The 54970-nt window shown below is 72.5% G+C and carries 50 protein-coding genes (1 of these 50 cut by a window edge); 35 read left to right on the top strand and 15 right to left on the bottom strand.

What is annotated here, in order from left to right:
* The 3 genes from ACKUB9_RS00250 to ggt form a co-directional block, all read right to left on the bottom strand.
* Window positions 1–951: the 5' portion of a carboxyl transferase domain-containing protein gene (locus ACKUB9_RS00250; protein ID WP_407518553.1), read on the bottom strand. The gene continues 657 nt to the left of window position 1, outside the view; the window shows 951 of its 1608 coding nt (coding positions 1–951); it begins with the start codon at window positions 949–951; the stop codon falls past the left edge of the window.
* 8 nt (window positions 952–959) lie between these two features.
* Window positions 960–2132 carry an isovaleryl-CoA dehydrogenase gene (locus ACKUB9_RS00245; RefSeq protein WP_407518552.1) on the bottom strand — a complete coding sequence of 391 codons (1173 nt, stop codon included), beginning with the start codon at window positions 2130–2132 and terminating at the stop codon, window positions 960–962.
* Window positions 2133–2227: 95 nt separating this feature from the next.
* Entirely contained in the window at window positions 2228–3982 is a 1755-nt protein-coding gene (ggt, locus tag ACKUB9_RS00240; protein ID WP_407518551.1) for a gamma-glutamyltransferase, read from the bottom strand.
* A 204-nt stretch (window positions 3983–4186) separates the two neighbouring features.
* Here ggt and ACKUB9_RS00235 point away from each other — a divergent pair, with 204 nt between their 5' ends.
* Window positions 4187–4834 carry a LysE family translocator gene (locus ACKUB9_RS00235; protein WP_407518550.1) on the top strand — a complete coding sequence of 216 codons (648 nt, stop codon included), beginning with the start codon at window positions 4187–4189 and terminating at the stop codon, window positions 4832–4834.
* Window positions 4835–4843: 9 nt separating this feature from the next.
* The gene (locus ACKUB9_RS00230; protein ID WP_407518549.1) at window positions 4844–6013 is read left to right on the top strand and encodes an MFS transporter; all 1170 of its coding nucleotides are present in this window, start codon (window positions 4844–4846) and stop codon (window positions 6011–6013) included.
* A gap of 99 nt (window positions 6014–6112) precedes the next feature.
* On the opposite strand, the gene ACKUB9_RS00225 is transcribed toward ACKUB9_RS00230, so the two are convergent.
* A complete protein-coding gene (locus ACKUB9_RS00225; RefSeq protein WP_407518548.1) occupies window positions 6113–6508 on the bottom strand; it encodes a Ros/MucR family transcriptional regulator in 396 nt (131 codons plus the stop codon).
* 297 nt (window positions 6509–6805) lie between these two features.
* Here ACKUB9_RS00225 and ACKUB9_RS00220 point away from each other — a divergent pair, with 297 nt between their 5' ends.
* From ACKUB9_RS00220 to ACKUB9_RS00200, 5 genes are all read left to right on the top strand, one after another.
* The gene (locus ACKUB9_RS00220) at window positions 6806–7579 is read left to right on the top strand and encodes a Crp/Fnr family transcriptional regulator (protein WP_407518547.1); all 774 of its coding nucleotides are present in this window, start codon (window positions 6806–6808) and stop codon (window positions 7577–7579) included.
* A 258-nt stretch (window positions 7580–7837) separates the two neighbouring features.
* Window positions 7838–8995 carry an ABC transporter substrate-binding protein gene (locus ACKUB9_RS00215; RefSeq protein WP_407518546.1) on the top strand — a complete coding sequence of 386 codons (1158 nt, stop codon included), beginning with the start codon at window positions 7838–7840 and terminating at the stop codon, window positions 8993–8995.
* A gap of 338 nt (window positions 8996–9333) precedes the next feature.
* Window positions 9334–10371, top strand: coding sequence for a branched-chain amino acid ABC transporter permease (locus ACKUB9_RS00210; RefSeq protein WP_407518545.1), 1038 nt, complete (start codon window positions 9334–9336; stop codon window positions 10369–10371).
* Window positions 10372–10375: 4 nt separating this feature from the next.
* Window positions 10376–12139: a branched-chain amino acid ABC transporter ATP-binding protein/permease gene (locus tag ACKUB9_RS00205; RefSeq protein ID WP_407518544.1), complete on the top strand. Its 1764-nt coding sequence runs from the start codon at window positions 10376–10378 to the stop codon at window positions 12137–12139.
* Entirely contained in the window at window positions 12136–12882 is a 747-nt protein-coding gene (locus tag ACKUB9_RS00200; RefSeq protein WP_407518543.1) for an ABC transporter ATP-binding protein, read from the top strand. The genes ACKUB9_RS00205 and ACKUB9_RS00200 overlap by 4 nt, the downstream gene beginning before the upstream one ends.
* A gap of 56 nt (window positions 12883–12938) precedes the next feature.
* On the opposite strand, the gene ACKUB9_RS00195 is transcribed toward ACKUB9_RS00200, so the two are convergent.
* Window positions 12939–13580, bottom strand: a complete 642-nt coding sequence (locus ACKUB9_RS00195) for a Shedu immune nuclease family protein (protein ID WP_407518542.1) — start codon at window positions 13578–13580, stop codon at window positions 12939–12941.
* Window positions 13580–13855: a hypothetical protein gene (locus tag ACKUB9_RS00190; protein WP_407518541.1), complete on the bottom strand. Its 276-nt coding sequence runs from the start codon at window positions 13853–13855 to the stop codon at window positions 13580–13582. The genes ACKUB9_RS00195 and ACKUB9_RS00190 overlap by 1 nt, the downstream gene beginning before the upstream one ends.
* A 315-nt stretch (window positions 13856–14170) precedes the next feature.
* Between ACKUB9_RS00190 and ACKUB9_RS00185 the strand changes: the two genes are divergently transcribed.
* From ACKUB9_RS00185 to ACKUB9_RS00175, 3 genes are read left to right on the top strand one after another with little or no spacing between them, the layout of a single operon-like run.
* Window positions 14171–15865 carry a dihydroxy-acid dehydratase gene (locus ACKUB9_RS00185; protein WP_407518540.1) on the top strand — a complete coding sequence of 565 codons (1695 nt, stop codon included), beginning with the start codon at window positions 14171–14173 and terminating at the stop codon, window positions 15863–15865.
* A gap of 51 nt (window positions 15866–15916) precedes the next feature.
* The gene (locus ACKUB9_RS00180) at window positions 15917–16108 is read left to right on the top strand and encodes a hypothetical protein (protein WP_407518539.1); all 192 of its coding nucleotides are present in this window, start codon (window positions 15917–15919) and stop codon (window positions 16106–16108) included.
* A complete protein-coding gene (locus ACKUB9_RS00175) occupies window positions 16105–16437 on the top strand; it encodes a hypothetical protein (RefSeq protein ID WP_407518538.1) in 333 nt (110 codons plus the stop codon). The genes ACKUB9_RS00180 and ACKUB9_RS00175 overlap by 4 nt, the downstream gene beginning before the upstream one ends.
* Here the strand turns inward: ACKUB9_RS00175 and ACKUB9_RS00170 are convergent.
* A complete protein-coding gene (locus ACKUB9_RS00170; RefSeq protein WP_407518537.1) occupies window positions 16415–16558 on the bottom strand; it encodes a hypothetical protein in 144 nt (47 codons plus the stop codon). The genes ACKUB9_RS00175 and ACKUB9_RS00170 overlap by 23 nt on opposite strands.
* Window positions 16559–16774: 216 nt before the next feature.
* On the opposite strand from ACKUB9_RS00170, the gene ACKUB9_RS00165 reads away from it, so the two are divergent.
* Window positions 16775–17062 (top strand): hypothetical protein, encoded by a 288-nt coding sequence (locus tag ACKUB9_RS00165; RefSeq protein WP_407518536.1) that lies wholly within the window; start codon window positions 16775–16777, stop codon window positions 17060–17062.
* A gap of 8 nt (window positions 17063–17070) precedes the next feature.
* On the opposite strand, the gene ACKUB9_RS00160 is transcribed toward ACKUB9_RS00165, so the two are convergent.
* Together ACKUB9_RS00160 and ACKUB9_RS00155 are read right to left on the bottom strand one after the other, a co-directional pair.
* A complete protein-coding gene (locus ACKUB9_RS00160) occupies window positions 17071–17409 on the bottom strand; it encodes a hypothetical protein (RefSeq protein ID WP_407518535.1) in 339 nt (112 codons plus the stop codon).
* A complete protein-coding gene (locus ACKUB9_RS00155) occupies window positions 17375–18133 on the bottom strand; it encodes an RlmE family RNA methyltransferase (RefSeq protein WP_407518534.1) in 759 nt (252 codons plus the stop codon). Before ACKUB9_RS00155 ends, ACKUB9_RS00160 begins: the two co-directional genes overlap by 35 nt.
* A 354-nt stretch (window positions 18134–18487) precedes the next feature.
* Between ACKUB9_RS00155 and ACKUB9_RS00150 the strand changes: the two genes are divergently transcribed.
* From ACKUB9_RS00150 to ACKUB9_RS00140, 3 genes are all read left to right on the top strand, one after another.
* Complete coding sequence (locus tag ACKUB9_RS00150) at window positions 18488–19468, top strand: Bug family tripartite tricarboxylate transporter substrate binding protein (RefSeq protein ID WP_407518533.1); 981 nt, start codon at window positions 18488–18490, stop codon at window positions 19466–19468.
* 63 nt (window positions 19469–19531) lie between these two features.
* On the top strand, window positions 19532–20029 hold the full coding sequence (locus ACKUB9_RS00145) for a tripartite tricarboxylate transporter TctB family protein (protein ID WP_407518532.1): 498 nt from the start codon (window positions 19532–19534) through the stop codon (window positions 20027–20029).
* Window positions 20030–20047: 18 nt separating this feature from the next.
* Complete coding sequence (locus ACKUB9_RS00140) at window positions 20048–21574, top strand: tripartite tricarboxylate transporter permease (protein ID WP_407518531.1); 1527 nt, start codon at window positions 20048–20050, stop codon at window positions 21572–21574.
* Window positions 21575–21924: 350 nt separating this feature from the next.
* Here the strand turns inward: ACKUB9_RS00140 and ACKUB9_RS00135 are convergent, their stop codons facing one another.
* Window positions 21925–24864 carry an FAD-binding and (Fe-S)-binding domain-containing protein gene (locus ACKUB9_RS00135; RefSeq protein WP_407518530.1) on the bottom strand — a complete coding sequence of 980 codons (2940 nt, stop codon included), beginning with the start codon at window positions 24862–24864 and terminating at the stop codon, window positions 21925–21927.
* 167 nt (window positions 24865–25031) lie between these two features.
* Here ACKUB9_RS00135 and ACKUB9_RS00130 point away from each other — a divergent pair, with 167 nt between their 5' ends.
* Window positions 25032–26075, top strand: coding sequence for a threonine aldolase family protein (locus ACKUB9_RS00130; protein ID WP_407518529.1), 1044 nt, complete (start codon window positions 25032–25034; stop codon window positions 26073–26075).
* Between the two features lie 55 nt (window positions 26076–26130).
* Here the strand turns inward: ACKUB9_RS00130 and ACKUB9_RS00125 are convergent, their stop codons facing one another.
* The gene (locus ACKUB9_RS00125; RefSeq protein WP_407518528.1) at window positions 26131–27282 is read right to left on the bottom strand and encodes an iron-containing alcohol dehydrogenase; all 1152 of its coding nucleotides are present in this window, start codon (window positions 27280–27282) and stop codon (window positions 26131–26133) included.
* Between the two features lie 171 nt (window positions 27283–27453).
* On the opposite strand from ACKUB9_RS00125, the gene ACKUB9_RS00120 reads away from it, so the two are divergent.
* The 8 genes from ACKUB9_RS00120 to ACKUB9_RS00085 all read left to right on the top strand — a co-directional run bounded on the left by ACKUB9_RS00120 (window position 27454) and on the right by ACKUB9_RS00085 (window position 35159).
* The gene (locus ACKUB9_RS00120) at window positions 27454–28167 is read left to right on the top strand and encodes an SDR family NAD(P)-dependent oxidoreductase (RefSeq protein WP_407518527.1); all 714 of its coding nucleotides are present in this window, start codon (window positions 27454–27456) and stop codon (window positions 28165–28167) included.
* A 24-nt stretch (window positions 28168–28191) separates the two neighbouring features.
* Complete coding sequence (locus ACKUB9_RS00115) at window positions 28192–28710, top strand: 2,4'-dihydroxyacetophenone dioxygenase family protein (RefSeq protein ID WP_407518526.1); 519 nt, start codon at window positions 28192–28194, stop codon at window positions 28708–28710.
* 164 nt (window positions 28711–28874) lie between these two features.
* Window positions 28875–30140: an ABC transporter substrate-binding protein gene (locus tag ACKUB9_RS00110; protein ID WP_407518525.1), complete on the top strand. Its 1266-nt coding sequence runs from the start codon at window positions 28875–28877 to the stop codon at window positions 30138–30140.
* Window positions 30141–30228: 88 nt separating this feature from the next.
* Window positions 30229–31104: a branched-chain amino acid ABC transporter permease gene (locus tag ACKUB9_RS00105; RefSeq protein WP_407518524.1), complete on the top strand. Its 876-nt coding sequence runs from the start codon at window positions 30229–30231 to the stop codon at window positions 31102–31104.
* A gap of 22 nt (window positions 31105–31126) precedes the next feature.
* Window positions 31127–32053, top strand: a complete 927-nt coding sequence (locus ACKUB9_RS00100; protein WP_407518523.1) for a branched-chain amino acid ABC transporter permease — start codon at window positions 31127–31129, stop codon at window positions 32051–32053.
* Between the two features lie 28 nt (window positions 32054–32081).
* Window positions 32082–33587: an ATP-binding cassette domain-containing protein gene (locus tag ACKUB9_RS00095; RefSeq protein ID WP_407518522.1), complete on the top strand. Its 1506-nt coding sequence runs from the start codon at window positions 32082–32084 to the stop codon at window positions 33585–33587.
* Between the two features lie 72 nt (window positions 33588–33659).
* The gene (locus ACKUB9_RS00090; RefSeq protein WP_407518521.1) at window positions 33660–33902 is read left to right on the top strand and encodes a hypothetical protein; all 243 of its coding nucleotides are present in this window, start codon (window positions 33660–33662) and stop codon (window positions 33900–33902) included.
* Between the two features lie 3 nt (window positions 33903–33905).
* Window positions 33906–35159 (top strand): App1 family protein phosphatidate phosphatase, encoded by a 1254-nt coding sequence (locus tag ACKUB9_RS00085; RefSeq protein WP_407518520.1) that lies wholly within the window; start codon window positions 33906–33908, stop codon window positions 35157–35159.
* A 113-nt stretch (window positions 35160–35272) separates the two neighbouring features.
* Here ACKUB9_RS00085 and ACKUB9_RS00080 read toward each other — a convergent pair whose 3' ends face one another.
* Window positions 35273–35692, bottom strand: a complete 420-nt coding sequence (locus ACKUB9_RS00080) for a type II toxin-antitoxin system VapC family toxin (protein WP_407518519.1) — start codon at window positions 35690–35692, stop codon at window positions 35273–35275.
* The gene (locus ACKUB9_RS00075) at window positions 35689–35934 is read right to left on the bottom strand and encodes a FitA-like ribbon-helix-helix domain-containing protein (RefSeq protein WP_407518518.1); all 246 of its coding nucleotides are present in this window, start codon (window positions 35932–35934) and stop codon (window positions 35689–35691) included. The genes ACKUB9_RS00080 and ACKUB9_RS00075 overlap by 4 nt, the downstream gene beginning before the upstream one ends.
* 116 nt (window positions 35935–36050) lie before the next feature.
* Here ACKUB9_RS00075 and ACKUB9_RS00070 point away from each other — a divergent pair, with 116 nt between their 5' ends.
* The gene (locus ACKUB9_RS00070) at window positions 36051–36578 is read left to right on the top strand and encodes a phosphoenolpyruvate hydrolase family protein (RefSeq protein WP_407518517.1); all 528 of its coding nucleotides are present in this window, start codon (window positions 36051–36053) and stop codon (window positions 36576–36578) included.
* Here the strand turns inward: ACKUB9_RS00070 and ACKUB9_RS00065 are convergent.
* Window positions 36568–38250 (bottom strand): phosphoenolpyruvate hydrolase family protein, encoded by a 1683-nt coding sequence (locus ACKUB9_RS00065; protein ID WP_407518516.1) that lies wholly within the window; start codon window positions 38248–38250, stop codon window positions 36568–36570. The genes ACKUB9_RS00070 and ACKUB9_RS00065 overlap by 11 nt on opposite strands.
* Before the next feature lie 171 nt (window positions 38251–38421).
* Here ACKUB9_RS00065 and ACKUB9_RS00060 point away from each other — a divergent pair, with 171 nt between their 5' ends.
* The 8 genes from ACKUB9_RS00060 to ACKUB9_RS00025 all read left to right on the top strand — a co-directional run bounded on the left by ACKUB9_RS00060 (window position 38422) and on the right by ACKUB9_RS00025 (window position 46400).
* Entirely contained in the window at window positions 38422–39300 is an 879-nt protein-coding gene (locus tag ACKUB9_RS00060; protein WP_407518515.1) for a branched-chain amino acid ABC transporter permease, read from the top strand.
* A complete protein-coding gene (locus ACKUB9_RS00055; RefSeq protein WP_407518514.1) occupies window positions 39297–40319 on the top strand; it encodes a branched-chain amino acid ABC transporter permease in 1023 nt (340 codons plus the stop codon). The genes ACKUB9_RS00060 and ACKUB9_RS00055 overlap by 4 nt, the downstream gene beginning before the upstream one ends.
* Window positions 40320–40372: 53 nt before the next feature.
* The gene (locus tag ACKUB9_RS00050; protein WP_407518513.1) at window positions 40373–41662 is read left to right on the top strand and encodes an ABC transporter substrate-binding protein; all 1290 of its coding nucleotides are present in this window, start codon (window positions 40373–40375) and stop codon (window positions 41660–41662) included.
* 268 nt (window positions 41663–41930) lie between these two features.
* Window positions 41931–42686: an ABC transporter ATP-binding protein gene (locus ACKUB9_RS00045; protein ID WP_407518512.1), complete on the top strand. Its 756-nt coding sequence runs from the start codon at window positions 41931–41933 to the stop codon at window positions 42684–42686.
* On the top strand, window positions 42686–43387 hold the full coding sequence (locus ACKUB9_RS00040) for an ABC transporter ATP-binding protein (RefSeq protein ID WP_407518511.1): 702 nt from the start codon (window positions 42686–42688) through the stop codon (window positions 43385–43387). The genes ACKUB9_RS00045 and ACKUB9_RS00040 overlap by 1 nt, the downstream gene beginning before the upstream one ends.
* Window positions 43388–43412: 25 nt before the next feature.
* Window positions 43413–44630, top strand: a complete 1218-nt coding sequence (locus ACKUB9_RS00035; RefSeq protein ID WP_407518510.1) for a Tm-1-like ATP-binding domain-containing protein — start codon at window positions 43413–43415, stop codon at window positions 44628–44630.
* Window positions 44631–44634: 4 nt separating this feature from the next.
* Entirely contained in the window at window positions 44635–45477 is an 843-nt protein-coding gene (locus ACKUB9_RS00030) for a phosphoenolpyruvate hydrolase family protein (protein WP_407518509.1), read from the top strand.
* The gene (locus tag ACKUB9_RS00025) at window positions 45477–46400 is read left to right on the top strand and encodes an SRPBCC family protein (protein ID WP_407518508.1); all 924 of its coding nucleotides are present in this window, start codon (window positions 45477–45479) and stop codon (window positions 46398–46400) included. The genes ACKUB9_RS00030 and ACKUB9_RS00025 overlap by 1 nt, the downstream gene beginning before the upstream one ends.
* A 711-nt stretch (window positions 46401–47111) precedes the next feature.
* Here the strand turns inward: ACKUB9_RS00025 and ACKUB9_RS00020 are convergent.
* The gene (locus ACKUB9_RS00020) at window positions 47112–47474 is read right to left on the bottom strand and encodes a helix-turn-helix domain-containing protein (RefSeq protein ID WP_407519079.1); all 363 of its coding nucleotides are present in this window, start codon (window positions 47472–47474) and stop codon (window positions 47112–47114) included.
* A 367-nt stretch (window positions 47475–47841) separates the two neighbouring features.
* Between ACKUB9_RS00020 and ACKUB9_RS00015 the strand changes: the two genes are divergently transcribed.
* The 3 genes from ACKUB9_RS00015 (at window position 47842) to ACKUB9_RS00005 (ending at window position 54839) form a co-directional block, all read left to right on the top strand.
* On the top strand, window positions 47842–49602 hold the full coding sequence (locus ACKUB9_RS00015) for a type I secretion system permease/ATPase (RefSeq protein ID WP_407518507.1): 1761 nt from the start codon (window positions 47842–47844) through the stop codon (window positions 49600–49602).
* A gap of 3 nt (window positions 49603–49605) precedes the next feature.
* On the top strand, window positions 49606–50979 hold the full coding sequence (locus ACKUB9_RS00010; protein WP_407518506.1) for an HlyD family type I secretion periplasmic adaptor subunit: 1374 nt from the start codon (window positions 49606–49608) through the stop codon (window positions 50977–50979).
* Window positions 50980–51065: 86 nt separating this feature from the next.
* Window positions 51066–54839, top strand: coding sequence for a hypothetical protein (locus ACKUB9_RS00005; RefSeq protein ID WP_407518505.1), 3774 nt, complete (start codon window positions 51066–51068; stop codon window positions 54837–54839).
* Window positions 54840–54970: the final 131 nt, after the last annotated feature.

Genomic DNA, 54970 nt, shown 5'->3' with positions numbered 1-54970 from the left:
GTCGAACTCGGACCCGTCGACGAGGCGGGCGATCAGCTCGCGCGCGTCGTACTGCTTGCGCAGGTCCACCGGCACGAGCGCGTCGAGATCCTCGGCGGGGTGGAGGGGATCGAGCGGCTCCGCGATGTCGAGGTCCGGCCGCTTGACGCTGTTGAGCGTGCCGACGATGCGGCGCAGGATCGCGAGCGCGTGGGTGTCGTCGGTGGCGTAGTGGTCGGCCACGCCCGAGAGGCGGGCGTGGACGTCCGCGCCGCCGAGATCCTCGGCCGAGACGACCTCGCCGGTCGCGGCCTTCACGAGCGGCGGTCCGCCGAGGAAGATGGTGCCCTGGCGGCGCACGATCACGCTCTCGTCCGACATCGCCGGCACGTAGGCGCCGCCCGCCGTGCAGGAGCCCATCACGCAGGCGATCTGCGGGATGCCGGCGGCCGACAGCTGCGCCTGGTTGAAGAAGATGCGCCCGAAATGCTCGCGGTCGGGGAAGACTTCGGTCTGCTGGGGCAGGTTGGCGCCGCCCGAATCCACGAGGTAGAGGCAGGGCAGGCGGTTCTGCGCCGCGATCTCCTGCGCGCGCAGGTGCTTCTTCACCGTGAGCGGGTAGTAGGTGCCGCCCTTGATGGTGGCGTCGTTGCACACGACCATCACCTCGCGGCCGGCGACCCGGCCGATGCCGGCGATCACCCCGGCCGCGTGGATGGCGTCGTCGTACATCCCGTAGGCCGCGAGCGGCCCGATCTCGAGGAAGGGCGAGCCCGGATCGAGCAGGCGCAGCACGCGGTCGCGCGGCAGGAGCTTGCCGCGCGCGAGGTGGCGCTCGCGGGCGCGGGGGGGACCGCCCGCGGCGGCCTCGGCGCGGCGCGCCTTGAGGGTGGCGCGCAATTCGCCCCAGGCGGCGCGGTTCTGGGCCGCCTCGGCGCTGCCGAGGTCGGCGCTCGTCTGAATGACCGGCATCGGACGGCTCAGACCGACTTGGTGAAGAGTTCGCGGCCGATCAGCATCCGGCGGATCTCGCTGGTGCCGGCGCCGATCTCGTAGAGCTTGGCGTCGCGCAGGAGCCGCCCGGTCGGGTAGTCGTTGATGTAGCCGTTGCCGCCGAGCAGCTGGATCGCGTCCAGCGCGCACTGCGTCGCCCGCTCGGCCGCGTACAGGATCGCGCCCGCCGCGTCCTCCCGGGTGGTCTCGCCGCGGTCGCAGGCCTGCGCCACCGCGTAGACGTAGGCCTTGGCGGCGTTGGTCGCCACGTACATGTCGGCGAGCTTGCCCTGGACAAGCTGGAACTCGCCGATCGACTGCCCGAACTGCTTGCGCTCGTGCACGTAGGGCATCACCACGTCGAGGCAGGCCTGCATGATGCCGAGCGGCCCGGCCGCCAGCACGGCGCGCTCGTAGTCGAGGCCCGACATCAGCACGTTGACGCCGCGCCCGACCTCGCCGAGCACGTTCTCCTCGGGCACCTCGCAGCCGTCGAACACCAGTTCGCAGGTGTCCGAGCCGCGCATGCCGAGCTTGTCGAGCTTCTGGGCGGTGGAGAAGCCGGCCATGCCCTTCTCGATCAGGAAGGCCGTGATGCCGCGCGGGCCGGCCGCCGGGTCGGTCTTGGCATAGACCACCAGCGTCTCGGCTTCCGGGCCGTTGGTGATCCACATCTTGGAGCCGGTGAGCACGTAGCGGTCGCCGCGCTTCTCGGCGCGCGTGCGCATCGAGACCACGTCCGAGCCCGAGCCCGGCTCCGACATCGCGAGCGCGCCGACATGCTCGCCGGAGATGAGCGCGGGCAGGTACTTGCGCTTCTGCGCGTCCGAGCCGTTGCGGCGGATCTGGTTGACGCACAGATTCGAGTGGGCGCCGTAGGACAGCCCCACCGAGGCGGAGGCGCGCGAGACCTCCTCCATCGCCACGCAATGCGCGAGGTAGCCGAGGCCGAGGCCCCCGTACTCCTCCTCCACCGTGATGCCGTGGAGGCCGAGCACCCCCATCTCGGGCCAGAGGTCGCGCGGGAAGGTGTTGGTGCGGTCGATCTCCTCGGCGCGCGGCGCGATCCGATCCTGCGCGAAGCTGCGGACGCTGTCGCGGATGGCCTCGGCCGTCTCGCCGAGGCCGAAATTGAACTCGCGCGCGGCGTTCGGGATCATGGGCGTCCTCCGGGTGTTTTGTGCAATCTATACGAACGATTGTTTTTAAAACAAGAGCCTTCCGGCGCGCGGCTTCGCGGCCCCTCGGCGGCCCCTCATTCCCCCTCGGCCAGGGTGCCGCGCTGGCGCGGGTCGGCGGCGCCGACGAGGCCGCCCGGCACGGTCATCACCGAATTCGCCGAGCCCGAACTCGCCCCCACCACGACCCGGTGGCCGCGCGCGCGCAGGAGGGCGAGCGTGTCCGGCGACAGGCCGCGCTCCACGAGCAGCGCGTCGGGGCGCCACTGGTGGTGGACCCGCGGGGCCGCCACCGCCTCCGCGAGGCTCAGGCCGAAGTCGAGGATTCCGGTGACCACCTGCAGCACCGTCGAGATGATGCGGCTGCCGCCGGGGCTGCCGGTGACGAGGAGGAGCCGGCCGTCGCGGAAGACGAAGGCCGGCGTCATGCTCGACAGGGGCCGGGCGCCCGGGGCCACGGCGTTCGCCTCGCCGCCGACGAGCCCGAAGGCGTTCTGCGCGCCGGGCTTGGCGGCGAAGTCGTCCATCTCGTTGTTGAGGAGCACGCCCGTGCCGGCCGCCACCAGCCCGAGCCCGTACGAGAAGTTGAGCGTGTAGGTGTTGGCGACCGCGTTGCCGTCCCGGTCCACCACCGAGTAGTGCGTGGTCTGGTCGGACTCGAACGGCAGGGGATCACCCGCCCTCACCTCGTCGGCCGGGCGGGCGCGGGCGGGGTCGATCCGGCTGCGGAGCGCCGCCGCGTAGTCCTTGGCGGTGAGGCCGCGCACCGGCACGCGCACCCGGTCGGGATCGCCCAGATAGGCGGCGCGGTCGGCATAGGCCTGCTTCATCGCCTCGGCCATGAGATGGATCGCGTCGGCGCTGCCCGGCCCCATCGCGGCGAGATCGTAGCCCTCCAGGATGTTGAGGATCTGGACGAGGTGCACGCCGCCCGAACTCGGCGGGGGCATCGCCACGATCTCGTGGCCGCGGTAGGTGCCGCGCACCGGCGCGCGGATCGCCACTTGGTAGCCGGCGAGGTCGGCCTCGCTCATCACGCCGCCGGCCTCCCGCACCGCGGCGGCGATCCGGCGCGCCGTCTCGCCCCGGTAGAAGGCGTCCGGCCCCTCGGCCGCGATCGCCCGCAGGGTCGCGGCGAGGTCCGGCTGCACCAGCCGCTCGCCCCAGGCGAAGGGCTTTTCCCCGTTGAAGAACACCGCGCGGCTCGACGGCCAGCGCCCGAGGCGTCCCGCCGCGCGCGGCAGCGAATCGGCGAGGTCGTCCTCGACCCGGATGCCCTCGCGGGCGAGCGCCTCGGCGGGCGCGATCAGGTCGGCGAGGCGGAAGCGGCCCGAGCCGTAGCGGGCGAGCGCCTCCGCGAGGCCCCGCACCGTGCCGGGCACGCCGACCGCCCGGCCCGACGCCGTCGAGAGCTTCGGGTCCGGCTCCCCGTCCGGGCCAAGGAACATGTCGCGGCCGGCCGCGGCCGGGGCGGTCTCCCGGTAGTCGATGGCCACCGTCTCGTTGCGGGCGGCGAGGTGCACCAGCATGAAGCCGCCGCCGCCGAGATTGCCGGCCCGCGGCAGGGTCACGGCGAGCGCGAAGCCCACCGCCACCGCCGCATCCACCGCGTTGCCGCCGCGGGCGAGGATCGCGGCGCCGATGCGGGTCGCCTGCGCCTCCTGCGAGGCCACCATCCCGTGCGGCGCGTAGGGCGGCAGCAGACGGGCCTCGTCGGACTGGATCGCGCCCGCGCCCGGCATGCCGGGCGGGAGGCCCTGCGCCGGGGCCGGCCCCGCGGAGGCGAGCGCGAGGATCGCCCCGAGGGCGGCGAGGGTCCGACGGAACGGCATGGGATCTCCTGCGCCGCCGCGCCTCCGCAAGGGCACCCGCAGGGTCTGCGGGCCAGGGCGCGACCCGGCGGGCGGGGCGGGGTCGCGCCCTCCCGCTTAGGTGGTGCGGCCTCACCCTGCGTCGAGCCTCGCGCCCGCTTGCCCCCCGCCGCGCGCCGGTGCAAGGCGGGGGCGCCGGACCACCGCCCCGCCGAGGCCTGCCCGATGAGCTCCTCCCTCAGCTTCGTGCCCGACGCCCCGACGCTGCTGGCCTACGTGCTGGCCGGCTTCGTCCTGTTCATCACGCCCGGCCCGGACATGAGCCTGACGCTCGCGCGCACCATCGGGGGCGGGCGCCGGGCGGGGATCGCCACGGTGATCGGCACCGGCCTCGGCACGCTGGTCCACACCCTGGCGGCGGCGTTCGGGATCTCGGCGCTGATCGCGGCCTCGGCCACGGCCTTCACGGTGCTCAAGGTGGTGGGCGCGCTCTACCTCGCGTGGCTCGCCGTCGACGCGATCCGGCACGGCTCGGCGCTCAATGTCCGGGCCGAGCGGGTGCGCACGGGCGTGTGGCGCACGGTCTGGATGGGGTTCGGCGTCAACCTGACGAATCCGAAGGTGGTGCTGTTCTTCATCACCTTCCTGCCGCAGTTCGTGCGCGCCGACGCCCCCAACCCCGCCGGCCAGCTCGCCTTCCTGGGCGTGACCTTCGTGGTCATGAACCTGCCGCTCGGCGTGCTGCTGGTGCTCGGCGCCGAGCGCATCACCGGGGCGCTCCAGGCCCGGCCGCGGGTGCTGCGGGCGATCGACTGGCTGTTCGCCGGGCTGTTCGGGGCCTTCGCGGCGCGCATCCTGATGACGGCGCGCTGAGCGCGGCGCATGCGGGAGCGCGGCCTCTGGCGGGTGACCTCGGCGCTCGGCCTCGTCGAGATCCTCAACTGGGGCACCTCCTACTACCTCCTCGCCGTCCTGGCCGGGCCGGTGGCCGCCGACACGGGCTGGCCGCTGCCCTGGATCGTCGGCAGCCTCTCGGCCGGCCTCCTCGTCGCGGGGCTGGCCCTGCCGCGGATCGGCCGGGCGATCGGGCGGCATGGGGGCCGGCCGGTGCTGGCGACGGCGTCCGCCGTGCTGGCGCTGGGGCTCGCGGTGATCGGGCTCGCGCCGAGCCTCCCGGTCTTCGTCGCGGGCTGGCTGATCCTCGGCCTCGGCATGGGGGCGGGCCTCTACGACGCCGCCTTCGCGACGCTGGGGCGGCTCTACGGCGCGGCGGCGCGCCCCGCCATCTCGGCCGTCACCCTGTGGGGCGGCTTCGCCAGCACGGTGTGCTGGCCGCTGTCGGCCGTCCTCGTCGCGCAATGCGGCTGGCGGGGCACCTGCCTCGTCTATGCGGGCCTGCACCTCGCCGTCTCGCTGCCGCTGATCCTGCGCGCGCTGCCGCCCGCCCCGCCGCGTCCCGAGGCGGCCCCCGGGGAGGAGCCCTCCGGCACCGGGCCACGCGCGGGCGAGCAGCGGGCCTTCCGGCTCCTGGCCGCCATCATGACGGTCGGCGGGGCCGCCTCGGCGATCGTCTCGGTGCACCTGCTGACCCTGCTCCAGGCCCAGGGCCTCGCGCTCGCCGCGGCGGTCGCCCTCGGCGCGCTCATCGGCCCGGCGCAGGTGGGCGCCCGCGTGATCGAGATGGCGAACCGGGGCCGCCACCACCCGCTCTGGACCCTGACGGCGGCGATGGGGCTGGTCGCGCTCGGGCTCGCCCTGCTCTGGGCCGGCATCCCGGCGGTGGGGCTCGCGCTGGTCTGCTACGGGGCGGGCAACGGCCTCGCCTCCATCGCGCGCGGCACGCTGCCCCTCGCCCTGTTCGGACCGGCGCGCTACGCCGCGCTGGTGGGGCGCCTCGCGCTGCCGAACCTGCTCGCGCAGGCGCTGGCGCCGTCCCTCGGCGCGCTCCTGATCGCGCGCGGCGGCCCGGAGGCGGCGCTCGCCCTGCTGGCCGCCCTCGCGGCGACGAACGTCGTCCTCGTCGCGGGGCTGTGGCGGGTGGCGCGGAGCTAGAGCGTGCCTCGCCGCGGACGCGGCGGCACGCTGCAAGGCGTGGGGGGCGCATGATGGCGTCGGAGAGCCGGACGACCCGTCTCCTGCGTCCAGCGCACCTCAGGCGTCGTCCGGGTGCCAGCGCTCCCGCGAGATCCGGGAGCGCCGGGCCGAGTAGTCGGTGCACACGACCGGGTAGTCGGCGGGCAGGCCGAAGCGCCGCCGGTAGGCATCGGGCGTCAGACCGTGCGCCCGCAGGTGGCGCCGCAGCAGCTTGTACTTGCGGCCGTCGATGAAGCTCACGAGGTAGTCCGCGCCGATCGACTCCCGGATCTGCGCCTCGGAGAGCCGGGTCGGCGCCGCCCGCTCCGGCCGCAGCGTGACGACCGCATCGCCGATGGAGGCGACGAACCGGGCGAGGTCGCCCGTCGCCACGGGGTTGTTGGCGACGTAGGCGCTGACGATGGTCGCCGTGATCTCGACCGGGCTGTCCGGTGCTGTGTCCTTGACGGGCATCTGCCTCCTCCCGGCGTGCCGAAGCGACGCGAGCGGGATGCCGCGGACGACACGGTGCGAAAAAAGCCTAGGCGCGAACGGCCGGACCGCCCCCTCCTCTTGCGGAGGAGCCGGGCGCCTCCTCCGGGCGATCCCGGCTCATCCGAGAGTGCCGGGTCTCGCGCGCGCCCGCCTCTCCTGTCCCGCTCCGGAACGGTCTACCATCGGAGATCCTTAGCCGACCCAGGCTCCCGGACGACGCCCGCGGCGGGCCGGTCCGGCCGATCCACCGGGGCGGACCCGGCAGCGCGGCGGTCCATGACGCATCCGTTCATCACGAGGCTGGAGCGGACCCTGCCCCTCTCGGGCCCCGACCGGGAGGCGATCGAGCGTCTGACCGCCGCGCCGCGGGCGGTGCCGGCCCGGCAGGTGATCCTCGGCGAGGACGAGCCGTCCCGCGGCCTCTGCGTGGTGATGCAGGGCTATGCCTGCTGCTTCTCGCACCTGCGCGACGGCGGTCGCCAGATCACCGGGTTCCTGCTGCCGGGCGATTGCAGCAGCCTGCCGGCCGTGCTGCTCGGCGCGCGCCATTCCGGCATCGCCAGTCTCTCGCCCTGTCTCGTCGCGACGGTGGGCCGCGAGGCCCTGTCCGACCTGCTGATGCGCCACCCCCAGGCCGGCTGCGCCCTGTGGTCGGCGGCGCTGACGCAGGAGCAGATCCTGCGCGAGTGGATCGTCAACATCGGCGCACGCAGCGCCGACCGGCGGGTCGCCCACCTGTTTTGCGAGTTGCTGACGCGCCTGCGCCAAGTCGGCCGCACGGCGGGCGACCGCTGCGTGCTGCCGCTGACCCAGGAGGATCTCGCCGATACGCTCGGCCTCTCGACCGTGCACGTCAACCGCACCCTCCAGGCCCTGCGCGGCAGCGGCCTGCTGCGCTTCAACCGCGGCGTGCTCTCGGTGCCGGATCCCCGGCAACTCGAAGCCTTCGCGGGCTTCACCCCCGACTACCTGGAGGCCCAGGTCGCCACCGAGGTCCTGGTGGCCTGCGCGAAGCGCGACCTCGCGGCGGCCGATCGCGCCGGGCACTGAGACGGGCGGACCGGCGGAGCGGCGCCGGGCGCATCGGACCGGGTGCTGCCCGTCACGTCACCTCTTGCATTGACCAACCGTCCGGTCGATTATACGCCATCGCCTGCCGATGCGGCACCCGCGCCCCGGCACGGGGGTCTCCCGCGGCGGCAAGGACGTGCTAAGGCCCGGCGCATAACGGGCTTGCCCGGAGGACACGTGACCGGCCGCGGCCGGCGGGCCGTCCCCGCGGGGAACGCGCCACAGGGAGGAGAAGACATGAAGCGGTTGGTCTGGGCCTTGTCGCTGACGGGCGCGCTGGTGGCTTTCGGGGCCGCGGCGCAGCCGATCAAGATCGGCGTCACCATCTCGAAGACGGGGCCGGCGGCCTCGCTCGGCATCCCGCAGTCGAACTCGGTGCCGCTGATGCCGGCGCAGGTCGGCGGCCAGCCGGTGGAGTGGATCGTCCTCGACGACGCCTCGGACACCACCAAGGGCGTGGCCAACATCCGCAAGCTCGCCAGCGACGACAAGGTCGACGCCGTGGTTGGCTCCTCGATCACCCCGGTCTCGCTCGCGATGATCGAGGTGGCGGCGGAGGCCAAGGTGCCGATGATCACCATCGCGGCCTCCTCCAAGCTGATCGCGCCGATGGACGACAAGCGGCGCTGGGTGTTCAAGACCGCCCAGAACGACAGCCTGATGGCCGACGCGATCGTCGCCCACATGGTGCAGTCGGGCGTGAAGTCGGTGGGCTTCATCGGCTTCAACGACGCCTACGGCGACGGCTGGCTCGCCGAGATGACCCCGCGGCTCGAGGCCAAGGGCATCAAGCTCGTCGCCACCGAGCGCTACGCGCGCACCGACACCAGCGTCACCGGCCAGGCCCTCAAGGTGATGGCCGCCAAGCCCGACGCGGTGCTGGTCGCGGGCTCCGGCACCCCCGCGGCGCTGCCGCAGAAGACCCTCAAGGAGCGGGGCTACGCGGGCAAGTACTACCAGACCCACGGCGTCGCGAACGCCGACTTCCTGCGCGTCGGCGGCAAGGACGTGGAGGGCACCATCCTGCCGGCCGGGCCGCTCCTCGTCGCCGAGCAGCTTCCCGAGAGCAACCCGGTGCGCAAGGTCGCGCTCGACTACACCAAGGCCTACGAGGCGAAGTACGGCCCCGGCACGCTCGCGACCTTCGGCGGCCACGCCTTCGACGCCTCGGTGCTGCTCGCCAACGCGCTGCCCGTGGCGCTCAAGACCGCCAAGCCGGGCACGCCGGAGTTCCGCGCGGCTTTGCGCGACGCCCTGGAGGGCCTGAAGGAGGTCGTCTACACCCACGGCGTCGCCACGATGAGCCCCACCGATCACATCGGCCAGGACGAGCGCTCGCGCGTGATGGTGACGATCGAGAACGGGCGCTGGAAGCTGCTGTCGCCGACGAACTGAGGACATCGGGGGCCCCGGCTCTCCTGAGGACGGGGACTCCGAGTGGACGCGGGCAGCGCGGGATCCCCTCTCCCGTGCGGGAGAGGGGTAGGGGTGAGGGTCCCGGGAGGGAGCCGCAAGAGAACGTGACGGTATCGGCTACCAGCACTGCCGTGCGGGCTTGATCCTGACCCGTTCCGCTCCCCTCACCACACTTTCCGCTTCACTGCGGCCCCACCTGGGGCCCTCACCCCTACCCCTCTCCCGCTCGGGAGAGGGGATCCCGCGCGCTCCGCGCCGGCCAGCGCCGCTACGGCACACGACGCTCGCCTGAAGGCAGCCCAACCGGAACACCGCCCGTGGACGCCACGATCCTCATGCTGCTGCTCCAGGACGGGGTGGTGAACGGGGCGATCTACGCCCTGATCGCCCTCTCCCTGGTCCTCGTCTTCACGGTCACGCGGGTGATCCTGATCCCCCAGGGCGAGTTCGTCGCCTTCGGGGCGCTCACGCTCGCGGCCTTCGAGGCCGGCACCGTGCCGGGTACCGTGCCGCTGCTGCTCGCGCTCGGCGCCGCCGCCTGCGCGGCGGACCTGATCGAGGCGCGCCACGCGCTCGACGCGCGGCGCGCCCTCCACATCGCCCTGCGCGACCTCGTCCTGCCGGGCGCGGTCGCGGCCCTCGCCTTCCTGCTCGGCCCCGGCAAGCCGAACCTCGCGCTCGGCATCGCGCTCACCCTCGCCATCGTCACGCCGATGGGCGCCTACCTGCACTCCATCGCCTTCCGGCCCCTGGAGAAGGCGAGCGTGCTCGTCCTCCTCGTGGCGGCGGTGGGCGTGCACCTCGCGCTCACGGGCCTCGGCCTCGTCTTCTTCGGCGCCGAGGGCTCGCGCACGCCGCCCCTCTCCGACGCGATGCTGCCGGCCGGCCCCCTGGCCATCAGCGGGCAGTCGCTGTGGATGATCGGGCTCACCCTCGCGATCATCGTCGCGCTCTGGGCCTTCTTCGGCCTGACGCTGCTGGGCAAGGCCCTGATGGCGACGGCGGTCAACCGGCTGGGCGCGCGCCTGATGGGCATCGGCCCGAGCATGGCCGGGCGCCTCAGCTTCTCGGTCGCGGCCTTCATCGGGGCGCTCTCGGGCGTGCTGGTGGCCCCGCTCACCACGATCTACTACGACACGGGCTTCCTGATCGGCCTCAAGGGCTTCGTGGCCGCGATCATCGGCGGGCTGGCGAGCTACCCGGCGGCCGCCGCCGCCGCGATCCTGGTCGGCATCATCGAATCGGTCGCGGCCTTCGAGGCGAGCGCCTTCAAGGAGGTGATCGTGTTCATGGCGATCATCCCGGTGCTGCTGTGGCGCTCGGCCCGCGCCGATCCGGTCGAGGACGAGGAGTAAGCCGATGCGCCAGTCCCTCCTCGCGGCCGCCGGCCTCCTCCTCGTCCTGGCGCTGCCCTTCGTGCCGGGCGTGCCGCCCTTCTGGTTCACGCTCCTCAACTACGCGGGCCTCTCGGCCATCGTGGTGGTGGGCCTCGTGGTGCTCACCGGCATCGCCGGCATCATGTCCTTCGGGCAGGCGATGTTCGTCGGCATCGGCGCCTACGCCACCGCGCTCCTGAGCCTGCATCTCGGCCTCTCGCCGTGGCTGAGCCTGCCGGTCTCCCTGGCGGCCTCGGGGCTCGCGGCCCTGGTCATCGGGGCGATCACGCTGCGCCTGTCGGGCCATTACCTGCCGCTCGGCACCATCGCCTGGAACATCTCGTTCTTCTACGTGCTCGGCAACACCGATGCGCTGGGGCGCTACGACGGCCTGTCGGGCCTGCCGCCGATCGTCCTGTTCGGCTTTCCCCTCGTCGAGAGCCGCCACCTCTTCGCGCTGATCTGGGTCTGCGTGGCCTTGAGCCTCCTCGTGACGCAGCGCCTGCTGCGCTCGCGCACCGGCCGGGCGATCCGGGCGCTCAAGGGCGGCGTGATCGCGGCCGAGGCCTTCGGGGTCGATACGGGGCGCACCCGCATCGTCGCCTTCGTGTACGCGGCGATGCTCGCCGGGCTCTCGGGCTGGCTCTACGCCCACATGCAGCGGGCCATCAACCCGACGCCGTTCGGCCTCAACGCCAGCATCGAGGTGCTGCTGATGACGGTGCTCGGCGGCGCCGGCTCGGTCTGGGGCGGGGTCTTCGGCGCGACGCTCGTGACGCTGCTCAAGGACCAGCTCCAGAACGTGCTGCCGCTGCTGCTCGGCGCGCAGGGCAACTTCGAGGCGATCGTCTTCGGCATCCTGTTCGTGCTGATCCTGCAGCGGGCGCCGGACGGCCTCTGGCCGCTCCTCACCCGCCGGGCGACGCCGCTGCCGCCGCACTACCCCGAGCCGGCCACGCCCCTCCCGCCCCGCCCGGCGGAGGCGCCCGGCCGCGTCCTCCTCGACGCGGAGGGGCTGCGCAAGACCTTCGGCGGCCTCGTCGCCGTCAACGACATCGCCTTCTCGGTCAAGGCCGGGGAGGTGGTGGCGCTGATCGGCCCGAACGGGGCGGGCAAGAGCACCACCTTCAACCTCGTCACCGGGGTCGCCCGCCTCACCGCCGGCCGGGTGCGCCTGTTCGACCGCGACGTCTCGGGTGAGCCGGCGCGGGCCATCGCGCGGCTCGGCATCGCCCGCACCTTCCAGCACGTGAAGCTCGTGGGCGGCATGTCGGTGATCGAGAACGTGGCGCTCGGCGCGCACCTGCGGGGCCACGCCGGCCCGGTGCGCGGCGCGCTCGGGCTCGACGGCGCGGAGGAGGCGGCGATCTTCGCGGAGGCGCGCCGGCAGCTCGCGCGCGTCGGCCTCGCCGACCTCGCCGACCGGCCCGCGTCGAGCCTCGCGCTCGGCCAGCAGCGCATCGTCGAGATCGCCCGCGCGCTCTGCCTGTCGCCCGCCCTCCTCCTCCTCGACGAGCCGGCCGCGGGCCTGCGCTTCCGCGAGAAGCAGGCGCTCGGCGACCTGCTGCGCCAATTGCGCCGGGACGGGCTGGGCATCCTGCTCGTCGAGCACGACATGGACTTCGTGATGGGGCTCGCCGACCGCCTCGTGGTGATGAACTTCGGCGCGAAGCTGTGCGAGGGACCGCCGGGCGCCGTGCGCTCCAACCCCGCCGTGGTCGAGGCCTACCTGGGAAGCGCCGCATGAGCCCGCTGTTCGAGGCGCAGGACGTCACGGTCGCCTACGGCAAGATCGAGGCGGTGCGCGGCGTGTCGCTCGCGGTCGCGCCCGGCCGCGTCGTGACGGTGCTCGGCGCCAACGGCGCCGGCAAGACCACCCTCCTCAACGCCCTGATGGGCGTGCTGCCGGCGCGCGGCGCGATCCGCTTCGACGGCCGCGACCTCGCGCGGCTGCCCGTCGAGGAGCGGGTGGCGGCCGGCTTGAGCCTGATCCCCGAGCGGCGCGAGCTCTTCGCCACCATGAGCGTGGAGGACAACCTGCGGCTCGGCGCCTTCCGGTTCCGCGGGCGCCCGCAGGAGGGCGGCAGCCTCGACGCGATGTTCGCGCTGTTTCCCCGCCTCAAGGAGCGCCGCCGCCAGCGCGCCGGCACCCTCTCGGGCGGCGAGCGCCAGATGCTCGCCATGGCCCGCGCCCTGATGGGCCGCCCGCGCCTCCTGATGCTCGACGAGCCGAGCCTCGGGCTCGCCCCCCTGATCGTCGCCGAGGTGATGCGCACCGTCGCGAACCTGCGCGACCAGGGCGTGGCGGTGCTGCTGGTGGAGCAGAACGCCCGCGCGGCGCTCCAGGTCGCCGATTACGGCTACGTGATGGACGGCGGCAGCGTGGTGCTGGAGGGGGAGAGCCGCGCGCTCCAGGCCGACAAGCGCGTGGTCGAGACCTATCTGGGCGTGCTCGCGGCCGACACGGACGCGGCGCAGGGCGTGGGCTGAGCGACCGTCTTCGGCACGGACGATGGGACGAGGGCTGGTCGCTTGCCCGCAACCTGTCAGGAGGTCGCGCGATCCATCTTTCTCAGGCCGAGCCACATCTCGAAGTCGCGGTAAAGCTCGTCGAATGTCACGAGGGTGAGCGTGAAGCTGTCGGCCTTGACCTTGTTCCGCCGCCACTCCCATCGGTCCTTGCGGACCGTCGTCGACAATGAGGTGGAGCGTCCGATGACGAGCACCCCGACGATGTTGGGGCGCTCACCGCCGAAGGCGTCCACGTAATCGCCGGTCCTGCGATAGTGATCGAGCGCCCAAGTCCAGTCGACGACTTGACTGAAGCCTTTCTCGAATGCGCGACTCCAAGTGTCGATGCAGCGCTCGCTGTCTTCGAAAATATGCCGGTCGGACGCGCCCTCGAACTCGATCAGGCAGATGTTGTCCGTGCCGGCGCGGCGAACGGCGAGATCGGTGCGAAAATGGGGAAGCATTCGAAATTCACGCTTGATTAGATCACCGATGCCCAAGCGGATGTTGTACTGCCCCATCATCGCGCAGAGATTGGGCCACGTCCTGAAATTGGCGAGCACCTGGGCGCGCTCGGCAAGATCGGTGTTGGCCTCAAGAAGGGCCTTGAATTCGGCGAGTTCGGCTTCCGCATCGGTCAGGCTGAAGACGTGGGCATCGAAGGAGGGTTTCGACATCAGGCCTGCGCAACGACCGATGTGATGACGATCGCATCACCCTCGTTCTTGAAGACCACGCGCAGATCTCCAGCACGCGCGACGAAGGCATTATCCACGCCGACGATCGTCTTGACCCGAGTCGGATCGAGCACGCTCGACTTGATCATCGCCAGCACGGATTCGGCCTCGGCCTTGTCGAACGGGTGGAGCGACGAGATCATGTTCGCTGCCGTGTTGCTGACGAGCACGCGCCGACTGCTGGAGCCATTCCCCTGTCGCTGTGCCGTGGCCATCGTCAACTCCCAGGCCCTCCATGGGGCAGGCGCGATGATAGGGACCGTCACCATCGGCGTCCACCGCGCTTGTCCGATCCGGGCCTGCCGGAGCAGCGTCGCCGACACACGCCTGAATGTCCGTCGTGCACCGGAGGACATCCCGGCCATGTGACGGCTTTCAACCCTCAGGACCGAGCGGCAGGCGTCGGATCGGATCCACGAGCCGTCACCTCGCGGCGTGCAGGCACGGTCCGGTCCCGACCGGGCGGGTAGGCGCGCGCCCGGATCGGGCGTAAGCACCGGCTCCAACGACCATCCGGAGGGAGACCGCCCGTGCCCGAACCCCACGGCCTCGACAACGGCCTGACCAATTACGGCGACCGGGATTTCGCGCGGTTCCTGCGCCGCTCCTTCGCGCGCTCGATGGGGATCTCCACGGAGCTCCTGAACAAGCCGGTGGTCGGCATCGCCATGACGCCGTCCGGCTTCAACAACTGCCACCGGGGCGTGCCGGAACTGGTGGAGGCGGTCTCGCGCGGGGTGCTGGCGGCCGGCGCGCTGCCGCGGCCCTTCCCGACCGTGTCGCTGGGCGAGGTCTTCCTCAACCCGACCAGCATGGTCTACCGCAACCTGATGGCGATCGACACCGAGGAGATGATCGGCGCCCAGCCCATGGACGCCGTGGTGCTGATCGGCGGCTGCGACAAGACGGTGCCGGCCCAGCTCATGGGGGCGGTCTCGGCCAACCGCCCGGCGGTGCAGCTCGTCACCGGGCCGATGTCGACCGGGCGCCACCGCGGCCAGCGGCTCGGCGCCTGCACCGATTGCCGCAGCTTCTGGGCCAAGTACCGGGCCGGCACGGTGGACGCGGAGGAGATCGCCACCGTCGAGGGCCGCCTCTCCGTCACGCAGGGCACCTGCGCGGTGATGGGCACCGCCTCGACCATGGCCTGCCTCGCCGAGGCGCTGGGCATGTCGCTGCCGGGCACCGCGGCGATTCCCGCCGTCCACGCCGACCGGCTCGTCGCCGCGGAAGCGAGCGGGCGGGCCGCCGTGGGCCTGATCGCCAACCCCATCACCCCCGACCGGATCGTCACCGAGCATTCGATCGAGAACGGCTTGCGCGTCCTGATGGCGCTCGGCGGCTCGACCAACGCGGTGGTGCACCTCGCGGCCATCGCGGGACGGCGCGGCATCCGCATCACGAACCAGCGCCTCAACGCGATCTCGGACGAGACGCCGGTTCTGGTCGACCTGAAGCCGGTCGGCGAGGGCTACATGGAGGATTTCCACGCGGCCGGCGGCATGGGCGCGCTGCTGCGCGAGCTGAGGCCGCTCCTCCACCTCGATACGATCGACGTCGAGGGCCGCACGCTGGCCGAGCGGCTGGACGAGCCCCTCGACTGGGTCGACCGGAGCGTGATCCGGCCCTTCGGCGAGCCGGTCTCGGCGGTCGGCGGTCTCGTGGCGCTCTCGGGGTCGCTCGCGCCGGACGGGGCGATCTTCAAGCGGGCGGCGGCGAGCCCGGCCCTGTTCGAGAGCGAGGGGCGGGCGGTGGTCTTCACCGGCCTCGAAGACCTCGCCCGCCGCATCGACGACCCCGACCTCGACGTGCGCCCGGACGACGTGCTGGTGCTCCAGAACATCGGTCCCCACGCGGCCGGCATGCCGGAGGCCGGCTACCTGCCGATCCCCAAAAAGCTGGCGCAGGCCGGGGTGAAGGACATGGTGCGCATCTCGGACGGGCGCATGTCCGGCACCGCCTTCGGGTCGATCGTGCTGCACGTCGCGCCCGAATCCGCCATCGGCGGCCCGCTCGCGGCGGTGCGCGACGGCGACCGCATCCGCCTCTCGGTGAAGGACAAGCGCATCGACCTCTTGGTGGAGGAGGACGAGATCCGCCGCCGCCTCGCCGAGGTCGTGCCGCCGCCCGCCCCGGCGCGGGGCTACAAGGCCCTCTACCGGCGCACCGTGCTGCAGGCGCCGGAGGGCTGCGACTTCGACTTCCTCACCGCCGAGGGGCGCTGACCCCGGAACGAAGCCCGGCCGGGGCGTGTTCGGCAGGAGTGGAGATGCGCGATGACCGAACCCGACCCGCCCGAGCCGGAGGCCACCACGCAGGAGGAGGCGTTCCACATCCCCGACGAGGTCGCGGCGGCACTCACCGAGTTCGCGGCGGTGGAGCAGCTGAGCCGGGGCGCCGCCATCTGCACCATCCTGGCCGAGTACCTGCGGCTGAAGGGCTATCTCAAGGGCTGGCCGCGATCATGAGTGGGGTGGTCGTCCTCGGCTTCGCCCTGCTGGCGGTCGTCGCCGCCCGGCCGGCCGCGGCCCAGGAGCGGCCCCTCGTCCTGCCCCATATCGAGGGGGAGCGGCAGGGGCGCATCGTCGGCGAGGCCAGCGCCTGCGGGACGGACGACGCGACGGTGCAGGCGGCCGTCCGCCTGCTCTCCGGGCGCATGCGCGCGCGGGTGGGCCAGAACCTGTGGCAGGACCGCTTCCTGCCCGAGTTCAACGATGCGCTGCGGCTCGCCGCGCAGCTGCCGCCCGGCGATTGCGAAAAGGCCCTGGCGGCCCTCACCGCGCTGACGCGGGAGTGACCAGGGCGGGGGCCGGCCGGGGCGCGGCCTCGTCGGCCCGCGCGGCCGACAGCCAGATGCCGCAGCCGGCGATCAGCACCAGCTTCGCGATGAAGGCGAGATCTTCGATCAGGGCGCGCATGGGAACCTCCGTCGGCCGAGGCAGCGTGTAGACCTCGGCCGTTGCGGCAGGATTGCGCGGCGTGTTGCGTCCCGCCGCCCGGCAGCGCGCGGCCGCGGCGGGCCACCGGCCCCGTCGATTCGTCGCGGCCTGCGTAGACGGCGCGGATGGGCCAGGCTTTCGTCCGCCCGATACCAGTCCCCATGACGAGAATGACCAGCACATCGGCGGGGCAGCGTGAACGACAACCTTGAAACCGGAGCGCTGGTCAGGCGCTGCCGGATGTTCGAGCAGGTGATCGCGCTCCTGATCGAGCACGTGCATCCCCGCCCGACCTCCTCGCAGCGGCTGGCGCTGCGGGTGATGCACACCATCGCGACGCGCGCCGCGGCCGAGGACCTGCCGCCCGCCACCCTCGCCGTCCTCCGCCGGGCGACGCGGGCGCTCGCCACCGGGGCCGGATCCGGGATCGGATCCGTCCTCGCCTGCCCGCTCGGGCCACTCCTGCTCGCGGCCGTCGCATGAGCGCCGCCTCAGGGCGCCCGCGCCCTGACGGCCGCGGCCTGCGCCGCCGCCACGACCCGCAGCGCCCCGGCGACACGCTCGCGCACCAGCGCCTCGGACAGGGGTGAGGCGAGGATCAGGCTCGCGACCACATGCGGGTATTGCTGGCGCCGCCGGGGCGTGCGGGCGTGGTCGGCGATGCGGATCTGCTGCACGGCCCCCGGGGCGCGCAGATAGAGGCTGCTGCTGCGGACGCCCTCGGCGACCAGGGTGTAGCCCTCCGCCAGGAGGAGCGCGCGGGCGAGCGCCCGGGCCTGCGTGGGCGTCAGGCGCTCAGGGCCGCCAAGCCGAGGCCGTCTCGTCCGCATCGGGCTCCTCGTCCTGCGGCGCGCCGGCCTCGCCGCGGTAGCCGGTGGCGAGCACGTAGAGTTCGCTTGAATCCGCCCGGCTCGCCGCCGGCTTGACGTGGCGCACGACCGCGAAGTCGCGCTTGAGGTCGGCCAGCAGCGCGCCTTCGGTCCCGCCCTGCAGCACCTTGGCGAGGTAGGCGCCGCCCGGGGCCAGCACCTCGCGGGCGAAGGCTGCCGCCGTCTCGGCGAGGCCGATGATGCGCAGGTGATCGGTCTTCTTGTGGCCGGTGGCGTTGGCGGCCATGTCGGACATCACGAGGTCGGCCGGCCCCCCGAGCAGGTCGACGAGGCGGGCGGGCGCGCTCGGGTCGAGGAAGTCGAGGGTGATGAAGTCGACGCCCGGCATCGGCTCGATCTCCAGGAGGTCGATGCCGACCACCCGGCCGCGTGGCCCCGCGGCGCCCGGATGGCTGCCGACCTTCGCGGCGGCGACCTGCGACCAGCCCCCCGGCGCGGCCCCGAGATCGATCACCCGCTGGCCGGGCTTGAGCAGGCGGAAGCGCTCGTCGATCTCGAGCAGCTTGTAGGCGGCCCGCGAGCGGTAGCCCTCGCGCTTGGCGCGGGCCACGTAGGGATCGTTGAGCTGGCGCTCCAGCCAGCGCTTGGAGGAGACCGTGCGCCCGCGCGCGGTGCGCACCCGCTGCTTCAGGTCGCCCCGAGGGCCACCCCGCCGATCGCTCATCCCGACACCACTCCCGCCGCCTCCCTGAGCAGATGACGCCGGGAGGCGGACGCCGCAAGAGGCAAGGAGACGTGAAGGGGCGGCGGAATCCGGGATGGGGGGCGACCATTCAACCCGGTGGCCGCGCCGGCGGCGGCAGGGTGACGGTACGGCCGCGACGGCGAGGAGGCCGGCGGCCAGCCTGTGCGTCGCCGCCCGGAGCGGTGCGGCGCACGCCGGGCCGGCTCGACCAGTCGATCCGTGCGGCGGCCGCGCCTTATTCCAATGGCCCGCGGCCGGTCGCTTGCACAGCCATGGCGCATCCTCCAAGATTTGTCGGATCGTGCCGACAAGAGCACATCGAGAGGAAGCGCCATGAGAGTTCTCCTGACGGCCGCGGTCGCGGTGCTGCCCTTCGCCTCCGCCCAGGCCTGGGAGCCGACGAAGCCGATCGAGATCATCGTCCCGTTCCCGCCCGGTGGCTCATCGGATCAGATGGCCCGCACCATCCAGGGCGCGATCCAGAAGAACGAGCTCGCCAAGCAGCCCATCATCATCGTGAACAAGCCTGCCGCGGCCGGCGGCGAGGCGATGCTCGACATCCAGAAGTCGGCGGGCGACCCCCACAAGCTGATCACCACGTCGAGCGGCATCTACATGACCCCGCTCGCCACCAAGCTCCCGGTGAGCTGGCGGGACTTCACGCCCGTCGCGATGATGGCCCAGGACGCCTTCCTGCTCTGGGTCAACGCCGCCAAGCCCTACAAGACCGCCAAGGACTTCATCGACGCCGCCCGGACCGCGACCCCGCCCCTCAAGACGGGCGGCAACGGCTCGAAGCGCGAGGACCACCTGATCTCCGTGACGATGGAGCAGACCGCGGGCGTCAAGATCACCTACGTGCCCTACCAGGGCGGCGGTCCCTCGTCGGTCCAGCTCGCGGGCGGGCACATCGACGGCAACATGAACAACCCGGCCGAGGAGGTCGCCAACTGGCGCTCGGGGGCGACGCGCCCGCTCTGCGTCTTCTCGAAGAAGCCGCTCGCCTACACTCAGAAGGTCACGGCGGACATGAGCTGGGCCGATATCCCGACCTGCCCGTCGCAGGGCCTCGACGTCACCTACGAGATGCTGCGCGGCATGTTCATGCCCGGCAAGGTCACGCCGGAGCAGCAGGCCTACTACGTCGAGCTCTTCCGGAAGGTCACGGAGACGCCGGAATGGAAGGCCTATCTGGAGCGCAACGCGCTGGTGCCCGACTTCCGCGCGGGCAAGGCCTTCGTCGACTTCCTCACCGAGGACGAGCGCAAGCACAAGGAGCTGATGGGCAAGGCGGGCTTCATCGCCACGAACTGAGGCCCGCGCCGAGCGGGGCCCGCCGGGGATCGGACCGGATCCCCGGCCCACGAAAGGATGCTGATGATCGACGCCTCACCCCCGGCCCATGAGCGCGGCGTCTCGCGCCGTCTCGTCGAATGCCTCGTGTCGCTCATGCTGATGGGCGTCGCGGCGCTGACCCTGTGGGATTCCTACGGGCGCGGCGCCGGCTGGGACGGCGGACCGGAGAACGGCTTCTTCCCGGCGCGCGTGGGCTGGATCCTGGCCGTGGCGGCGCTCTTCACGCTGGTGAGCGCGCTGCGCCGCGAGGAGAGCGTCTTCGTCACCTACGGCCAGCTGCGCCTCGTCGCCCGGGTCTTCGTGCCCCTCGCCCTCTACGTGCTGGCCATCGCGTATCTGGGCATCTACGTCGCCTCGGCGGCCTTCATGGCCGCGTTCATGCTGACGCTGGGAGATTTCCGCTGGTGGCAGACGGCGCTCGCCGCCGTGCTGGTGCCGCTCGTCGTCTTCTGGGTGTTCGAGCTGCAGTTCCGGGTTCCCCTGCCCAAGGGGCCGCTCGAGGCCGCACTCGGCTACTGACCCCCGGAAGGATCCGCGATGGACAATCTCAACCAGCTCCTCCTGGGCTTCCAGATCGCGCTGACCTGGCACAACGTCGCCTTCATGGTCATCGGCGTGCTGCTCGGCATCGTGGTTGGGGTGCTGCCGGGCCTGGGCGGCCCCAACGGCGTCGCCATCCTGCTGCCGCTCACCTTCGGCATGGACCCGACCTCGGCGATCATCCTGCTGTCCTCGATCTACTGGGGCGCGCTGTTCGGCGGCGCCATCACGTCGATCCTGTTCAACATCCCGGGGGAGGCCTGGTCGGTGGCGACCACCTTCGACGGCTACCCGATGGCCCAGCAGGGCCGGGCGGGCGAGGCGCTGACGGCAGCCTTCACGGCCTCCTTCATCGGGGCGCTCGCGGGCGTGGTGCTGATCACCTTCGTGGCGCCGCTCGTCGCCCGCTTCGCCCTGCGCTTCGGCCCGGCCGAGTTCTTCGGCGTCTTCTTCCTCACGTTCTGCTCCTTCATCGGCATGGGCAAGGAGAACAAGGCCAAGATCGTCGCCTCGCTGGCGCTCGGCTTCCTGCTCGCGGCGGTGGGCCTCGACACGATCTCGGGCGACCTGCGCCTGACCTTCGGGGCGAGCGAGCTGATGAAGGGCTTCGACTTCCTCGTGGTGGTGATCGGCCTGTTCGGGGTCTCGGAGATCCTGCTCACCATCGAGGAGGGGCTGCACTTCAAGGGCAAGCGGGCGGCGATCGACCTCGCGGTGGTGCTGCGCACCTGGGCGGCGCTGCCGCGCCACTGGGCGACGCTGGTGCGCTCCTCGGTGGTGGGGATGTGGATGGGCGTGACGCCGGGCGGGGCGATCGCCGCCTCGTTCATGGGCTACGGCCTCGCCAAGCGCTTCGCGCGCGACCCCGAGCGGTTCGGCAAGGGCGAGGTCGCGGGCGTGCTCGCCCCCGAGACCGCCGCCCACGCCGCCGGCACCTCGGCGCTGCTGCCCATGCTGGCGCTCGGCATCCCGGGCTCGGCCACCGCCGCGGTGCTGCTCGGCGGCCTGATGATCTGGGGCCTGCAGCCCGGCCCATTGTTGTTCGTGGAGCAGAAGGAGTTCGTCTGGGGCCTGATCGCCTCGATGTATCTCGGCAACGTCGCGGGCCTGCTGATCGTGCTCGCCACCGTGCCGGTCTTCGCCGCGATCATGCGCATCCCCTTCGCGCTGGTGGCGCCGCTCATCCTCGTCGTCTGCGCCATCGGCGCCTACACGGTGGAGTCGTCGCGCTTCGACATCTGGCTGATGCTGGTCTTCGGCCTCGTCGGCTACGTGTTCAAGAAGCTCGACTATCCCCTCGCCCCGCTGGTGCTCGCGCTGGTGCTCGGCGATCGCGCCGAGGACGCCTTCCGGCAGGCGCTGCTCGGCTCAGGCGGAGACCTGTCGGTGTTCTTCTCGAACGGGCTCGTCTCGACGCTGATGATCCTCGGCCTGCTGCTCCTCGTCTGGGGGCCGCTGTCCGAGATCGCCCGGCGCCTCCTCCGGCGGGTGCTGCCGGGGCGCGTGGCCTCCGCCTCGCCCTGAACGACACGGGATTCTCGGCACGGGCGCGATTTCAGAACGACCGCTGACGTAGGGGAACCCCTCTCCCGAGCGGGAGAGGGGCAGGGGTGAGGGTCCTGGGAGGGTGCAGCAAGAAGGCGAAATGGTATCGGCGACCAGCACGACGGTTGGCGTTTGAAGCGGATCCGTTCCGCTCCCCTCACCACGCTCTGCGCTTCACTGCGGCGCCACCTGGACCCTCACCCCTACCCCTGCTCCCGCATGGGGGAGGGGTTCCCGCGCTGCCTGCGCTTGATCATGGAGTGCGAATCCGTCTTGGGCGCGACCGCGTCAGGGGTCGGCCCGGACCGGCCGAGCCGACGGGGAACCGGTCAGGCCGCCAGCGCCGCGTCGAGCACGCGGGCCACGTGCAGCGCCTCCCGGTCCACCCCGTCGCGGATCTGGTGGCGGCAGCTCGTCCCGTCCGCGACCACGAGATCGTCGGGGCCGGCCGCGCGCAGGGCCGGAAACAGCGACAGCTCGGCCATCGCGAACGAGACCTCGATCGTCTCGGGGCGGTAGCCGAAGGCGCCGGCCATGCCGCAGCAGCTCGACTCGATCACCCGAACGTCGAGGCCCGGCACGCGGCGCAGGACGTTTTCCACCGCGCCCATCGCGCCGAAGGCTTTTTGGTGGCAGTGCCCGTGCAGGTGCGCGACGCGCCCGCCCTGGTCGGCGAGCGGGAGGGTGATGCGTCCCGCCGCGAGGTCGGCGGCGAGCAGTTCCTCGAACAGGAAGGCCGCGCCGGCCAGCTCCCGCGCCGCCTCGCCGGGCAGGAGCGCCACGGCCTCGTCGCGGAAGGTGAGCAGGCAGGAGGGCTCCAGCCCGACGATGCGGGCACCCGCTCGCACGAAGGGCAGGAGCGCGTCGCGGCTGCGCTGCGCCTCCTCGCGCGCCCGCCCGGTCTGGCCGGAGGCGAGCCACGTGCGGCCGCAGCACAGCGGTCGCCGGCTCGGCGGCGCGACCCGGTGCAGGCGGTAGCCGGCCGCGCGCAGCACCCGCTCGGCCGCCTCCAGGTTCTCGCGCTCGAAGGCGCGGTTGAAGGTGTCGGCGAACAGCACGACGTCGCGGGAATCGCCGACGACATCGCCCGGTCCCGCCGCCGCCCCGGTCTCGCGCCAGGGCCGGCGCCACGCCGGCAGGGAGCGGCGGGCCGAGAGCCCCGTCACCCGCTCCGAGAGGCGCGCCAGCGCCGGCACGCGGTCGCGCCAGTTGAGCAGCGGCGCGAGACGGGCCGCGAGGCCGGCGTAGCGCGGCAGCTCGGCCACGAGGCGCTCGGCCAGCGGCAGGCCGTGGCGGGCATGGTAGTGGTGCAGGAACTCGATCTTCATCCGGGCCATGTCGACGCCGGTCGGGCATTCGCGGCGGCAGGCCTTGCACGAGACGCAGAGATCCAGCGTGCGCTTCATCGCGGGGCTGGTGAAGGCGTCCGGGCCGAGCTGGCCCGACATCGCGAGCCGCAGCGAGTTGGCCCGGCCGCGGGTGAGGTGCTGCTCGTCGCGCGTGACGCGGTAGGACGGGCACATCGCCCCGCCCGCGAGCTTCCGGCAGGTGCCGTTGTTGTTGCACATCTCGACCGCGCCGCCGAAGCCGCCCCACTCCGACCAGTCGAGGACGGGCGCGGCCGGCTGCGTCACCGCGTAATCCGGCCCGAAGCGCATGAGGCCCCGGTCGTCCATCCGCAGCGGGCGCACGATCTTGCCGGGATTCAGGCGGTTGTCGGGATCGAAGGCGTCCTTCACCGTCTCGAAGGCGGAGGCGAGAACCGGCCCGAACAGCGGGGCGACGAACTCGGAGCGCGAGATGCCGTCCCCGTGCTCGCCCGAGTAGGAGCCCTTGAAGCGCCGCACGAGGTCGGCGGTCTCCTCCGCGATGGCGCGCATCCGGGTCACGCCCCCGGCCTGCTTGATGTCGAGGATCGGGCGCACGTGCAGGCAGCCGACCGAGGCGTGCGCGTACCACGTGCCCCGCGTGCCGTGCTTCTCGAAGACGGCCGTGACGGCGTCCGTGTAGTCGGCGAGGTGCTCCAGCGGCACCGCGCAATCCTCGATGAAGGAGATCGGCTTCGCGTCGCCCTTCATCGACATCATGATGTTGAGGCAGGCCTCGCGCACCTCCCAGACCGCGCGCTGGCGCACGGGCTCGGTCACGGCGACCACCGCGTCCGGGAAGCCGTGGTCGGCCATGCAGGCGTCGAGCCGCGCGAGGTCGCGCGCGAGACCGTCGCGGTCGTCGCCCGCGAACTCGGTCAGCAGCAGGCAATTGGGCTGGCCGCGGGTGATGTCGGCGAGCGTAGTGCGGAACAGCGGGATGTCGGCCCCGAGCACCAGCACGTTGTTGTCGACGAGCTCGACCGCCGCGGGACCGAGATCGACGATGTGGCGCGTGGTCTCCATCGCGGCGCGGAACGAGGGGAAGTGGCATACCCCCATGACGCGGTGGGTCGGCAGGCGCGCGAGCTGCAGCGTCACCGCGGTGGTCGCGGCGAGCGTCCCCTCCGAGCCGACGAGCAGATGGGCGAGGTTCGGCCGCGGCGCGACCAGCGCGTCGAGGTTGTAGCCGCCGACCCGGCGCTGCACCTTCGGATAGCGCAGCGCGATCTCGTCGCGGTTCCGGTCGGCGAGGGCGAGCATCCGCCGGGCGAGATCCTGCGCGCGGGCCGACCCCGTGACGCCGAACCCCTCGTTGCCGGTGAGGCCGAACCCGAAGGCCTCGCCGTCGGGAAACAGCGCCTCGATCGCCAGGACGTTGTCGCTCATCTTGCCGTAGCGCAGCGAGCGGGCGCCGCAGGAATTGTTGCCGGCCATGCCGCCGATGGTGCAGCGGCTCGCCGTGGAGGGCTCGACGGGGAAGAACCAGCCGTCCGCCTTCATCCGCGTGTTCAGCCGCTCCAGCACGAGGCCGGGCTCCACCGTGACGGTACCGGCCTCGCGGTCGTAGGCGGTGACGGCACCGAGGTGGCGCGAGCAGTCCACCACGAGGCCGGTGCCGATCGGCTGCCCGTTCTGCGAAGTGCCACCGCCGCGCAGGATGACGGGCAGGCCGTGCTCGCCCGCTGCCGCCAGGGTCGCCGCGATGTCGTCGCGGCTCTTGGGGAAGACCACGCCCGCCGGCGTGATCTGGTAGATCGAGGCGTCGGTGGCGTAGCGCCCGCGGGTGAAGGCGTCGAACCGCACCTCCCCCTGCAGGGATGCCGCCAACCGCCGGGCCAGTCCGGAATCCGGCCGGCTCTCCTCCCCTGGGCCGGTGGCCGGCCGCGCGCTCGCTCCCATCGCGTTTCGCCCTTATCGTCCCTCCGCGGCCCCGGACTCGGTGCTGCGAGGGACCCTTATCCCGCTCACGGTGCCGTTATCATGCAGACAACCAATCCGCGACGCGGCCGATCCGCCGCAGGCGGCCATACTCCCCACCTCTCCCTCCACGAGGCGCGCACGCAGCGATGATCGATCTCTTCAGCGATACGCAGACGCGGCCGACGCCGGGCATGCGCGAGGCGATGGCGCGGGCCGAGGTCGGGGACGAGCAATCCGGCTCCGATCCGACCACGAACGCGCTCTGCGAGCGCGTGGCGGCGCTGCTCGGCCTGGAGGACGGCGTGTTCATGCCCTCCGGCACGATGTGCAACCTCGTCTCGATCCTCGTGCAGACGCGGGCCGGCGACGAGATCATCGTCGACGACCAGTCCCACATCTACAACACCGAGGCCGCGGGTGCGGCGGCGATCGGCGGCGTGTCGGTGCGGGCGCTGCCGACGCGGGTCGGCCTCTACACCCTCGCGCAGGCCGAAGGCGCGATCCGGGTCCCCCAGCGCACCGCGCCGCGCTCCGCCCTGATCTCGGTCGAGCAGACCACGAGCTTCTCCGGCGGCACCGTCTGGGACCTCGGCACCATGCGGGCCATCCGCGACCTCGCGCACGCGCACGGCCTCAAGGCGCATATCGACGGCGCGCGCCTCCTCAACGCGGTCGTGGCCACCGGCATCCCGGCGGACGCCTACGCGGCGGGGTTCGACAGCGCCTGGATCGACCTGAGCAAGGGGCTCGGCTGCCCGGTCGGCGCGGTGCTGTGCGGCAGCCGGGACTTCGTCACCGAGGCGTGGCGCTGGAAGTACCGGCTCGGCGGCGCCCTGCGCCAGAGCGGCGTGCTCGCCGCGGCGGGCCTCTACGCGCTCGACCACCACATGGACCAGCTCGCCGAGGACAACGCGAATGCCCGCCGCCTGCACGCGGCGATCGCCGACGCGCCCGGCCTCGCCTTCGACGAGACGGCGGGACAGTCGAACATCCTGTGCTTCTCGGTGGCCGGGCTCGGCACCACCGCCTCCGCCTTTGCGGCCGCCTGCCTCGCCGAAGAGGTGCGGGTGCGGGCGATCGGCGAGGCGATGATCCGGGCGACCGCGAGCCTCGAAGTCGACCGCGCCGGCATCGCGCGGGCGGGCGAGGTCATCCGCGCCGTGGCGGACGGCCTGGCCGCGCGGCGGTGACGGCGGGCGGTCCTTCCAGGCCCGGCCGCCGCCACTCCTCGAGGGGGGCCGGCTGTCAGGCCCCGCGCAACGCCGCCGCGAACAGGCCCCGCAGGTCCTCGGCCCCGACCGGGCGCCCGTTCGTCGCCGTGGAGTGATCCTCGACCGCCCAGGGCACCAGCGCCTCGCACTCCTCGGCGGTGACGCTCATCTCGGCGAGCGTCCGGGGCAGGCCGAGGTCGCGGTTGAGGGCCTCGATCGCCGCCGCGAGGTCGGCGCCGGGGCTCACGCCCATCGCCTCCCGCAGGGCCGCGTACTTGGCCTCGCAGGCCGGCGCGTTGAAGCGCAGCACGTGGGGCAGGATCACGGCGTTGAGGGTGCCGTGGTGCAACGGCTTGGCGGTGTCCCCACCCTTGCGCCCGCCGAGCGCGTGCGACATCGAGTGGACCGCGCCGAGCCCCTTCTGGAAGGTCATGCCGCCTTCGAGCGCGGCCATCATCATCGCCTCGCGCGCCGCGACGTCGCCGCCGTCGCGGTAGGCCCGGCGCAGCGCCGGCACGGCGCGCCGCAGCCCGTCGAGGGCGATCGCCTCCGCGGGCGGGTTGTCGCGCGGGCTCAGGAAGGTCTCGATGCAGTGGGTGACCGCGTCCATGCCGGTCGCCGCGGTGAGGTGCGGCGGCAGGCCGAGCGTCAGGTCGGGGTCGCAGATCGCGACGTTCGGGATGAGGGAGGGGGCGATGAAGCCGAGCTTGCGCCCGTCCGCGAGGGTGATCAGCGCCGCGCGCCCGACCTCGCTGCCGGTGCCCGCGGTGGTGGGCACCGCCAGCACGGGAGGCTGGTCGGCGCGGATTCGCGGCAGGCCGCCGAGCACGGCCGCGTACTGCGCCAGCGGCTCGGCGTGGGTCGCCATCAGGGCGACGCCCTTGGCGAGGTCGAGGGGCGAGCCGCCGCCGACGGCCAGCACCGCGTCGCAGCCGTGCTCGCGAAACAGGTCCCGGGCCGCCAGCACCGCGGCCTCGGTGGGATTTTCCGGAGTCGCGTCGAAGACGGGCGCGTCCGCGAGGGAGGCGTGCGTCGCCACGATCCGCGCGACGAGCCCCGCCGCGACGACGCCCCGGTCGGTCACGATCAGCGGCCGGCGCGCGCCGAGCAGCGCCAGTTCCTCCGGGATCAGCCGGATCGCGCCGCGCTCGAACTGGATGCGCGTGAGATAGGTGATGAGGCCCATGCCGTCCGTCTCCTCCCCGGCCGGCGTTCCGCGCGCCGGCTCGTCCGCGCTGGTTAGCACCGGTTGCGGGAGGCGGACCACTCCGATCGGCATGGCTCGCCTGCCTGCCATGCGTGCGTGCCGCACGCCGCCTGTGAGATAACGGTCGGAACAAGACGATCGGGAGACGCCATGAGGATGGACCTGACGGGCCGCACCGCGCTGGTGACGGGCGGCATGAGCGGGATCGGGGCCGGGATCGCGGCCGGGCTGCGGGAGGCGGGCGCCCACGTCGTCGTCGCCGACCTCACGGGGGGCGAGGGCGTGACGGACGCGGCCGGCGCGCCCGCCCGCCACCTCGACGTCGCCGACGCCGGCAGCGTGGAGGCGCTGGCGGCGGGGTTGGAGCGCCTCGACATCCTGGTGAACGCCGCCGGGATCATCCGGCGGGCGGCCGAGTACGAGCTGCCGGTCTTCGAGCAGGTGATCGCCGTCAACCTCACCGGCACGATGCGCCTGTGCACCGCCTGCCGGCCGCTGCTGGCGCAGTCCGGCGGCGCCATCGTCACCCTCGCGTCGATGCTGAGTTTTTTCGGCGGGGGGCTGGTGCCGGCCTACAGCGCCAGCAAGGGCGGCATCGCCCAGCTCACCAAGAGCCTCGCCATCGGCTGGGCGCCCGACGGCATCCGGGTCAACGCCGTGGCGCCGGGCTGGATCGCCACGCCGCTGACCCAGGCCCTGCAGGACGACCCCGCCCGCGCCGGCCCGATCCTCGCCCGCACGCCGCTCGGCCGCTGGGGCCGCCCGGAGGATGTCGCGGGCGCGGTCGTCTTCCTCTGCTCCCCCGCCGCCGCCTTCATCACCGGCACCGTGCTGCCGGTGGATGGCGGCTACCTCATCGCCTGAGAGCCGCCCCGACGGAGATCCCCCATGTCCGAGACCGACGAGCGCCGCATGCCCTACCAGCTCCCCTTCCCGCCGGAGGCCGGCGTGGAGATCGTGGAGCCGCGGGCGATCCCGGAGGACGAGCGGGTCTGGGTGCCGCAGGCCGAGAATGTCTGGTTCCGGCCGCTCTGCCTCAACGCCTCCCAGGGCTACTGGGTGAACCTGCTGCGGGTGCGCCGCGCGGGCGTGCTGAGCCGCCACCGACACCCCGCGCCGGTGCATGGCCACGTGCTGCGCGGGCGCTGGCACTACCTCGAACACGACTGGGTGGCCGAGACCGGATCCTACGTCTTCGAGCCGCCCGGCGAGACGCACACGCTCGTCGTGCCGGACGATTGCCCCGAGATGATCACGCTCTTCCACATCACCGGGGTGATGATCTACGTCGATCCCTGGGGGCGCCAGACCGGCTACGAGGACGTCTTCACCAAGATCGAGATGTGCCGCCGCCACTATACGGAGGTGGGTCTCGGCGCCGACTACGTCGACCGCTTCGTCCGCTGACGCCTCGCCCGCGCCGAGCCATGCAGAAATTCGATGGCTCGGCGGTGGAGCGGCCCACGGCCCCCGTGAAGGCCGGCCCGCCGGCTTGTTATGACGAACGGCGGCGTTACACTCCGCCCCGCGCCGCGACGCCAAGACAAACAGCGGCATCGGAAGGAAACGCCATGAGGAATCTCGCGCCTGCCGCGACGTGGCGGCTCGTCCGTGCGCTTCTCGCCTCGACCGTTCTGATCGGCAGCCATGCCGTGACATCAACGGCCCAGGCCGCGGACCCGATCCGCATCGCGGTGATCGCCGAGGCCCAGGCGCTCGCCGGCGCCTCGATCCCGCAGGCCGCCCAGCTCGCCGCCGACGAGATCAACGCCAAGGGCGGCATGGACGGGCGCAAGATCGAGATCATCCCCTACGACAACAAGAGCTCGGCCGCCGATTCGGTCCGCGCCTTCCAGCGCGCCGCGAGCGAGGACAAGGCCCACGCCGTCATCGCGAGCTACATCAGCGAGGTCGTGCTCGCCCTCCAGCCCTGGTCGGCCCGCCTGAAGCTGCCCTTCATCACGCCCGGCGCGGCCTCGAACGAGATCCCGCTCAACGTCCACAAGGACTACGCCCGCAACAAGTACTCCTTCCACGGCTACCTGACCTCGAAGGCCCAGTCGCAGGCGGTGTGCGACGCCGCCAAGGCGATCCTGGTCGAGGGGCGGCAGATGAAGACCGCCGTCATCATGAGCGAGGACGCGGCGTGGACCAAGCCGCTCGACGAGGGCTACAAGGAGTGCCTGCCCAAGGTCGGCCTCAAGGTGCTCGACCACATCCGCTTCTCGCCCAGCACCACCGACTTCAACCCGATCTTCAGCCGCATCGAGGGCGCCAAGCCCGACGTGATCGTCACCGGCATCTCGCATGTCGGCGTGCAGCCGACCGTGCAGTGGCGCAGCCAGCAGGTGCCGATCCCGATGGTCGGCATCGCCTCGCAGGCCACCAACGCCACCTTCTGGAAGGAGACGAACGGCGCCACCGAGGGCGTGCTGTTCGAGATGTTCGCCGCCCCGGGCACCAACGTGACGCCGAAGACCGCGCCCTTCGCGGAGGCCTTCAAGGCCAAGTACGGCAACTACCCGAGCTACGCCGGCTACACCGCCTACGACGAGGTCTACTACATCGCCGACGCGGTGAAGCGGGCCGGCTCGACCGATCCCGACAAGCTCGTCGAGGCGCTGGAGAAGACCGACTGGGAGGGCACGCTCGGGCGCATCCAGTTCTACGGCCGCGACGACGAGTTCACCCACTCGATCAAGTACGGCCCCGGCCTCGTCTCCGGCATGATGATGCAGTGGCAGGACGGCAAGCAGCTCGCGGTCTGGCCGCCGCAGGTGGCCAACGGCAAGATCACCTTCCCGAGCTTCGTCAAGGCCGGCTCGGCCGCGAACTGACGGCGGCCCCGCCGCGTCCGGGGCGCCCCGCGTCCCCGGCGCCTCCGGCGGGGGGCAGGCCCCCCGCGCATCCGGCCCGCGGATCATCATGACGGCCATCCAGATCCTCATCGACGGCTTCGCCATCTCGGCGCTCTACGCGCTCGGCGCCACCGGCTTCACCCTGATCTTCGGGGTGTCGGGCGTCCTCAACCTCTCCCACGGCGCGCTCATGGTGACGGCGGCGGTGGTGGCCTGGGCGGCGTCGAGCGAGTTCGGCCTCGGCCCCTACGCGGGCGCCGCGGTCGGCGTCGCCGTCTGCACCCTGCTCACGCTCGCCACCTACGGCCTCGTGGTGAAGCCGATCGACCGCTCCCGGGCGATCCCGTCCGAGGAGAAGGAGATCTTCATCCTCACGGGCACGCTGCTCTGGGGCATCATGATCCAAGAGTTCATCGCCTACCTGTTCACCAGCAACGCCAAGACGGTGATGCCGATCGTCGAGGGCGTGGTGGTGATCGCGGGCGTGCGCACCCCCTGGAACCAGATCTTCACCGCGGTGATCTGCTGGGGCACCATCGCGCTGCTGTGGGTGCTGGTGAACCGCACCCGCACCGGCAAGGTGGTGCTGGCGGCCTCGATGAACCCGCGCGGCGTCACGCTGCTGGGCTTCGAGCTGTCGCGGATCTACGTGGTGATCTGGCTGATCTACGGCGTGCTCGCCGGGATCGCGGGGGTGCTGCTCGGCCAGTTCCTCGGCGTGTCGTCCTACAGCGTCGGCCCGCTCACCGCGAGCGCCTTCTCGATCGTGGTGCTGGGGGGCTTGGGGAGCGTCACCGGCTCGCTCATCGCGGCCTACGTGGTGGGCTACCTCGAGACGCTGACCGCCTACCTGATCTCCCCGGCCTACCGCACCATCCCGTCCCTGCTGCTCCTCGTGGCGGTGATGTACGTGCGCCCGCAAGGCCTGCTCGGGCGCCGCTGAGCGCCCCCTCCCGAGAGGCGTCATGCTCCACACGGTCCTGCGCAGCCCGCTCCTCTGGCTCACGATCGTCGGCCTCGGCCTCGCCGCGGTGCTGCCGCTGTGGGTCTCCGGCTACATCCTCGGCCTCCTCACGATCGCGTACTATTTCGGCGTGTTCTCGATGGCCTGGGACCTGCTGTTCGGCTTCGCCGGCGAGGTCAATTTCGGGCCGACCTTCCTGATCGGGCTCGGCGCCTACTCGGCCGGCATCCTCAACGGCCACGGCGTGCCGATCCCGCTCTGCCTCGCGGCCGGCGCGGCGGCGGCGGTGATCGGCGGCGTCGTGCTGGCCCTGCCGGCGCTGCGGGTGCGCGGCCCCTATTTCGGCCTCACCACGGTCGTGGCGGTGCTGATCCTCCAGAACCTCATCGTGGTGTTCGCCGACACCACCGGCGGCGAGATCGGCCTCACCGTGCCGGACGTCATCAGCATCGACGCCGCCACGAACTACTGGATCGCCCTCGGCTTCATGACGGTGAGCGGGCTGATCCTGTTCGCCATCGCCACCTCGCCGGTGGGGCTGATCCTGCAGGCGAGCGGGCAGGACCCGGTCGAGGCCGGGGCGCTCGGCTTCAACGTCGCCAAGCACAAGCTCGCGGCCTTCTGCGTCAGCGCCGTCTTCTCCGGCCTCGCGGGGGCGCTCCTCGTCTTCTACATGGGCACCGCCTCGGTGGGCACGCTGGTGGACGTGTCGGTGGGCGTCCAGGTCATCATCGCGGCGGTGCTCGGCGGGCGGCGCACCATCGTGGGCGGCGTGCTGGGCGCGGTCTTCCTCATCGCGGCGGGCGAGCTGCTGCGGCCGCTCGGGGCGCTCTCCACCTTCGTGGTCTCGGCCGCAGCCCTGGTGGTGATCCTGTTCGTGCCGGCCGGCCTGCTCGGTCTCCTGACCCGCCAGGGGCAGCGGGCGTGATGGCCTCCTCGCAGCGGAGCGTAGCGTGATGACCGCGGCCGTCCTCCCCCATTCCGTGCACCAATCCGCCGCGGCGCGCCCGCTGCTGGCGGTCGAGGGCCTGCAGAAGCGCTACGGCGGCCTCGTCGCGGTGAAGTCCATCGGCTTCGAGGTGCGCCCCGGCGAGATCCTGGGCCTGATCGGCCCGAACGGCTCGGGCAAGTCCACCGTGATGAAGCTCATCATGGGGCTGGAGCGGCCGAATGCCGGCAGCATCCGGCTCGACGGCACCGAGATCGCCGGCTGGCCCTCGCACCGGGTGGCGCGGGCCGGCATCGGCCTCGTCTTCCAGCATTCCCGGCCGCTGCACCGGCAGACCGTGCTGGAGAACATCAAGCTCGCGCTCCTGCCCGACAACCTCCTGCGCCTCATCGCCGATCCCCGGGTCGAGGCGAAGGCCCGCGCCATCGCCGAGCGGGTGGGCCTGGGCGCCGTGATGGACCGCCGGCCCGCCACGCTGCCCTTCGCGGACCTGCGCCGGATGGAGCTCGCCAAGGCCATCGCCCGCGACCCCAAGGTGGTGCTGGTGGACGAGCCCTTCGCGGGCCTGACGCAGGGCGAGGTCGCGGATTTCTCGCAGCTCATCCGGGGGTTTCGCGATGAGGGCAAGGCCGTGCTCCTCGTCGACCACAACGTGAAGAGCGTCGCGGCCCTCGTGGACCGGGTGCTGGCCATGTATCTCGGCGAGCGCGTCGCCGAGGGCTCGGCCGCCGAGGTCATGCGCAACGAGACGGTGCGCCGGGTCTATCTCGGCGGCACCATCGAGACCGCGGCGCGCCCGCAATCGGCCTTCTCGGGCGACCCGCTCCTGCGCGTCGAGTCCCTCGACGTGCTCTACGGCAAGGCGCAGGCCCTCCAGGGCGTGAGCCTGCACGTGCACGAGGGCGAGTTCGTCTCGGTGGTCGGCCTCAACGGCGCGGGCAAGACGACGCTGTTCAACGCCGTGTCGGGCCTCGTTCCCTATGCGGGCCGCATCGCCTACGGGGGGGAAGATCTGAGCCGCCGCACGCCGGCCGCCATCGCCCGCTCCGGCATCGTGCAGGTGCCCGAGACGCGCGAATTGTTCGGCGAGATGAGCGTGCGCGAAAATCTCGATCTCGGCGGCCAGCACCTGCCGAAGGCCGAGAGCGCGCGCCAGCTCGACTGGCTGCTCGACCTCTTCCCGATCCTGCGCAGCCGCAGCGGCCAGATGGCCCGCACCCTCTCGGGCGGCGAGCAGCAGATGCTCACCATCGCCCGCGCGCTGATGATGCGCCCGCGGCTCTTGATCCTCGACGAGCCGACGCTCGGCCTCGCGCCGGTGATCCTCGAACAGCTCTCGAAGGCCCTGGAGCGCCTGCGCCAGACGACGCCGATCACCGTGCTGCTGGGCGAGCAGAACGTCACCTTCGCGCTGCCCCACGCCGACCGGGTCTACGTGCTGGAGCACGCCCGCATCGTCTGGGAGGGAACCCCCGACCGCTTCGCCGCCGAGGCCGGCACCGGTTATCTCTGACGAGCCGTCCCGCGCGGGCCGCCCTATCTCTCCGGGGCGGGTCACCGCGCAAGGCCACGAAAGGGGCTCGGCATGGCGAAGCTCTTCATCGCGAAGATCGTGGAGGCGGGCCGGCCGCGCCCCCTCGTGACCGTCCGGGCGGCCGGCGAGGGCGAGGCGCGGCTCTTCCTCGAAGCGGCCTATCCCGAGGCGGCGATCGTGGAGGTCGCGGAGCCGGGCGACTGGGTGAGCGACGCCGACACGGGCCAGACGGCCGGCGACATCCGCGAGCATCCCGGCGTGATCTGGCAGCCGCCGTCGAGCCTGGCGGGCTAGGACGTGCCGTCGGGCTGGAGCCGCGCCGCGATCCGGCTCCTCGGCCTCGTCGCGCGGCCGGCGCGCCGGGCGCAGGGGGCCGAGGGCGTCGTCGTCGAGCCCTACCGGGGCTACGGCTCGCGCGAGGAGATCTTTCTGATCGGCCGGGTCTTCCGGCAGTCGCACGCCGCGCCCGACGCGGATCCGGACGACCTGCGCGCGCACCTGCGCGACATCGGCCGGCGGATCCGCCGCCGCAAGCTCGCCGGCGCCGCGATCACGGCCCGGTTCTGCGGCAGCGCCGTGCAGGTGACCACGGACCGGGACGGCTATTTCCGGGTGCACCTGCGCCCCGGCGAGCGGCCGGACGGCACGGCCGCGTGGCACCCCGTGGCGCTGACCCTCGACGCCGATCCGCCGGTCGCCGCGCAGGCCCGGGTGTTCATCCCGCCCGAGCGGTGCCGCTTCGTGGTGATCAGCGACATCGACGACACGGTGATGCACACTGGCGTCGCCAACCGGTTCAAGATGCTCTGGCGCCTCTTCGTCGCCGATGCGCAGAGCCGGGTCGCCTTTCCGGGCGTCGCCGCCCTCTACCGCGCCCTGCACGACGGGGCGGCGGGCGCCGAGCGCAACCCGATGCTCTACGTCTCGCGGGCGCCCTGGGGCATCTACGACATGCTGACCGAGTTCTTCCGCCTGCACGGCATCCCGATCGGGCCGGTGCTCTTCCTGCGGGAATGGGGCCTGTCGTGGCGCCACCCGCTGCCGCGCCGGGCAGAGGACCACAAGCGCGAGTTGATCGACCGCATGCTGGCGCTCTACCGCGACCTGCCCTTCGTGCTGATCGGCGACAGCGGCCAGCACGACCCCGAGGTCTACGCCGAGATCGTCGGCGCGCATCCCGGCCGGGTGCTGGCGGTCTACATCCGCAACGTCTCGCCCGATGCGGACCGGGCGGCCGAGATCGAGCGCCTCGCCGTGACGGTGGCGTCGGCCGGGAGCAGCCTCGTGCTCGCCGCCGACAGCCGCGCGATGGCCGAGCACGCCGCCGGCCTCGGCCTGGTCGCCCCCGAGACGGTGACGGCGGTGGCGGCCGAGCAGGCGGCCTCGGCGGCGCCAGCGACCGGCTCGCCGCGGGCGCGACGGATCGCGGCCCCGACCTCGGAGGAGACGGTCGCGTCGATCGAGGGGGGCGAGCTGAAGGACGCGCTGGACGAGGCGGTGCCGACCGTCGTCGTGGAGCCCGCCGACCGAGGAGGCCTGCCCGGTTCCTGACGCGACACGCGGGGCACCCGTCACGACCGATCGCCGATCGAGCGCGCGGCCGCAATCCTCACCAGCGAGGCTGCACCATCTGCCTGGGTCAGTGCACGAGAAGCGCGGCTGCCTCAGCCCTCCCACGGATCAACTGGTGGCTCGGGCAGGTCGGCGAAATGCTTGACGTTGCGGGTTGCGAGCGTGGCGCGTCGAGCGATAGCGATGCCCGCGATCATGCTGTCGCGCAGGTCCTGTGGTTGGCCTCGTCTCTGTCGGGCCGCCATCAGGGCCGCCGTTTCGCCGGCTCCCGCGGCGTCGAACGGGACGATCCGCCGTTGAAGCACCTCTGCGACGAGGCGATCGAAGGCGCTGCGCAACGCTGCGGCGCGCCGTCCATCAGGCATGAGGTCGAGACCGAACCTGACCTCGAGGACGGTGATGGTCGTGATCCAGACGGAGTTTCTGGGTCGCGTGTCGAGCCAACGAACGAGGATCGGATCCGGGGACGCGCGCATCAGACCGGATACGACATTCGTGTCGAGGATGATCATGCGAAGGGATCGGTGAGGCCATGCCCATGGAACTCGGGCAGTTCCTCGCCGGGGCTCAAGCCGATCCCCTCGAAGAGGGCGACGATCTCCGTACCCAGTCCCGTCGTCGGCTCGTCCTCGGCAGCGGCGGCACGAAGGATGTCGCGCAATTCGGCCTCCATGCTGCGCCCGTTCCGGGCCGCGCGTTGCTGCAAGCGTTCCTTCACGCCGGCATCGATGTCACGGACGAGGATCTGGGCCATGGCACATCCTTTCGCTATCATGATAGCGCACGGATTGCCTCGCACGAAGGGCCAACAGTGGCCCCTCGTGACAAGCATCAAGCGTCCGATCCGGCCCCCTGGATGTCCACTCGCCCATGACCTCCCCCCTCATCCTGCGCGCCGCGCTCGACGGGCTCGATGCGGCCGAGCGGGCCCGCAGCCTCTTCCTGCCCGCCCTCGCGGGGGCGCCCGAGGGGCTGCTCGACCTGTTGGCGCTGCTGCCGGTGGCGGACGTCAACGGCGCCCTCCTGGCGGCGCTGGCGCGGCAGGGGCGTTTTTCGCCCGGGGAGGCGCCCGTCGCGGCGGTGTTCTGCGCCGATCCGTTCCTGCGCGTGCCCGACATGGCGGAGGCCCTGCTGGCGGCGGGCATCCACCGGGTGGCGAACTACCCGAGCGTGCAGGTCATCGACGGCGAGACCGGCCGGGCCATCGCGGCGGTGGGCTACGGACCCGACGAGGAGCTGGCGACGCTGCTGCGCCTGCGGGAGGCCGGCCTCGTCGCGGTCGGCTGCGCCGTCTCGCCGGCCTTCGCAGCGCGGCTCGCCGCGGCCGGCATCGCCGACATCCGCGCGGTGCCGCCGCCCGGCGCGGGCCGCCGCGACCTCCCGCCCTTCACCCGCTGAGGCCGTAGCGGCGCATCTTGTTGTAGAGGGTTTTTCGCGAGAGGCCGAGGAAGGCCGCGGTCTCGGCGCGGCGGAAGCGGTTGCGGCGCAGGGCGTCGACGATCCAGGCCCGCTCGTCCGTCACCGGCCCGGGCCGGGCCTCGGCCGGCCCGCGGCAGAGCCGCGCCACGAGATCGCTGCGGATCGTGCCGTCCGGGCTCTCGCTCGCCGCGCGGGCGAGGAGCGAGCGCAGCTCGCGCAGGTTCCCGGGCCAGTCCCGGGTCATCAGCAGCCGGTAGGCGGCGGGCTCGATCACCGCCGCCTGCCGCTTCTCGCGCGCGAAGCCCCGCAGCATCGCGCGGGCGAGGAGCGGGATGTCCTCCGGCCGGTCGCGCAGCGGCGGCACGTCCACCCGCCCGGCCTCCACCCGCGCCAGCAGCGCAGGCGCGAGGTCGGCCGGGTCGCTCGCCGTCACGACGAGGCGCCCGCCCCGCCGCTCGCCGCGCCCGAAGCGCCCGACCACCGCCTGCTCGACCACCCGGGCGAGGCGCTCCTGCAGGGCGGGGGCGAGCGCCGCGATGTCCTCCACCACCACGGTGGCGTCCGGTGCGGCGAGCGCGCCCGTGCCGCCGAACAGCGTCGCCTCGATCTCGGGATCGGCCGCGTCGAGGACGAGGAACGGCCCGGTGCGCCGGCTCGCCACGTGGACGGCCCGCGCCACCGTGGTGCGGCCCGAGCCGGGCTCGCCCCGCACCAGCACGGCGAGGTCGGTGGCCACCAGCCGGGCGATGCGCTCGACCATGCGGGCGATGGCCTCCGACTGCCCGACGAGGCCCGCCAGTCCCGTGATGCGGGCGTGCTCGCGCTGCGCCTCGTCGCGCAGCGGCCGCAGCAGGCTCGCGGTCTTGAAGGACGAGGTCGTCTGCATCACCGACATCTCCAGCGGCAGCCGATCGAGGGTGGAGCCGCCGACGTAGCCGTCCGCCTTGGCCTCGTCGCAGACCCGGATCATGTCGGCGGAATCGATGATCGGCCCACCCTCCACCACGCAGAGCGTCCCGGGCCGGACCTGGCGCACCCACTGAAACACCCGCCGCGCCCGGTCCGCCGCCTCGTCGAGGGCCACCCCCGCGATGCCGAGCGAGCCGCCCGCGTTCCAGCCGAAGTTGAGGCACAGGATGTCGACCTCGGCGGCGAGCAGCCCTTCGATCTCCTCGCGGGTCTTGGCGTAGCCGAAGGTCGCGAGCCCCGCCGCGCGGGCGCTGCGCAGCAGCGCGACCTCGCGGGAAAAGCCGATGCCGGCCGCCTCCAGGGCGGCGCGGAAGCGGCCCTCGAAGTGGATCGCGGTCGGGAAGTTGGCGAGGCCCGCATAGCCCGTGCGGGCGAGCCGGGCGACGAGCGCCGGCACGTCGAGCCGCGGGTCGAACACCGAGGCGCCGAAAAAGACCGGCACCGGCACCCGGTCGAGGATCTCGCTGCGCGCGAAGGCGTCGGTGAAGCCGTTGGCCTCGCGCAGCGGGAAGAGCGCGGCGATCGAGGCCGCGCCCATCACCCGCAGGCGCCCGGCATTGAGCGCGAGCAGGAAGTCGGCCCCGCCCTGCACCACCGCCCGCGCGGTCATGCCAAGCCCGATCGCCGCCCCGACCAAGAGGTCGTTGGCGGGACGGTCGCGGAAGATCGGCTGCCTCATCATCCCCCTGCCCTCGCCCGCGCCGGGCGGTCGGCCGCGGTTGCCCATTCTTACCCGTCTCCCCGCGTCCGCGCACTGGACCATCGGGCCTTACCCAAGGAATGCTCCGGCCAGAAACCGGTCGGATCACGGACCGGCGCGCGGACGGAAACGCCCGCAGGGGGAGGGACATCGATGGCGCTCGCCGCCACCGTGCTGCTGAACGGGCTCACGCTCGCCGCGCTCTACTTCGTGGTGGCGTCGGGTTTCTCGCTGATCTTCGGCCTGATGCGCACCGTGAACATGGCCCACGGGGCCCTCTACCTCGTCGGCGCCTACGTGGCCTACGCGGTGTTCGAGCCGCTCTACGACCGCGACGCGTGGTACGCGTGGTACCTCGCGGTGCCGGTCGGCATGGCGGCGGCGGCGCTCGCCGGGGTCGCCCTGCAGGGGGTGCTGCTCGGCTGGATGCAGGGCCAGGAGCTGCGGCAGGCGCTGGTCACCATCGGCGTCTCGATCGTGGTGGCCGACCAGCTGCTCGCGCATTTCGGCGGCACGCCGCGGCAGTTCTTCGCCCCCGACGCGCTGTTCGGCACCACGCCGCTGCCGCTCGTCGGGCGCTACCCGACCTTCCGGCTGGTCCAGATCGGGGTGGCGCTGGCGGTGGGGATCGGGCTGTGGTGGCTGCTGGCGCGCACCAAGCTCGGCCTGATGGTGCGCGCGGGCGTCGACGACCGGGCGATGCTCGCCGCCTGCGGCGTGAACGTGCCCCTGGTGTCGCTCGCGGTCTTCGGGCTCGGGGCCGCGCTCGCGGGGCTCGGCGGGGTGATCGGCGCGACCGCCCAGCCGCTCGCGCAGGGGGTGGACGGGCGCTTCCTCCTCACCTCCCTCGTGGTGGTGATCGTGGGCGGCATGGGCTCGGTCCCGGGCACCGCGGTCGGCGCCGTGCTGGTGGGGCTCGCCGAGCAGGTGGGCCAAGCGCTGTTTCCGACCTACGCGGTGATCCTGACCTTCGCCCTCATGGTGGCGGTGCTCGCCGTGCGCCCGCAGGGCCTGCTGGGGCGCACCGCGTGAGCGCCCGCCTCTCCCTCCTGGCCCTCGCGGTCCTCGTCGTGGCGCCGGCCCTGCTCGGGCTCGTCCTGCCGCCGAACCAGGCGCAGTTCTGGACCGCGAACATCCTGGGCCGCGCGCTCGTCTACGGCATCGTGGCGCTCTCGCTGACCTTCCTCGCCACCTACGGCGGCTTCGTCTCGCTGGCGCAGATGACGCTCGCGGGCATCGCCGGCTACGCGCTCGCCATCCTGGTCGAGGGGGCGGTGCCGGGGATCGTCGGCGGCCTGCCCTACGCGGCGGCCGTGCCGGCCGCTCTCCTCGCCGCGACGCTCGCCGGGCTCCTCGTCGGGGCGATCGCGGTGCGCACCCGCGACATCTACCTCCTGATGATCACGCTGGCGCTGGCGATGGGCGTGGCGCGCTTCGCGGAATCGAACATCGACTGGTTCAACGGCTACGAGGGCATCCGCAACGTGGTGGGGCCGGTGCTGTTCGGCGTGCCCTTTCGCGATCCGCACCTGTTCTACTACGTCGCGCTCGCGGCGGCCGCCGCCCTCTACGCGGGCGTGCTCTACCTCGTGCGCAGCCCGTTCGGGCTGGTGCTGCAGGGCATCCGCGACAATCCCCGCCGGGTGGCGGCGCTCGGCTACGACGTGGCGCTCCACCGCATCGCCGCCTTCGGGGTCGCGGGCTTCATCGCCGGCTGCGGCGGGGTGCTGACGACGATCTACAACATCGGCATCTCGCCCGGCTCCATCGGGCTGGGCGCCAGCGTCAACATCCTGATCATCAGCGTGATCGGCGGGCTCGGCCACCCGGCCGGGGCCTTCGTGGGCTCGCTGATCTTCGCGGTCTTCGACACGTTCGCCGCCTCCCTGTACGACCGCGACCGCTTCAACACCCTGATCGGCCTCGTCTTTCTCGGCATCGTGCTGGCGTCTCCGGACGGGATCGTCGGCCTCGTGCGCCGCCTCGGCGGCCTGCGGCGGCCGTCCCGCGCCGAGGAGCGGCCCGCGCCGCGACCGGCCGAGACCGGCTGACACCCAGAGCGGCCCGGTGCCGCCGACCCGAAGACCCACAGGAGGAGACGACCATGACCACCACGCTCACCCGCCGCCAGATCACCCGCCGCCAGGCGCTCACCGGCGCAGGCTCCCTCGCGCTCGCAGGCGCCTTCCCGCGCCCGGCCATCGCCCAGAACGCACCGATCAAGCTCGGCGGCCTCACCACCCTGGAGGGCCCCTTCGCCACCGGCGGCCAGGACGCCTACCGCTGCGTGCAGATGGAGCTGGAGCGCATCAACTACACGGCGGGCGGCCGGCGCATCGAGTTCATCCGCGAGAGTTCGAACGCGCGCGCCGACGTGGCGCTCGCCCGCGCCCGCAAGCTCGTGGAGCAGGACGGGGCCGACATCGTGCTCGGCCCGCTCTCGGGAGCGGAGGGCATCGCGCTCAAGGACTATTCGGCGACGCTGACCGGCAGGACCATCGTCAACGGCTCCTCGGCCGCCGCCGACACCACCCTGCGCAACCCCTCGAAGAACTTCTTCCGCTTCTCCACCGATGGCACGCAGTGGATGGCCGGCGTCGGCAACTACGTGCGCAAGACGCTCAACATCCCGGAGGTCTGCGTGGTGGCGGGCGACTACGCCTTCCCGTACGCGCAGGTCTTCGGTTTCAGCCTCGAATATTGCCGCGCGGGCGGCAAGGCGACCTACCTGTGGTCGCCGCTCGGCACCACCGACTTCGCCTCGCAGATCGCCCAGATCCCCAAGAGCGCGGGCGCCCTCGTGGTGGTCCACGGCGGCACCGACGGGCTCGCCTTCATGACGCAGTACGCGCAGGGCGGCGGCGGCCTGCCGATCATCGGCGGCTCGATCATGGCCGACCAGACCATGATGTCGGCCCGCGGCCCGCACCGGAAGCTGATGATCGGGATGGTGAGCGGCGGGCCGATCGCCGACATCAACGACGACCCGAACTGGAACGAGTTCGTCGCCCGCTACCGCAAGCGCTGGGCGAACGAGGGCGGCTTCCAGTCGCCGTCGATCCACGGGGTCAACTACACCACCAACCTCCAGGGTATCCTCGGCGCGCTGGAGGAGGTGCGGGGCGACCTCTCGGGCGACCAGCAGGCCTTCCAGGCGGCGCTGGCCAAGCGCCGGTTCAAGAACCCGATGGGCGCCGAGGTTTCTCTCGACCACAACCGGCAGGCCGTCTCCGACATCTTCCTGACCAAGATCGAGGAGCGGGAGGGCAAGCCCGTCACGGTGGCCTTCGCGCGCGCCCGCCAGATCAACCAGACCCTCGGCGTGCCGGAGGCCCAGTTCCTGGCGCTGGGCGCGCCCTCCCGCAACAACACCGGCTGCATCGTGGCGGGATAACTCCGAAGAGGGTGCCCCCCGGCAGCCGAAGCGAACGCGGGATCCCCTCTCCCGTGCGGGAGAGGGGTAGGGGTGAGGGTCCCGGGAGGGTGCAGCAAGCGGACACGACGCTGCCGCTGCCTGCACCGAGGCTGGTTGCTGATCCTGACCCGTTCCGCTCCCCTCACCACGCTCCGTGCTTCACTGCGGCTCCACTTGCACCCTCACCCCTGCCCCTCCCCACACGGGAGAGGGGTTCCCCGCGACCCACGCGGAAACCTCGCGAGCCATGCACCCGGATTCCACCCCCGCCCTCCATCTCACCGGGATCGGCCGCCGCTTCGGCGCGCTGCACGCGGTGCGCGACGTCACGCTCACGGTGGCGGCCGGCGAGCGCCGGGCGGTGCTCGGCCCCAACGGCGCCGGCAAGACTACGCTGTTCAACCTCGTCTGCGGCGACATCCCGCCCACCGAGGGGCGCATCGCCTTCTTCGGCACCGACATCACGCAGCTGCCGCCGCATCGCCGCACGCGGCTCGGCATCGGGCGGACCTACCAGACCTCGTTGCTGTTCAACGGCCTCACCGTCCTCGACAACCTCTTCCTCGCGGTGCGCGGCGGCAAACCCGGCCGCTTCTCGTTCCGCCGCCCCGGCCGCGGCGACCCGGACCTCGCCCGCGCGCGGGCGCTGGCCGAGCGGATGCGCCTCGCCCACGTGGTGGAGCGGCCGGTGGCCGACCTCTCGCACGGGCAGCGGCGGCAGCTGGAGGTCGGGATGGCGCTCGCCTGCGACCCGAAGGTGCTGATGCTGGACGAACCGGCGGCGGGCCTCTCGCCCGGCGACCGGCCGGAGCTGCTGGCGCTGCTCAAGGGCCTGCCGCGCAGCCTCACCCTGGTCCTCGTCGAGCACGACATGGACGTGGCGCTGCCCGCCTCCGACGTGGTGACGGTGATGAAGGACGGGGCCATCGCGGTCGAGGCGCCCCCCGACCGGATCGGCTCCGACCCCGTCGTGCAGGCGATCTACCTCGGCGGAGGCCACTGATGCTCGTGGTGCGCGACCTGCACGTGCGCTTCGGCCAAGCGCACATCCTCCAGGGCGTCGACCTCGCGGTGGGGTCCGAACCCCTCGCCATCGTCGGGCGCAACGGCATGGGCAAGACGACGCTCTGCCAGACCATCATGGGCATGGTGCCGGGCGAGGGCGAGATCAGCCTCGACGGCGAGACCCTCGCGGGCCGGCCGCCGAACCGGGTCGCCCGGGCGGGTCTCGCCCTGGTGCCGCAGGGCCGGCGGACTTTTCCGTCGCTCACGGTGGACGAGCATCTGCGCCTCGTGGCGCAGGGGCCGCGCGCCCGCTGGACCGTCGAGCGGGCCTACGCCACCTTCCCGCGCCTCGCCGAGCGGCGGCGCAACGGCGGCACGCAGCTCTCGGGCGGCGAGCAGCAGATGCTCGCCATCGCCCGCGCGCTCCTGATGAACCCCAAGCTCGTGATCATGGACGAGCCCTCCGAGGGGCTGGCGCCGGTGATCGTGGACCATCTCGCGGAGGTGCTGCGCGGGCTCCCCGCCGAGGGCACCGGCCTGCTCCTCGTCGAGCAGAACCTGCGCATGGCCGCGGCGGTCTGCGGCACGGTCGCCGTGATGGTCACGGGCCGGATCGCCGCGACGATGCCGGCGGCGGACCTCGTCGGCGACGAGGCCCTGCAGCGGCGCTACCTCGGCGTCGCGGCCGGAACCCACTGAGGGGAGGGAGCGGATGGCCCAGGGAATGAGCCAGGGAACGGCACAGGTCTACGTCGTCGGCACCTGCGACACCAAGGAGGCCGAACTCGTCTACGCCCGCGACCTCGTGCGGGCGGCGGGCGCCGCGGCGCTGCTCGTCGATGTCGGCACGCGCGGCACCTCCGCGGTCGCCGACGTGCCGGCCGCGGAGGTGGCGCGCCATCATCCCGAGGGCGCGGGCGCGGTGCTCGGGCGCGACGACCGGGGGGCGGCCGTCTCGGCGATGGCGGAGGCGCTGACGCGCTTCCTCGCCACGCGCACCGACATCGGCGCGGTGCTCGGCCTCGGCGGCTCGGGCAACACCGCCCTCGTCACGCGGGCGATGCGCGCGCTGCCGGTGGGCGTGCCCAAGCTGATGGTCTCGACGGTGGCGTCGGGCCACACCGCCGACTACGTCGGCCCCAACGACATCGCCATGATGTACTCGGTCGTGGACGTGGCGGGCCTCAACGCGATCTCGCGCCGGGTGATCGGCAACGCCGCGCATGCCGCGGCCGGCATGGCGCTGCGCGCGCCCCCGGAGGCGCCGGCCGACAAGCCGGGGCTCGGCCTCACCATGTTCGGCGTCACCACGGCCTGCGTGACGCAGGTGCGCGAAGCGCTGGAGGCCGAGTACGAGCCCTACGTCTTCCACGCCACCGGCACCGGCGGCCAGTCGATGGAGAAACTCGCCGATTCCGGCCTGCTCGCGGGCTTCCTCGACATCACCACCACGGAGGTGCCCGACCACCTGTTCGGCGGCGTCTTCCCCTGCACGGCGGACCGGTTCGGCGCCGCGATCCGCACCCGGCTGCCCTACGTGGGCTCGGTCGGCGCGGTCGACATGGTGAATTTCGGCGCCAAGGAGACGGTGCCGGCGCAGTACCGCGACCGGAACCTCTACGTCCACAACGCCCAGGTGACGCTGATGCGCACGACGCCGGAGGAGAACCGGCGGACCGGTGCCTTCATCGTCGAGCGGCTCAACCGCATGGAGGGGCCGGTGCGCTTCCTGCTGCCGCGCGGCGGCGTCTCGGCGATCGACGTGCCCGGCATGCCCTTCCACGACCCCGCCGCCGACGCCGCCCTGTTCGAGACGATCCGCGCCGGCTGGCAGGCCGCGCCGAACCGGCGGCTCGTCGAGGTCGACGCCGCCATCAACGACCCGGCCTTCGCGCAGGCGCTCGTCGCCGCCTTCCGCGAGGCCGTGCAGGAGAGGACCTGAGCCCATGCCCCGCCACGCCCGCCGCGACCTGTTGGCGACGTTCCACGACATGATCGCCCGGCGCCGGCCCATCATCGGGGGCGGCGCCGGCACCGGCCTCTCGGCCAAGTGCGAGGAGGCCGGCGGCATCGACCTCATCGTGATCTACAATTCCGGCCGCTACCGCATGGCCGGGCGCGGCTCGCTCGCGGGGCTGCTCGCCTACGGCAACGCCAACGAGATCGTGAAGGAGATGGCCCGCGAGGTGCTCCCGGTGGTGCGGCGCACGCCCGTCATCGCCGGGGTCAACGGCACCGATCCGTTCGTGATCATGGACCATCTCCTCGACGAACTGATCGCGCTGGGCTTCTCGGGCGTGCAGAATTTTCCGACGGTCGGGCTCATCGACGGCACCTTCCGGGCGAACCTGGAGGAGACCGGGATGGGCTTCGGGCTCGAGATCGACATGATCCGGCTCGCCCACGCCAAGGACCTGCTCACCACGCCCTACGTCTTCTCCGCCGACGAGGCGGCCGAGATGGCGCGCGCGGGCGCCGACATCATCGTCCCGCATATGGGGCTGACCACCGGCGGGGCGATCGGCGCCGAGACGGCGTTGCGCCTCGAAGACTGCCCCCGCCTGATCGAGGAATGGGCGCAGGCCGCGCGGCGCGTGCGCGACGACGTGATCGTGCTCTGCCACGGCGGGCCGATCGCCACGCCCGAGGACGCCGCCTACATCCTGGCCAACACCAGCCTCTGCCACGGCTTCTACGGCGCCTCCTCGATGGAGCGCCTGCCGGCCGAGACGGCCCTGACCGCGACGACCCGCGCCTTCAAGTCCATCACCTTCCCGGAGACCGTCTGATGGCCCGCGCCTACGCCTCCACCATCCTCCCCGCGCCGGTGGAGACCGTCTGGTCGCTGATCCGCGACTTCAACGGCCTGCCGTCCTGGGTGCCGGCCGTCGCCGACAGCACGATCGAGGACGGGCTCGACGCCGACGTGGTCGGCTGCGTGCGCGCCTTCCACCTCCGGGACGGCACCCTCGTGCGCGAGCGGCTGATCTCGCTGGACGACCACCGCTACAGCTTCAGCTACAATTTCGAGACTCCGGCCTTCCCAGTGGACAACTACCTCGCCCGGGTCGCGCTGATCCCGGTCACCAACGGCGACGCCACCTTCGCCGAGTGGGAGGCCACCTTCGACGAGCGTCCCGGCGAAGGCCAATACGCCGAGATCATCGCCACGAACGTCTTCAAGGCGGGCTGGGATTCCCTGGCGGCGCGGATCGCGGCCGAGTCTCCCGCGCCGCCCGCGGGCGCCGTGCGCTGGCAGGGGCTGCCGCCGCACAAGGTCTTCTGCTCCTCGGTGATCGATGCGCCCGTGGAGGCCGCCTGGGCGATGATCCGCGACTTCGCCGGCATGGCCGGCTGGCACGACGAGATCTCGCGCATGCACATGCTCGGCGGTGCGCGGCCGGACAAGATCTCGGGGGTGCGCGACTTCCTGTTCGGCGAGGGGCACCTGAACGAGGAGCTGATCCAGCTCTGCGACCGGACGCGCTCCTACACCTACCGCATCACCAAGAGCCCGATGCCCTGGCTGCACTACGTCTCGGGGCCGCGCCTGTGGCCGGTGACGGACACGAACCGCACCTTCGGGACGTGGTTCGGCGACTGGACCGCCTCGCCGACCGACGACCTCGTGCTGATCCCGCAGGTGCACGACGGCGTCTACCAGAAGGCCTTCGACACGGTGGCGGCGCGGCTGTCGGCCCGATCAACCTGAGACCGCGCCCGGACCGTCCCTAGAATGTCCGGCATGCGGCCCGCCGGACCGCGGCGCATCCCGGGCCGGCCGCGTCCCGCGCGCCGGGCCGGCCTAGAGACCCTACCGGCCTCGTGCCGACGCGAAGCGCCTGAGGACGCCCCTCCCCCGCTGCGGGAATCCGGGCAGGCCCGGCGGTCACGCCGCCCGCCCGGCCGACGCCGCGCGGGGCAACCGCGTCACATCCGATGGCAGCCGGTGCCGTTCGTGCTCGTGCGGACAAGGTCCAGGATCAGCCTGCGAACGTGCGTGCGGACGTCCGCGGTCGCGGCACCGTGGGGCATGTGTTCGTCCGGCCTGATCATCTTGACGGCGTGAGGCATCGCGTCCGGCTCCTCTCACTCTGTGCCTTCTCGAACGTCACTGCGTGCCCGGCCGGCCCGTGTCCCCCGTTCCGACCGAGCCTCGTCGCCCCCTTGGCCAGGTCCTCACCGGTTGTACAGCAACAGTGAGTTATGTTTTTACTGTACAGGCGACGCCGACGCGGATCAAGCCGGGATGGCGCGGCCCTCTTGCGGTCCGCCATGAGGCGACGTGGTGGTCGGTTGCAGAAGCTGTGGATGCCGAGCCGACATCGGACCTCCGCCACGCCGTCAGCCGGCGCGCCGCACGGTCACCCCGAACCGGCCGACCGTCCCGCACGCGATCCGCACCCGCTTCGGCGAAGGGCGGTCAGCCTGCCCGCGCGGCCCCGCCGCGAGGTCCGGGAGCGCCGCCTCGCGAGGACTCGCCCCCTCGCTCGGGCCCGAAGAGGATGTCGTATGTCAACGGGTCGTAGAAGCGCATCAAGGTCTGGACGAACTGCCGGACATCGATGTCCAGCGCCTCGGCCCAGGCGCGGTAGCGGTCCGGAGGAATACGGCCGCGCCCGGTCTCCAGCTGGGAGATGAACGTGTAGTATTCGGTTCCGACCAGGGCCGCGAGTTGCCTCTGCGAGAGGCCGCGCGCCTCGCGCAGTTCCTTCAGGTAGCGCCCGCCTTCCCGGCGCAGCTCCTGAACTTCCTCCGAATCCAAGCGCTGATGATGTGCATACACGGGGAGGGGCACCTTCTCGCGAGCGGGGCTGCGTGGTTTGGACCCGTACAGTGATATCCACATAGGATGTCCGGCGGGGCGGTGTCTACAACAAACGTTCGACGCGACGGCGCAGGCCGCCGGAGCAGGGCCCGGAGGCGATCCGGGCCTCATGATCATCGACGGTTTTTGCCTGGTCTCGCAGCGCACCACCCTCGCGGAGATGCTACAGCGAGACCTGCGACAGGGGACGATCCCGGGTTTTCGCGGCAAAGAGAGCCGATCGATCCGCAAACGGGTTGCTGCAAGACAAATCCACGGGCATTGTTAGCGTCGGACGAAATCCGCTGTTGTTGCCCCCGCGACAATATTCCCACGGGACATTCGTATGGCCCACATCGACGCGTCGCCCGCATTAAAAAATGGCATACGGTCGATGCGCCCGATGCTCGCAACCGCCTTCGTGTTCAGCTTTTTCATCAACATATTGCTGTTTGTTGGCCCCCTGTACATGTTGCAGATCTACGACAGGGTGCTGGCGAGCCGGAACGAGGCGACGCTCCTCGGCATCACGCTGATCGCCGCCTTCGCGCTGGCCGTCTACGCGCTCCTCGAGATGCTGCGCGCGCGCATCTTGGTCCGCGCCGGGGTGGCGTTCGACCACGCCATCGCGGGTCCGGTCTATGACGCCGTCCACCGCAGCATCCTGCGCAGGCCCGGTGCGGGCCAGGACACGGCCCTGCGCGACGTGGATACCCTGCGCGAGTTCCTGACGGGCAGCGGGCTCCTGGCCCTCTGCGACGCGCCCTGGACCCCGATCTTCCTCCTCGCCTGCTTCATCCTGCACCCGTGGTTCGGATGGATGGCGCTCGCGGGCGGGTCCGTGATCCTCGGGCTGACGCTCCTCAACGAACTCGCCACGCGCCGCTCGCTCAACGCGGCCAGCCAGGCCTCGGCGGCGGCCGGGCAGCAGGCGCGCGCGACCATCCGGAACGCCGACGTGCTCCAGTCCATGGGCATGCTCGGCGCGCTGCGCGAGCGGTGGCGCTCCCGCCACGACGAGGTGCTGCTGCTGCAGGCGCGCGCCAGCGACCGGGCCAGCGTCATCGTCGCCGCGACGCGGTTCGTGCGGATGTTCCTGCAGACGATGGTGCTCGGCCTGGGCGCCTACCTGGCGATCCACCGCGAGATCTCCGCCGGGTCGATGATCGCCGCCTCGATCATCATCGGGCGCGCGCTCGCGCCCATCGAGCTGGTGATCGCGAACTGGAAGGGCTTCACGGCCGCCCGGTCCAGCTATCGCCGTCTGACGGAACTCGTCGCGGCGGCCGGATCGGAGCCGCGCCGGATGATCCTCCCGCGCCCGCAGGGGCGGATCGAGGTCGAGGGCGCGGTCGTGGCGGCGCCCGGCGCGACGGCGCCCATCCTGCACGGCATCGGCCTGCGGCTGGAGGCCGGGAGCATCGTCGGCGTCATCGGTCCGAGCGCGGCGGGCAAATCGACGCTCGCCAGGGCGCTGACGGGTGTCTGGCCGCTCGCGAGCGGCACGGTGCGGATCGACGGCTCCGAGATCGGGCACTGGGACCCGCAGGCGCTCGGCCGCCACGTCGGCTACCTGCCGCAGGACGTGGAGCTCTTCGACGGCACCGTGGCGCAGAACATCGCGCGCTTCGGCGTCGAGGACGAGGCGGCGGTGATCGCGGTGGCGCGGACGGCCGGCTGCCACGCGCTGATCCAGGGCCTTCCCGACGGCTACAACACCAGGATCGGGCTCGGCGGCCACGGGCTGTCCGGCGGGCAGCGCCAGCGCATCGCGCTGGCCCGGGCCCTCTACGGCCAGCCGAGCCTCGTCGTGCTCGACGAGCCGAACGCGAGCCTCGATCAGGCCGGCGAGGCGGCCCTGATGCAGGCGGTGTCGGAACTGAAGCGGGCCGGCACGACAGTGGTCATCATCACCCACAAGCTCGCCATCCTGGCGGAGGCCGATCAGGTGCTGATGCTGAACGGCGGCAGCGTCCAGGCCTTCGGTCCAGCCGAGCAGATCCTCGCGCAGGTGACCGGCCCGCGGCCCCTCCCGCTCCCGGCGACGGGAACCGACGGGACCGTCGACCGCCGGCTCCTCGACCGGCCGCGCGCGGCGGCGGGCTGAGCCATGACGACGGCCTCCGCCCCACCCTGGCCGGCAGCCGGGCCGGCCCACCCCGCCCACCGGGACGAGGGACAGGCCGGGCCGTCGCCGGCCCTGACGGGCTGGCGCCGCTACGCGGTCGCGGGCTACGCCCTCATCCTGGCGACCTTCGGGGTGGTGGGCGGCTGGGCCGCAATCGTCCGCCTGGACCGCGCCGTGATCAGCCCCGGCGTCGTCATGGTGGAGAGCAGCCGCAAGGTGGTCCAGCATTTCGAGGGCGGCATGGTCCTCGACGTGCTGGTGCGGGACGGCCAGACCGTCCGGGAGGGCGACGTCCTCCTGCGCATCGATCCGCTTCAATCCCGTGCGAGCGCGGACCTGTTCAGGACCCAGCTCGACGCGGCCCTCATCCTCGAAGCGCGCCTGCGCGCCGAGCAGGACCAGACGAGCGAGCTGGAGCTGCCGCCGGACATCGCCGCGCGGCGCGACGAGCCGGCGATCGCCCGCGTCATCCAGGACCAGACGAACCAGCTGGCGGAGCGGCGCAAGTCCCTGCGGTCGCAGATCGACCTCATCGAGGCGCGCGTGAAGCAGCTACAGACCGAGATGGTGGGGCTCGCGGTCGAGAAGGCGTCGGTCGAGGCGCAGGTGGGCTTCATCGACGAGGAACTCGGCGGCCTGCGCAGCCTGCGCGAGAAGAACCTGATCCCGCTCTCGCGCCTCCTCGTCATGGAGCGCGAGCGCACGCGCCTCCAGGGCGTGATCGGACGCTCCGTGGCGGAGACCGCCAAGGCGCAGAACGCCGTCGGCGAAGCGGTGATCCAGATCGCGCAGATCAAGCAGAAGCTGCAGGAGACCGTCAGCGCCCAGCTCCTTGAGACGCGCCAGAGGATCGCCGAGGTGCGCGAGAAGCTCCTCGTCGCCCAGGACGTGCTGCGGCGGCACGAGGTGCGCGCCTCGCATGGCGGGGTGGTCCAGGGCCTCAAGGTCTACACGATCGGGCAGGTCGTGCGCTCGGGCGAGGCGCTGATGGAGATCGTGCCGGTCACGGACCGGCTGGTGATCAGCGTCCAGTTCTCGCCCAACGAGCTCGAAACCGTGCGGGCCGGGATGACGGCCGAGGTCAAGTTCCCGAGCTTCCAGACGCGCCGGACCCCGACGATCCTCGGGACGCTCAAGACGGTGTCCCGCGACCGCCTGATCGACGAGACGACGAAGCAGGCCTACTTCGCCGGGATCGTCGAGATCGACGAGCGCGAAGTCCCGGAGGAGGTCAAGCGCCGCCTGGTGGCGGGGCTTCCGGCGGAGATCGTCATCTCGGCCGGCGAGCGGACCGCCTTCGACTACATGGTCTCGCCCTTCTTCGACGCCATGGGACGTGCCTTCCATGAGCGCTAGATCGGGTGCGGGACGCAATTCAGGGACGCCGGTCCGGCACCGCGGCACTGCGCCGTCGCCGTCCGCCGCCCGGGAGTGAGATGGACATGGGTGCGATCATCTCCTTCTTCCGGCCCGCTCCGACCACGCAGGGCGCGTGGTCCCAGCAGGAGCTGGCCGAGTTCTACCGGGTCGAGGCCGCGCTGCTCCGGGCCGGGATGCGGATCACCTGCGAGCAGGGCCTGAGCGACGAGGACGATCCCTGGTTCGTCTTCTGCCGGCCGAACGGCGACGTGATCATGCACTTCGCCCGGATCGACGGCAGCTACGTGATCGCCTCGGAGGCGCTGGACCAGCCGATGCGCGGTCCCGACTTCCGCAGCCTCCTCAACCAGATCGCGGCCCAGTACCCGACCCTCCTGCCGATCCCGCGGGCCGAGCCGGGCGCCAAGCTCGTGGTCCATCCGGCCGCCCTGCTGACCGCCATCATCGCCGCCGCGGCCCTGAGCCTGTCGCCCGACGAGGCCTTCGCCAGCGGGATCGCCCCCGCCGAAGCGGACGGATCCGTGCCTCCCCCCTCCCCCGGCGGTCCGGGGGAGCCGCCGTCCCAGATGGCGGAGGAGCGGGGAGCGGAGGCCCACGAGCAGGGCGACCATCGCCGGCAGATCGAGGCGATCGTTTTCTCGGCGATGCTGTTCGCCGCGCAGACGGCGTCGGTCGACGATCTGGGTCCGAGGACGAATCCCGAGCTGTCGGCGACCAAGCTGACGAGCCACACGGCCGATCAGGCGGCACATGGCGACCTCGCCCTGCCGCCGGTTCCGGCAGCCGGCAGCGGACGCGCGCCGGATCCGGCCGCCCAGTCCGCGCCGTCGCCCGCCCCGGCCCTGGAGCGCCAAGCGCACAAGGATGCGACGCCCTCGGGGGCGGAGCACGTCAGCGTGATCCAGCAGAGCCGGCCCGACTTCGGCTTCGAGGGACCCGACTTTCCGAAGCTGCCAGTGGCCGATCACCCGGCCGGGCTGAAGCTCGACGGCGCACGCTATGTCAGGAGCGCCGAGACGGGGCATCCCCGCTCCGCGAGCGAACGCGCCTCGACCGACCATCGCCCGGCGGAGACGGCGAGCGCGCAGGACGGCAGCGCGGAGGTGAAGCAGACCAGCGCGGCGCCCGCCTCCCCGCCGGCCGCCCCCGCCCCGGTGGCCGCCACGACGGCGGTGTCCACGCCGGCCGGATCGACCGAGGAGGCGGGGTCGAAGGTGCAGCAGAGCGCGGCGCAAACGGCGCTCCAAGTCACGGCGGAGGCATCGGCGGCGTCGGAGCTGCGCTTCGACACCGCCCGGGTGCTGCCCCGGCCCGACCTCAAACCCGTCGAGACCAAGGCCCCGGCCACTCCCGCTCCCGAGGCCGGTCCGGCAGCAGGTCCGGGGATCGAGACGTCCGGGCCGGCGCGGGTCGACGTATCGGCGGCGGCATCGCCCGTGCGCATCGAGGCCGATGCCGCGGACGGGACCGCGTCGCATCCGGGCCGGAGCCAGAGCCCAGCCGCCGACCGCTCCGAGCCGCTGCTCCGCGTCGCCTCGGACCTGTCCGGCGCGGAGGGGCGCGGCACGAAGGCGGAGGGCACGCTCGCCGCGGTCGGCCTCAAGGGCGGCGAGGCCGGGGCGAATCCGGCTGGGGTGCCCGTTGCGGGCGAGAGTTCATCCGGCACCGAGTCCAGCCGGCCCGTCGAGGCCCTCAAGGCGCAGAAGGTGGCCGGCTCGGATGCTCCCGCGACGACGGACGGCTCGCCGGGCCGATCGGGGATCGAGAGCGCCAAGGCCGAGGTGAGCACGCCATCGGCGGGCCATACGGCTTCGGGCAAGGACGTCGCGTCGAGCCCCGGCCACGGTCCGGCCGTCGATAGCGTGACAGCGGTCGGTGCCGGGGCAGGCGATCCGGGATCGAAGGGGAACGCCGCGACGGCCGTGATCCAGGCCGCCGCCGAGGCGAAGGCACCGGAGGCGGCGTCTCTGCCGGTGGTCGCCGTCACAGCCCAGGCCGGCGCCGAGGCCAAGGCACCGGAGGCGGCGTCTCTGCCGGCGGTCGCCATCTCAGCCAGCCAAACCATCGCCGGCTCGGATCAGAGCCGAGGCGAGACCACGAACGCCGCGGCGCACCACACGCCCTCCGGCGACCTCACCCCACCGGCCGAGACCCCGGCGACGGTCGTCGCCTCGCCGCCCGCCCCCGATGCGACGGGCACCAAGGCGCAGGCACCGGCGACGAGTGCCGCGGCGCCTGATGCGAGCCAGAGCACGCCCTCCGGCACGAGCCAGGCCCACGATGGCACCGGCGCGAAGAACCAACCCGGCCCGGATGCCTCGGCGGCCCTGCCCGGCAAGGCGAGCGCGGAGATCACGGGAACGGGCCAGTCTCCTGCCGGCGACGCCGCGTCCGGTCCGTCGCCGATCCCGGCGGCCGACGGCGCCGCGCCGGTGGCGAATCAAGGCCATCAGGGCCCGACGGAGCATTCCGCCCCGGCTGCGTCGACCAATGCCGGCACCGAGGTCAAGGCGCCGGAGGCCGCTCCTCCGCCGACGGACACCGCCGCATCCGGCCAGAGCCAAGCCGCCCTCGCCCCGGAGACGGCGCCCAGCACCACGGGTGCCGTGACCAGCCCTTCGCAGGCGAATGGCACCGGAGCGGATCAGAGCCCGAGCGTGGTCGCCTCCTCGCCCCCCGTGGACACCGCGCCGTCGAGCAGCCCCACCCCGGGCACCGACAAGCCGGCGGCTGCCGCGGCAGCAACGACGCCCGGCCAGGAGAGCGCCGAGGTTCCGGCGAGCGGAGCGAGCCAACCTCATCCGGAGGGCAATTCGTCGGTGCAGGAGCCGCCCCCCGCGACTGGCGGCACTGCGTCGGCGGACGCGTCCGGTTCGAGCAGCCATGCTCCGACGACCGTCACCTCAGCGGTCCCGAGCGAGACGAGCACCGAGGCCGGAGCGCCGGAGGCGAGCCATCCGCCTGCGGGCAGCGCAGCGCCCGGACCGAGCCACGATGCGACCGGCAGCAACCCCGCGCCGGCGGAAAGCCTCGGCCCGGCCGGTCACGGCGCGGTGGCCCCCCCGGCCGCGGCATCGCACGAGACCAGCCCCCCGGAGTCCCTCTCTCCCCAACATGGTCCCGCGTCGGATCCGGGCCATTCCACTCCCGCCAGCACGCCTGAGGTCGCGACGAGCGCAGGTCCGGACCACACCGGTCCGGGCACGCACACCGCGCAGGTGAGTGTTTCGCCGAGCCCGACGGGTCAAGCGAGCCCCGAGACCGGCGCAGCCGCAACGGACACCTCGCCAGCCGGCACCGTCTCAGGTGCCCAGGACGGGACGATCGTCGGGCCAGCGCCGGTACAGGAGACCTCACCCGGCGGCCACGCCCCAGGCGATCCAAGCGCTACCGGAACCTTGCCGCCGACCTCCAGCACCACGAGCCCCGAGGCCGGAGCACCGGAGACGGGATCCTCACGGGCGGAGCCGGCCGGGGCTGGCGCGGAGCACGGCCATGCCGGACCGTCTCACCCCGCCGAGCCAGGTGCCGCGACCGCGCCGCCAAGCGTGACGGGGTCGACCCCGCCCGTGACACCGAGCAGCGGCACGCCCTCGTCCAGCACGGCGGGAGCGCAGAACGATCCAGCGCCCAACGGGAACAGTGTCGCAGCCCAACCGGCGCCCCTGCGCGCTGCGGTGGGCCCGGACGGCACGCTGGTGTTTCCCGGGGATACCAAGGCCCCGGGCTCCGCGGAGCCGAACCATGGCCCGCACGATGCTGATCTGCACCCGGATGTGAGCGTGACCGGAATCGCGCACGATCACGGCTTGCCGCATCACGTGGATTGGCACTGAGTGCGCGACCGGGAATGGGCCGGGCTCAGCCCGCCTGCCCGAACCGGAGAGCCAGATCCTGAACGCCAGAAACCCCCGTGCGCGTGGCGCCGGGGGTTTTCTGGTAGGTCTAGTGTCTGGTTGCGGGGACA

This window comes from Methylobacterium oryzisoli, assembly GCF_046557895.1.
In the GTDB taxonomy this organism is placed as follows: domain Bacteria; phylum Pseudomonadota; class Alphaproteobacteria; order Rhizobiales; family Beijerinckiaceae; genus Methylobacterium; species Methylobacterium oryzisoli.
The sequence above is the reverse complement of the archived record's forward strand: the minus strand, read 5'-3'. Positions and strand labels throughout refer to the sequence as shown.

What these genes read in the sequence shown, in the direction of transcription:
- ACKUB9_RS00215 (WP_407518546.1), top strand. Translation starts at nt 7,838, where the DNA reads ATGAAGCGGTTGGTCTGGGCCTTGTCGCTGACGGGCGCGCTGGTGGCT.
- ACKUB9_RS00090 (WP_407518521.1), top strand. Translation starts at nt 33,660, where the DNA reads ATGGCGAAGCTCTTCATCGCGAAGATCGTGGAGGCGGGCCGGCCGCGC.
- ACKUB9_RS00130 (WP_407518529.1), top strand. Translation starts at nt 25,032, where the DNA reads ATGATCGATCTCTTCAGCGATACGCAGACGCGGCCGACGCCGGGCATG.
- ACKUB9_RS00135 (WP_407518530.1), bottom strand. Translation starts at nt 24,864, where the DNA reads ATGGGAGCGAGCGCGCGGCCGGCCACCGGCCCAGGGGAGGAGAGCCGG.
- ACKUB9_RS00040 (WP_407518511.1), top strand. Translation starts at nt 42,686, where the DNA reads ATGCTCGTGGTGCGCGACCTGCACGTGCGCTTCGGCCAAGCGCACATC.
- ACKUB9_RS00235 (WP_407518550.1), top strand. Translation starts at nt 4,187, where the DNA reads ATGAGCTCCTCCCTCAGCTTCGTGCCCGACGCCCCGACGCTGCTGGCC.
- ACKUB9_RS00150 (WP_407518533.1), top strand. Translation starts at nt 18,488, where the DNA reads ATGAGAGTTCTCCTGACGGCCGCGGTCGCGGTGCTGCCCTTCGCCTCC.
- ACKUB9_RS00230 (WP_407518549.1), top strand. Translation starts at nt 4,844, where the DNA reads ATGCGGGAGCGCGGCCTCTGGCGGGTGACCTCGGCGCTCGGCCTCGTC.
- ACKUB9_RS00065 (WP_407518516.1), bottom strand. Translation starts at nt 38,250, where the DNA reads ATGATGAGGCAGCCGATCTTCCGCGACCGTCCCGCCAACGACCTCTTG.
- ACKUB9_RS00060 (WP_407518515.1), top strand. Translation starts at nt 38,422, where the DNA reads ATGGCGCTCGCCGCCACCGTGCTGCTGAACGGGCTCACGCTCGCCGCG.
- ACKUB9_RS00125 (WP_407518528.1), bottom strand. Translation starts at nt 27,282, where the DNA reads ATGGGCCTCATCACCTATCTCACGCGCATCCAGTTCGAGCGCGGCGCG.
- ACKUB9_RS00225 (WP_407518548.1), bottom strand. Translation starts at nt 6,508, where the DNA reads ATGCCCGTCAAGGACACAGCACCGGACAGCCCGGTCGAGATCACGGCG.
- ACKUB9_RS00160 (WP_407518535.1), bottom strand. Translation starts at nt 17,409, where the DNA reads ATGCGGACGAGACGGCCTCGGCTTGGCGGCCCTGAGCGCCTGACGCCC.
- ACKUB9_RS00245 (WP_407518552.1), bottom strand. Translation starts at nt 2,132, where the DNA reads ATGATCCCGAACGCCGCGCGCGAGTTCAATTTCGGCCTCGGCGAGACG.
- ACKUB9_RS00110 (WP_407518525.1), top strand. Translation starts at nt 28,875, where the DNA reads ATGAGGAATCTCGCGCCTGCCGCGACGTGGCGGCTCGTCCGTGCGCTT.
- ACKUB9_RS00105 (WP_407518524.1), top strand. Translation starts at nt 30,229, where the DNA reads ATGACGGCCATCCAGATCCTCATCGACGGCTTCGCCATCTCGGCGCTC.
- ACKUB9_RS00095 (WP_407518522.1), top strand. Translation starts at nt 32,082, where the DNA reads ATGACCGCGGCCGTCCTCCCCCATTCCGTGCACCAATCCGCCGCGGCG.
- ACKUB9_RS00120 (WP_407518527.1), top strand. Translation starts at nt 27,454, where the DNA reads ATGAGGATGGACCTGACGGGCCGCACCGCGCTGGTGACGGGCGGCATG.
- ggt (WP_407518551.1), bottom strand. Translation starts at nt 3,982, where the DNA reads ATGCCGTTCCGTCGGACCCTCGCCGCCCTCGGGGCGATCCTCGCGCTC.
- ACKUB9_RS00155 (WP_407518534.1), bottom strand. Translation starts at nt 18,133, where the DNA reads ATGAGCGATCGGCGGGGTGGCCCTCGGGGCGACCTGAAGCAGCGGGTG.
- ACKUB9_RS00070 (WP_407518517.1), top strand. Translation starts at nt 36,051, where the DNA reads ATGACCTCCCCCCTCATCCTGCGCGCCGCGCTCGACGGGCTCGATGCG.
- ACKUB9_RS00010 (WP_407518506.1), top strand. Translation starts at nt 49,606, where the DNA reads ATGACGACGGCCTCCGCCCCACCCTGGCCGGCAGCCGGGCCGGCCCAC.
- ACKUB9_RS00005 (WP_407518505.1), top strand. Translation starts at nt 51,066, where the DNA reads ATGGGTGCGATCATCTCCTTCTTCCGGCCCGCTCCGACCACGCAGGGC.
- ACKUB9_RS00170 (WP_407518537.1), bottom strand. Translation starts at nt 16,558, where the DNA reads ATGCGCGCCCTGATCGAAGATCTCGCCTTCATCGCGAAGCTGGTGCTG.
- ACKUB9_RS00075 (WP_407518518.1), bottom strand. Translation starts at nt 35,934, where the DNA reads ATGGCCCAGATCCTCGTCCGTGACATCGATGCCGGCGTGAAGGAACGC.
- ACKUB9_RS00220 (WP_407518547.1), top strand. Translation starts at nt 6,806, where the DNA reads ATGACGCATCCGTTCATCACGAGGCTGGAGCGGACCCTGCCCCTCTCG.
- ACKUB9_RS00205 (WP_407518544.1), top strand. Translation starts at nt 10,376, where the DNA reads ATGCGCCAGTCCCTCCTCGCGGCCGCCGGCCTCCTCCTCGTCCTGGCG.
- ACKUB9_RS00050 (WP_407518513.1), top strand. Translation starts at nt 40,373, where the DNA reads ATGACCACCACGCTCACCCGCCGCCAGATCACCCGCCGCCAGGCGCTC.
- ACKUB9_RS00175 (WP_407518538.1), top strand. Translation starts at nt 16,105, where the DNA reads ATGAGTGGGGTGGTCGTCCTCGGCTTCGCCCTGCTGGCGGTCGTCGCC.
- ACKUB9_RS00015 (WP_407518507.1), top strand. Translation starts at nt 47,842, where the DNA reads ATGGCCCACATCGACGCGTCGCCCGCATTAAAAAATGGCATACGGTCG.
- ACKUB9_RS00100 (WP_407518523.1), top strand. Translation starts at nt 31,127, where the DNA reads ATGCTCCACACGGTCCTGCGCAGCCCGCTCCTCTGGCTCACGATCGTC.
- ACKUB9_RS00080 (WP_407518519.1), bottom strand. Translation starts at nt 35,692, where the DNA reads ATGATCATCCTCGACACGAATGTCGTATCCGGTCTGATGCGCGCGTCC.
- ACKUB9_RS00030 (WP_407518509.1), top strand. Translation starts at nt 44,635, where the DNA reads ATGCCCCGCCACGCCCGCCGCGACCTGTTGGCGACGTTCCACGACATG.
- ACKUB9_RS00035 (WP_407518510.1), top strand. Translation starts at nt 43,413, where the DNA reads ATGAGCCAGGGAACGGCACAGGTCTACGTCGTCGGCACCTGCGACACC.
- ACKUB9_RS00145 (WP_407518532.1), top strand. Translation starts at nt 19,532, where the DNA reads ATGATCGACGCCTCACCCCCGGCCCATGAGCGCGGCGTCTCGCGCCGT.
- ACKUB9_RS00025 (WP_407518508.1), top strand. Translation starts at nt 45,477, where the DNA reads ATGGCCCGCGCCTACGCCTCCACCATCCTCCCCGCGCCGGTGGAGACC.
- ACKUB9_RS00045 (WP_407518512.1), top strand. Translation starts at nt 41,931, where the DNA reads ATGCACCCGGATTCCACCCCCGCCCTCCATCTCACCGGGATCGGCCGC.
- ACKUB9_RS00200 (WP_407518543.1), top strand. Translation starts at nt 12,136, where the DNA reads ATGAGCCCGCTGTTCGAGGCGCAGGACGTCACGGTCGCCTACGGCAAG.
- ACKUB9_RS00115 (WP_407518526.1), top strand. Translation starts at nt 28,192, where the DNA reads ATGTCCGAGACCGACGAGCGCCGCATGCCCTACCAGCTCCCCTTCCCG.
- ACKUB9_RS00180 (WP_407518539.1), top strand. Translation starts at nt 15,917, where the DNA reads ATGACCGAACCCGACCCGCCCGAGCCGGAGGCCACCACGCAGGAGGAG.
- ACKUB9_RS00195 (WP_407518542.1), bottom strand. Translation starts at nt 13,580, where the DNA reads ATGTCGAAACCCTCCTTCGATGCCCACGTCTTCAGCCTGACCGATGCG.
- ACKUB9_RS00140 (WP_407518531.1), top strand. Translation starts at nt 20,048, where the DNA reads ATGGACAATCTCAACCAGCTCCTCCTGGGCTTCCAGATCGCGCTGACC.
- ACKUB9_RS00190 (WP_407518541.1), bottom strand. Translation starts at nt 13,855, where the DNA reads ATGGCCACGGCACAGCGACAGGGGAATGGCTCCAGCAGTCGGCGCGTG.